Raw genomic sequence first — 55674 nt, 5'->3', positions numbered from 1 at the left:
GTTGACCGCCGACACCCACGCGCCCTGGCTTCGACCCGGGTCGATGCCGACGGTGCGGGCCGCCTCGAACACGGCTCGGTGCGCCGGGGCGGTCAAGTCAGCGGGGTCGATCGGGTCCAGTTGCTGTGTGGGCACCGCGCTCGGGAACTGGATGACGCACTGCAGCAACATGTGCTCGGCGCGCACGACCGGATCCCGCAGGTTCGGCGGCTCGTATGCCGGTGCCGGGACGGCGTCCTGCGCGGTCTCCTGCGGCTGGTCCCGCGCCTGCTTCGCGGCCTCCGCGATGCCGCCGCGGGGCGCGCGACGCACCGCCTGGGTGAAGTCGTCGATGCCGACGCCGATCCGGCGGGACGCCTCCCGGATCAGCTCGTCCCGGCTCAGGCCGTCCCGGATGTCCGCCACGATCGGCGCGATAGCCTTCGTCGCCGCGACCCGCCCGCTCACGCTGTCCAGGTCGAACCGCGCCAACGTGGTCTGCACGACGAACTCGAACATCGGCGTCGCGCCGTCCACCAGGGCGCGGACCGCCTCGGGGCCGCCGGACATCCGCAGCTCGCACGGGTCCTGGCCGTCGGCGGCGACTGCGACATACGACTGGGAGGCCCAGCGCTGGTCCTCGTCGTACGCCTTCAGGGCGGCCTTCTGCCCGGCGGCGTCCCCGTCGAAGGTGAAGACGACCCTCGCCGGGTCTCCCCCGCGTTCGTCGCGCAACAACCGGCGCAGCAGCTTGATGTGCTCGACCCCGAATGCCGTGCCACAGGTGGCGACGGCCTGGGTGACGCCGGACAGGTGGGCCGCCATCACATCGGTGTAGCCCTCGACGATCACCGCCCTGCGGTCGTCGGCGATCGACTTCTTCGCCAGGTCCAGGCCATAGAGCACGCGTGCCTTCTTGTAGATCGCGGTCTCGCCGGTGTTGAGGTATTTCGCGGGACGCGGGTCGCCGTCGAAGATGCGCCGGGCGCCGAAGCCCACCGTGTCACCGGTGATGTCGTGGATCGGCCAGAGCAGCCGGCCCTGGAAGACGTCATACCCGCCGCGGTTGATCAGCCCCGCTGCGAGCAGCTCGTCACGACTGAATCCCTTGTCCCGCAAGAGGTTCCCGAGCGCGTGCCCGTCGGTCGGTGCGTAGCCGAGACCGAACTGCCCGGCGATGGCGCTGTCGAACTCCCGTCCGCGCAGGTAGTCACGCGCGGTGCGCGCCTCCGGCAGCTCCGGCAACAACGAGGAATAGAACTCCTCGGCGACCCGGTGCGCCTCGAGCAGTCGGGTGCGGCGGCCGATGCTCTCCTCGCGGGGCCGGACGCCGTCCTCGTAGTGCAGCTCGACGCCCGCCTTCCCGGCGAGCCGTTCGACCGCCTCGGCGAAGCTGAGATGGTCGACCTCCTGCACGAAGGAGATGACGTCGCCGCCCTTGCCGCAGCCGAAGCAGTGGTAGAAGCCCTGGGTCGGGTTGACCGAGAAGCTCGGGGTCTTCTCGTCGTGGAAAGGGCACAGGCCGACCAGGTTGCTGCCGGAGCGGCGCAGCGTGACGTGCTCGCGCACGACATCCTCGATCGAACTGCGCTCCTTGACGAGTTCGACGTCTTCGGACTTGATGCGACCCGCCATAACACCGGCAGTCTAGGTGGCCGGGCGCGGGCAGTGGGCAGCGTCCTCCACAGGGAGTCCCTCAGCCGAGCCTCGCCAGGTCACGAACGGCGAAACCGTGGTGCTCGAACTCCTCGTTGAGCACTGTCCGCAGGCACTCGGCGACGCTCCGCCCCCGGGCGTAGGGCGGCCACACGTCGTCGCCCGGCACGGGCGCCGGGCCGGCCAGCTCCGCGGGCGTGCACTCCGCCAGCCACGCGGACAGCGTCCCGGCCTGGCGTGCCCGCACGGCCAGCACCTCCTCGAGTGCGGGATCCGCGTCCGGGTCGACACCGGGTGTGGTGGCGTCCGGCACCGAGTCGATGGTCAGCCCGAACGGCGTGAACGGCGCGATGCGGCCCAGGCAGCACCGCAGGAACCAGGACTCGTGGACGAAGACCAGGTGCCGCAGCGTCTGGATCGCCGACCACTCCCCGCCGACCGACTCGTGCTCGATCCCGGGCGACCGCCTCAACCGCTCGATGGTCACGTCCCAGCTCTCCCGCAGCTGCCGCCACGCCTCGCGCAGATCGGCGACCTCGTCGGAGCGGATCAGCACCCGCACCGGATGACGGCGGTCCAGCTCGGCCTCGACATACGGCATCACCTCGACGCCGTTGACGGTGAGGTCGGCGAGCAGCCCGTCGATCTCCGCGCCGCGCATCACCACCCCGACGAAGCGAGAGCGGTCGAGCAGGCACTCGCGGAACTCGGCGCCGGTGAAGTCACGATCCAGGAAACGCTCCATAGGGGCAGCGTATGGCGCTGTGGTGACATCGTGACCTCGACGGGCTCGGCTACCTCGACGGGCTCGGCTACCTCGACGGGCTCGGCCACCTCGACGGGCTCGGCGACCTCGACGGGCTCGGCCACCTCGACGGGCTCGGCGACCTCCTCCGGGTCAGTGGAGATCGGCGGCGAGCGCTGCCACCACGTCGGCCGCGGGGCCGGGGCGGGCCTGCCGCCAGCCGGTGCCGGCCCACAGGCTCACCAGCTCCCGATTGCCGGTGGCCGCGCCCGCGGCGCGCACCGGCTTGGTCAGCTGGTTCACGATCGGGTAGACCGGGACGGCGACCGGGTCGAACCGGGCCACGAACTCGTTGCGTACGGCGCGCGCCGGACGACCGCTGAACGCGCGGGTCACGACCTGCTCGGTCAGCTCGGGCGCGGTGAACCCGGCGCGGTAGGCGTCCGTCATGCCGCACTCGTCGGTGAGCAGGAATGCCGAACCGCATTGCACCGCAACAGCACCGCGGGCCAGCGCATCGGACACGTCGCCGGCCGCCATGATCCCGCCGGCGACGACGACCGGCAGGTCGGTGACCGCGAGCACGGCCGGCAGCAACTCGCGCCAGCCCGAGGTGTTGGGCTCCGCATCGTGCCGGTGCGTGCCGCGGTGCCCTCCCGCGTCGGTGCCCTGCAGGCAGAGCAGATCGGCGCCTGCCGCGGCGGCGGCCTGTGCCTCGGCGGCGTCGGTGACGGTCGCGAGGATCGTGCTTCCGGCAGCGTGCAGCCGCTGCACCGCGTCGACCGGGGGCGGTCCGAAGATGAACGACACCAACGCGACCCGGGCCTGCTCCAGCACGGCGACCTTCTCGGCGAAGTCGTCACTGCCGTCCCAGCGCGGCTCGGGCAGCTGCACTCCCGCGGACTGCGCAACGGGGGCGAGCGCCTCGGCATACGACCGCAGCAGGCCGGCGTCCCGCTGCTCGTCCACCGGTGTCGGTACGAAGAGGTTGACGCCGAAGGGCCGGTCGGTCAGCTCCCAGACCCGCGCGATCCCCTCGGTGAGCTTGTCCCCGCTGAGATAGCCGCCCGGGAACAGCCCGAACCCGCCGGCGTTGCTGATCGCCGCGGCGAGGGCCGGCGTGCCCGTGCCGGCCATAGGTGCGCCGACGATCGGTTGAGGCGAAAGGGACCAGTCGAGCATGGTTCGGTGTGCTCCTGCGGGGGTCATGACCAACTCTCGGCGAGGGTGCGGGCGCGGTGGTCGGTGAGTGACGCGATCTGGTCGACGACGACGCGCAGCGCCGCCGCATCGCCGGGTGCTGCCTCGTAGTCCTCGGCGAACATCGGGTCGAGCCGGTCGGGGTGCTCCTGATAGAGGGTGAAAAGCGTTGCGATGATGCGGCGTTGCTCAGCCTGCAGGATGCGCCGCACGTCGGTCATCATCACGAAGTGTGCTGCAACGGCCTTGAGCATCACGCACTCGGCGAGCACGTCGACGGGTATGACGACGTCCGCGGCGTACCGGGTCAACGGACCGTCGCCGTACTTGTCCCTCGTGGCCTGCTCGGCGGCCGCGACGAACCGGCCGATCAGCCGGCTCGTCATGTCCTTCAGCGCGGCAACCCCGTGCCGACCCGCCGCCAGCTCCTCCGGTATGACGCCGGACGCCACCAGGCGCTCGAACGACCCGGCAAGCTGGGCGGTTTCGAGGTGCGGGGCGTAGATCCGACGCGCCAGGTCGGCCAGCGTGCCGCGCTCCTCGGGCGACCGCAGCGCGCGCAGGTCGATCAGGCCGAAGGTGATGCCGTCCTCCACGTCATGCACCGAATAAGCCACGTCGTCGGCCCAGTCCATCACCTGCGCTTCGACGCACCGCTGCTGGTAGCGCCCGGACGGCGCCGTCGCGCGCACCCAGCCGAAGATCTCCGCATCGTCCGCGTAACAGCCGAACTTGGTGGGATAGGAACGGCTCTCGCCGCGGGACCACGGGTATTTGCTGGCGGCGTCCAGCGAGGCCCGGGTGAGGTTGAGGCCGACCGACGCGCCGCTCGGCCGCGAGCGCTTGGCCTCGAGTCTGGTGAGGATGCGGAACGTCTGCGCGTTGCCCTCGAATCCGCCGATGTGGCCGCACAATTCGTTCAGCGCCGCCTCGCCGTTGTGGCCGAACGGCGGATGCCCGAGGTCGTGGGCGAGGCACGCGGTGTCGACGACATCGGCGTTGCAACCGATCACCTCGCCGAACTCCCGGCCGATCTGTGCGACCTCCAGCGAATGTGTCAGCCGGTTGCGGATGAAGTCGTTGTGCGGTTGCAGCACCTGAGTTTTCGAAGCGAGCCGGCGCCAGCCGGCCGAGTGCAGCACCCGCGCGCGGTCCCGTGCGAAGTCGTCCCGGTCGGCGCGCTTCTGCACGGGGTCCTCCCTTACGAAGCGTTGCCGGTCGTAGGCCGAGTAGCTCGTGCTCATGCGGCGCCACCCGGCCGCAGGCTGCGCAGCGCGGCACCGAAGGACCGCACCGAGTGCTCGTGGTAGCCGCCCATGGCCAGGCCGGCGTTGCGTTCGAAGACGTTGCGGGAGGCGAAGTCGCCGGTGCGCAGCCAGGACCAGCCGAGCGCGGCGGCATACAGGGGCAGGAAGGGCAGCCCACCACACACGACGTACTGCCAGCTGTGCTGCTCCTCGTGCGTGAGCAGCGTGGGGCTCTCCCGCTGCAGAACAGTCCAGTCCCCTTTGGAGACAACGACGTTGCCGACGGTGAAGGCCCCGGCCACCGGGAAGTCGAAGCGGTAACCGCCGGCGAGGTAGAGGCCACGCGGCCCCTTCGCGACCCGCGCGCGTCCGATGCGCGCGATCGCCATACCGAGCAGGGTGGATCCGTTGGCCCAGTTGGCGCACCACTTCAGCCTGGTGGCAACGGTCATCGCGGATCCCATCAGTCGTCCGCGCCGCCGATGTTGCGCATCAGCTCCTGCGCGAAGACCGGGATCCACCCGCGCTGCCGCTGCGACCACGCCTGTGCCACCGGATCGATCGGGTAGAGCACACCGAGGTCGTCCGCCGAGGCCAGCGCGAGGTCCGTGCCCTGGTCGTCGCCGGCGACCCGCCACTGCAGGCTCGTGTTGCGTTGCAGGTATTCGCCCATCGCCATCGCGATCATCGTCAGCTTCGGGGTGGGGTCGGGCCGGTCGTCCGCGGGAGTGAGCAGCACCTCGTGGACGTAGTCGTCGTACGCCGAGCCGATCGAGTCGATGTCGTCGACGTCGATGCCGGCCGCTCGCGCATCCCCGAGCCACCCGGTGAGCGCCCGCTGCGCGGCGCGGTTCAGCGGCCGGACGGTGATCTCGGCGGTCATGAGGCGGTCGAGAACCGCGCCGCGGACCGCGCTCGGGCCTTGGCGGCCTCCTCGTCGCGGTCCTTCGGCGGCGCGGTGGTGACCAGTGAGTCGATGAGCTCACGACTGGCCTGTGCGATCACCCCGACGGCCTTGTCGTAGGCGGCCTCGTTGGCCTTCGACGGCTTGGAACCCCCGGCGATCTTGCGGACGAACTGGAGCGCGGCGGCACGCACCTCGTCATCGGTCGCCGGAGGCTCGAAGTTGTTGAGCGGGCGAATGTTGCGGCACATGCCCCCATTCAACCCGATTTGCGCGAACGGCTCACGCGAGCCGGGCGCGTGCCTTGTCGGCTGCCTTGGACGCCCGCTTCGCAGCGCGCCGACCGAGACGCTGGCCGTGCTCCCGAACCGCTTCGGCAACCACGGGCGCCTGCTCCCGGGTGGCCTCGGCGACGGCCTCACCGTGCTCCTTCGCCGCCTCGGCGACCACCGGTGCCTGTTCCTTCACCACGTCCGCCACGTGCGCACCGTGCCGCTTCGCCGCGTCGCTGACGTGCTCGAACGTCGCCTTCAGCGAGCTGACGGTCTCGGAGCCGTCGGACCCGGACGGCAACGCCGACGCCACGGCCTCACCCGCCTGGTGCGCGGCCGCCCGCCCGCGCCAGGCCAGGCTGGGTTTGCCCTCGGTATCGGCGGCGGCGATCAGCAGCCCGCCCATCAGGCTGAGGTTCTTGAGGAACTGCAGCTGCTGCTGCTTGCGCCGGGCCGGGTCGTTCTCCTGCCAGAACGCGTGGCCCGCGAGCGTCGTCGGCACGAGGCTGCCGGCCAACGCCAGCGACGCGATCCGCGGCACCCGACCGGTGGCCAGCAGCAGCCCGCCGACGACCTGGACCCCGCCGTTGAGTCGCACCGCGTCCGCCGGGTCGGCGGGGACGAGTGCCGCGACCGGGCCTGGCAGGAGCGACCGGATCTTGTCGACGACCGGTGCCGCGGCCGGCGCCGCGTGGTCGGGACTGCGCACCGAGTTGAACCCGGCGTAGACGAAGATCGAGGACAACATCGGGCGGGCAAGGCGACGGACAAGCACGGTTCTGCCTCCAGAGAGCGGTCTCGTGGCGTTCGCGCCCCGGCGGGGCACTCGGACCTTCCCGAGACTACCCAGGTGACCAGCCCGGCATTCGTCGCGGCATTGCGGTGGCACCCTCCGCCCAGCAGACTTTGGGTATGTCGCGTCCCACGCATCCGCTCATCATCCCGGCCGCACTGGCGCCGATCCTCGACTCCGTCACGATCATCGACACCCGCTGGCAGATGGGCGAGCAGACCCGCCGGCCGGCATACGAGGCAGGTCACCTGCCCGGGGCGCGGTGGGTGGAGTTCGAGGGCGTCATGGCCGACACGCCCGGCCCCGGCGGCCGCCACCCGATGCCGCAGCGGGACGTCTTCGCCGCGGCGATGCGCGCCGCCGGCGTGGACAACGACCGCCCGGTCGTGGTGTATGACGACGGCAACTCGCTGGCCGCGAGCCGTTGCTGGTGGCTGCTGAAGTACTTCGGCAAGGAGGACGTGCAGGTCCTCGACGGCGGTTTCGCGGCATGGCAGGCCGCCGGGCTGCCGGTGTCGACCGACGAGCCAGCGACTGCCGAGGGCGACTTCTACCCGACCGACCCGGGCGCGGCGCTGCTCGACGCGGACAGCGCCGCCGACGTGGCGGCGACCAAACTGCTGCTCGACGCTCGGCCGGCCGACCGGTTCGCCGGGCAGAACGAGACGGTCGACCCCGTCCCCGGCCACATCCCCGGCGCGGTCTCCGCACCCGCGCTGGCCAACCTCACCCCGTCCGGGGAGTTCCTGTCCTCGGACGACCTGGCGATGCGTTTCACCGCACTCGGGATCCGGCCGGACAGCGAGGTGGGCGTCTACTGCGGCTCCGGGGTGCAGGCGACGCATCTCGCACTCGCGCTGGAGGCGTCCGGCATCCACCCGCAGACCAGCGTCTACATCGGGTCGTGGTCGCACTGGATCACCGACCCCGAGCGGCCGGTGGAGAGCTAGGAGCCGCGCAGCACCGCGCCGATCCGGCGGACGGCCTCGGGGATGTGCGGCTCGTCGATGTGCCGGAAACCGAGCGCGAGGCCCTGCACGGGGCGCTGCTCGACATACCTCGGCGACAGCGGCTCGACCCCGACGCCGCGCTGCTCGAGCGCGGCGGCGATCTTGCGGTCCGACCTGCGCTGATCCCGCAACCGGGTGCACACGTGCAGCCCGGCCGCCGACGGATAGCAGTCGAGCACGTCGTCGAGACCGGACAACTCCTGCAGCAGCGCCGCCCGCCTGGTGCCGTAGACCCGGGTCGCCCGGCGCAGGTGCGCGGCGAGCAGGCCCTCGGCGAGGAACCGGGCCATCGCACCCTGCGTGACTGTGTCGCCCTGCCAGTCGGTGAGCAGCTTCGCGTCGCGCAGCGCCGGCTGCAGTGAACGCGGCGCGACGACGTAACCGATGCGCAGCATCGGCATCAACACCTTGGAGAACGAGCCGACGTAGGCCACCCGGCCGCAGCGGTCGAGACTCTGCAAGGGCGCGAGTGCCTTTGCCTCATAACGGAATTCGCTGTCGTAGTCATCCTCGATGATCACCGCGCGATGATGTGCCGCCCAGTCGAGCAGCGCGGTGCGCCGCCGCAGCGACATGACGGCACCGGTCGGGAACTGGTGCGACGGCGTCACGTAGACCACCCGCGCATCGTCGGGCAGTGCATCGACCACCAGGCCCTCCTCGTCCACCGGGACACCGCGGACCCGCGCGCCGTGTGAGGTGTAGAGCCGGACGACGGCGGTGTAGCCGGGGTCCTCCACCGCGACCGTGTCCCCCGGCGCGAGCAGGACCCGCGCCAGCAGGTCGAGAGCCTGCTGGGCGCCGGCGGTGAGCAGCACGTCGGCGCCGTCCGTCACCACCGAGCGGGACAGCCGCAACTGCCGGGCGATCTCGGCCTGCAGGCGTGGATGGCCGGATCCGTCATACACCGGCTGCTCCTGCAGTGCGGGGCGCAAAGTGGCCGAGACCAGCCGGCGCCACACCGCGAACGGGAAGAGACTCGTGTCCGGACCGGCGACGGACAGGTCGAACTCGAGCGGCGGTGCGTCGGGCACCGGTGCGGGCAGCCGGTCCCACACCGCACGCGGCTGAACCTCGCCCGCGGGTGCCGATGGCGGCGGCACCGGCCGCGCGTCCGGGCTGACGAAAGTGCCTGCGCCGACGCGTGACTCGAGGTAACCCTCGGCGACGAGCCGCTCGTATGCCGTCGCGACCGTCCCTCGCGCGACGCCCAGCTCGGCGGCGAACGCGCGGGTGGCCGGCAGCTTCTCCCCCGGCGGCAGCCGTCCGGATGCGATGCCGTCGAGCAGGTGCTGGTAGATCCGCGTGGTGCGGTCACCGGAGCCGGACAGATCGACCAACAGATCCATTCCCCCACCGTAGATTGGCCCAATCAATTTGACCAGGAATGGCTCTTTGCAGGGCCATTCCCGATCCTCCAGACTCGTCTGGTGAAGAGTTCGCTGTCCGTCCCGCAGGGTGCGGCGCTGTCCATCGGGGCGGTGCTCGGCACCGGCGTGATCACCCTGCCGTCGCTCGGGGTTCAGGTGGCCGGACCGGCCTCGCTGGTGGCGTGGATCGCCTTGGTGGTGCTCAGTGTTCCGCTCGCCACCACGTTCGCGGCCATGGGTGCGCGGCACCCGGATAGCCGCGGTGTCTCGGCATACGTCGACCGCGCCTTCGGTGCGCGGGCGGCCGGAGCGATCGGCTGGTGCTTCTACTTCGCGGTGCCCGTCGGCGCCCCACCGGCAAGCCTGATGGCCGGAGCGTATGTCGCCGACGCTGTCGGGGGCGGACGGACGACCGCCGTCGTCACCGCGGCGTCCCTCATCGTCTTCGTCGGCGTGCTCAACGCGGCCGGCCTGCGGTTGTCCGGCCGGGTGCAACTGGTCCTCACGGCCGTCCTCGCCGCACTGATCTCCGTCGCGGTGCTGGTCGCGGCACCGCACGGCTCGACCGCTCACCTGACGCCGTTCGCGCCGCACGGGATCGGTGCCATCGGCTCCGCAGCGGCCCTGCTGGTCTGGGGCTTCGCGGGCTGGGAGGCCATCGCGCCGCTGGCCGGTGAGTACCGGGACCCGCGCCGGGACCTGCCGCGTGCCACCACCATCGCCATCGCGGTCGTCGGCGTGCTCTACCTGGCGCTGGCCGCGGCCACCGTGCTGGTCCTCGGCCCGGCGGCGGCGCACACCTCGGCGCCGCTGTCGGCCCTGCTCGTCGCGGGCGTGGGCGGGCCCGCGCGCATCGTCACCGCCGTGCTCGCGGTGCTGTTGACCGTCGGTGCGATGAACGCCTACTTCGCCGGCGGTTCGCGCCTGGGTGCGGCACTGGCCGCGGACGGTGCGCTGCCGGCTTCCCTGGCGAAGGGCGCCGAGACCGGCGCCGTACCGCGCCGGAGCCTGGCCGTGATCACCGGGCTCGCACTCGGCTCGCTCGTGGCCAACGAGGTCTTCCACTTCGACCTGGCGCAGTTGATGCTGCTCACCACCGGCTGCTTCACCCTGGTGTACGTGATCGGGACCGCGGCCGCCGTCCGCCTGCTGCCCCGGTGCAGCACCGCGTGGTGGACGGCCCTGATCGCGTTCGTCAGCGTGTGCGGACTGTTGGTGATGAACGGGCCGCACGTCGTGTGGGCGATCGGCGCCGCGGCGGCGTCACTGCTCTACCGGCGCCTGCGGCGTCAGCCGCCGCTGCTCCACGCCTCCGCGGCTGCGACCTCCGAGCGGGTGCGGTCGTCGACGGTGCGCGAGTCGAGCCAGCCCTCAGGCAGCACGACGTGCCGCTCGGAGCCGGCCCGTCCACGCTGACCCTCGGCGGCCTCACCGGGCCACGGCTGATCCAGGTCGAGGCTGCCGATGAGCTCGTCCAGGGACGTGAGTGACTTCACCAGACCGAGGCCCGCGCGCAGCTGCGAACCCACCCGGAATCCCTTGAAGTACCAGGCGATGTGCTTGCGGATGTCCCGGCACGCCTTGTCCTCGGACTCGAAGAACTCCGCCAGATAGACCGTGTGCAACCGCAGGGTGTCGGCGACCTCGCGCATGGTGGGCTGCACCCGGGTCGAGCCGCCCGCGAAGGCCGCCGCGAGATCGGTGAACAGCCACGGACGGCCGAGGCAGCCGCGCCCGACGACGACGCCGTCGCAGCCGGTCTCGCGCACCATTCGCAGCGCGTCCTCGGCGGACCAGATGTCTCCGTTGCCGAGCACCGGGATGCTGGTGACGGTCTGCTTGAGCTGCGCGATCGCGTCCCAGTGCGCGTGACCGGAGTAGGCCTGCGCGGCGGTGCGGGCGTGCAGCGCGACCGCAGCCGCGCCCTCCCCCTCGGCGATCCGCCCGGCCTCGAGGAACGTCAGGTGGTCCTCGTCGATGCCACGGCGCATCTTCACCGTCACCGGGATGTCGTATGGCACCGCCGCCCGCACCGCCGCCGACACAACGCCCCGGAACAGGTCGGTCTTCCACGGCAACGCCGAGCCGCCGCCCCTGCGGGTGACCTTGGGGACCGGGCAGCCGAAGTTGAGATCGATGTGGTCGCAACGGTTCTCACTGGCGAGCAGGTGCGCGGCGCGGCCGGTGGTCTCGGGGTCGACGCTGTAGAGCTGGATCGAGCGCGGCGACTCGTCCGGGTCGTGTTCGATGAGCCGCATGGTCGTCGCGTTGCGTTCGACCAGTGCGCGCGAGGTGATCATCTCGCTGACGTAGAGGCTGCTCGCCCCCGACGCGCCACCCGCCGCGGAGCCTTCGGCGCCATACCTGCGACACAGGCGGCGGAACGCCCGGTTGGTGATCCCGGCCATCGGGGCCAGCACCACCGGTGAGGCGATCGTGTGCCTGCCGATTCGGAGCGGCGGCAGGACGGGCGTGGGGGTCAGGGTGTCGGTCATCGCGTCATACATCGTCGCAGAGCGCGCCATACCGCCAAAATCGCCACGCTCCGCCGGCGCCGGGCGGGGCGCGAGTATCTTCGAGTCGCCGCCCCGTCGACCCCGACAGAAGGACCCACCATGCCCCAGTTGATCGTCGCCTACGGCCAGCCCGACGACCCCGCCGCGTTCGACAGCCACTACACCTCGGTCCACAAGCCGCTCGTCGACAAGATCCCCGGCCTGCAAGGCTGGCACGCGGGACACTGCGCCACGACCGACGGCTCCGAGCCGCCGTACTACCTGGTGGCCGTGCTGAGCTACGCGTCGCAGGAGGCCATGACCGCCGGGATGGCGTCACCGGAGGGACAGGCTGCGTCTGCGGACGTCGCCAACTTCGCCACCGGAGGCGCGACGCTGCTCGTCACCGACGACCTCGTCGGGTGACGCAGCCGCCTTCATCTGCTGCGCCCAGCAGCTCACCACACGCGCTTCGCCAGACCCGCTGAAACCCACGGTGTTGGTGCCATAATGGCACCATGAAACGCATGAACCTGCGGGACGTGCCCGACGACGTCTATGCGGCGCTCGTCGAAGCGGCGCGGGACAACCGACAGTCGCTCAGCGCGTTCGTGGTCGACCGGCTCCGCGAGGTGGCCCAGACGGTACGCATCGCTGACTATGTCGCAACCTATCCAGCACCGCGCGGGACCGGTGTCACCACCGACGACGCGGTCGCCGCGGTCCGGAACGTGCGAGAGGCCTCGTGACGCTTGCCGTTGTCGACGCATCCGTTCTTGCTGCCTTCTACGCCGTGGATGATTCGCGCCGCGCCCGCATTGCGGAGCGACTGAGCATCGGGGACACACTGTTCGCGCCTGCGCACCTGGATGTGGAGATCGTGTCCGCGCTGCGTGGCATGGCCCTGGGCATTCCCGAGCTTGACCGCATCGTGCCCGAGGCGCTCGCGCATTTGGCGCGTTTCCCGATCCGACGTATGCCGCTGTCTCCGTTGCTGAACCGAGCGTGGGAACTGCGCGACAACCTCACGGTCTACGACGCCGCGTACGTTGCCCTGGCCGAACGGCTCAACGCGGTGCTGGTCACGTGCGACGCCAAGCTGGCAAACGCCAGTGGACCGGAATGCACCTTCGAGCAGATCGCCTGACAGGAGCGGGATCGGCCGTCACCCAGCAAGACGCCGCCTGGCTTGTGTGAGCGCGAGAAACCGTCTCGATGGACAATCCGAGTCAATGGCGCGTTGTGCCAGTGCTCCAGGTGCGTTTGGGTCATTGCCCGCAAAGCGGGTGCTTGCGTGAGCAGCTCGGCGTATCGGACGAAGGGCTGGTCCCACTGCCATTGGCCATGGTGCTCGACAACTCCCGGCACGTACCCGGAAAGCCACTCGATCGACTCATCTACCGCGTAACCCATCGCGACGGCGGTCTCGATGTGGCGTCGGTCGGGCCCGGTCACGACGTAGCGCACATCCTGCAACGTCTCGCCGACTGCGCGGGCGAGCCGGCGCCCCGCCCCCACGCGGTGGCCGAGTAGGCGAGCCCGCGATATTGCGCTGGCCGAGTAGGCGAGCCCGCAAGGGCGAGCCGTATCGAGGTCCCGTCCCCCCGCGGTGGCCGAGTAGGCGAGCCCGCAAGGGCGAGCCGTATCGAGGTCCCGCGCGTGCGCAACCGACCCCACGAGCCGATACGTTTCGGGGCAAACATATCGAAGAAATGTTCGCAAAACCTCTGTATTTCCTGAACGTCACCCGATAGAATCATGACAACGAAAGCACCTAGGGGAGAGGGGGACTCGATCACCGTGGCCATCGACTCACCCTTGCGCATCCCCGGTCAACCGGCACCGGTGGAAGCGGATACGACTTGCTGGGACGGGCCCGATCCCGCCCGGCGGCCGGTGCCGGGTCTGGGGCCACGGCTGGCCGAGCAGGTGAGGGCCGTGGCCGGCGCGCTGGACCAGCTACCTCGCGTGTTCGACCAGCTCGGCGAGGGCCAACTCACAGACCTGGTCAGTGTGCTGCTGGGTGTGCAGGAGCGGGCCGGGCAGGTGGCCACGCTGGCGACGGCGAACGCGTCCGAACGGGGTGTGGTGGATGCCTCGGACGCGGCCAACACCACCGGGTGGGTGCGCGCCCGGGCGCAGGCCGCCGGGACCAGCATCGAACCCTCGGCCGCCAGTACGGTGTCTGTGGTGGCCGAGGCGTGCCGGGACCGGCGCAACCATGTGATCGCCGCGGCGGTGCGGGACGGGTCCTGCACCCTGGCCACCGCCCGCACGGCGTTACGGCAGACCGCGAAAGTCGCCGAAGTGTTACCGGCCGCGGCCCGCGAAGACATCCAATCCTGGTTCCTGCAACTGGACCCGGCGCTGGGGTCCCGGGGCGTGACCGAGTTGACCCGGCGGATCATCGCCAACTACGCCGCGGACAAACTCTCGGCCGAGGACGCACACCTGGACAAGGTGGAGTCGTTGACCTGGCGGACCCTGCCGACCGGGATGATCCGGTTGATCGCCGACCTGTGCCCCGCCAACGCCGCCATCCTCAAACAGGCCATCACCGCGCTGTCCGCACCCCACCCCGCCCACACCAAGGACACCAGCACCACCGGTGACGCCGGTGACTCGACTGGTCGCGCCGGGGCCGCGTTCGGCCTGCACCCCGACGGCCAGCACGACGACTGCGACGGTGACGTCGATGGGGCCACCACCACAGGCGCTGCGACCGAGCGGGTGCGGGATGAACGGACCCCGGGCAAACGGCGGGTGGACGCGCTGATGGACCTGGTCGCCGCAGGCGCCAAGACCGTGTGCGGGGACGGGATGGGCATCGGCGCGGGCGCCACCGTCCTGGTCACCATGGACCTACACCGGCTCCTCACAGACTTGGACGGTGCCATCACCATCGGCGGGGAGATCCTCGACGCGGGGACCGCCCGCCGCCTGGCGTGTGATGCGGACCTGATCCCCGTCGTCCTCGGTGGGAAGAGTCAACCCCTGGATGTGGGGCGACGAGAACGGTTGGCCACCAAGGGGATACGGGCCGCCGTCGTCCACCGGGACATGGGATGCACGTTCCCCGCGTGCGACCGGCCACCAGGATTCTGCGAGATCCACCACATCCTGCCCTGGTGGGCCGGCGGCGGCACCGCGTTGACCAACTCTGCCATGCTGTGCCGGCGACATCACCAGATCGTGCACCGGCACGGGTACACCGCCACCATCACCAGTGACGGGGTGCACTGGGACCTGACCGACGGTGCCATGCCCGGCTGGTCCGCCGACAAGGTCGCCTGACCACCGGGACGGTGCGGGACCTCGATCACGGTCTCGCCTAACGGCTCGACCTACTCGGCCACCGCTGCTTACTCGGCCGCCGCGGGTGTGCGCGGGACCTCGATCACGGCCTCGCCTAACGGCTCGACCTACTCGGCCACCGCGGGTGTGCGCGGGACCTCGATCACGGTCTCGCCTAACGGCTCGACCTACTCGGCCACCGCTGAAATCTCCGGTGCTGAAATGGGCTGCGCGGGAGGATGACTCGGCCACCGCGGGTGTGTGCGGGGCCTCGATCACGGTCTCGCCTAACGGCTCGACCTACTCGGCCACCGCGGGTGTGTGCGGGACCTACTCGGCCACCGCTGGAAATCGCCACCGCTGAAATCACCGGGCGCTGAGGTCTGCGACGAATCCGATTGCGTCGGTGGGCAACGCGCACCGAACACGGGATACTGACACCGATGACTACTGACGAAAGTGCGTGGATCTCCAAGCTGCACCGTGCTGACGGTTACGCGACGGGGCCATACGTGCTCAGTGAGTTGCGGCGCGTCATCGTCTCCGGCCAAGTGAAGCCGGGCGCGAGCCTGCCGCTCGACGCGATCGGAGACTTCTTCCAGGTCAGTCGGATTCCCGTCCGAGAAGCGCTCAAGACGCTCATCGGGGAAGGTCTGGTGCGTCATCAGCCGCGCGGTGGTTACACGGTGACCGTGCTGAGCGGGCCCGAGCTGCACGAGTTGTACCTCGTACGTGGCGCACTCGAGGCCGCAGCGATCGAAGCAGCCACCGCGGCAGCCGGCCCCGACGACGACCGACGTGCCGGTGAGGTCCACGCCGAGCTGCTCGAGGCGATCGCGGTCGACGACGTGCCGCGCTACCAGAACCTCAGCCGGGCGTTCCACGAAACGCTGCTCGCACCCTGCGCCATGCCCCGGCTGCTGCACATGCTGAGCCTGGTCGCCGACCTGACCGAGCCATCACAGGCCATGAGCCTGCTCGACGCCCCGCAACGCGCCGAGTTGCAGACCGACCACACCCGGATGCTGGAGGCATTCCTCGCACGTGACGGCGCCGGGCTCAGCGCAGCCGCCCGCGCGCATCACGGCCGGCTGACGGCATACATCGACGAATCCCGCAATGGCCACGGAGATATATCCGCCGACTGAGCGATATATCTCCCAGCCCATTCTCAGCGGTACCGCGGCGCTCCTACCGTTTCAGCAACGCTTAGGAGGCGCGATGTCGAACACCGAATGTACAAGCCAACCCGTCGAGAACGAACCGCACGGCGCGGTCGGCGTCGACGTCCTGCCTGTCGCGTACGACCACCGGTTGTACAACTACGACATCGCACCCTCCAAGAAGGAGGGACGCACCTGGAGCTCGTACAACATCTTCGCCCTGTGGGCCAACGATGTGCACAGCCTGGGCAACTACACGTTCGCGATCGGCATGTTCGCCCTCGGGCTGGGCGCCTGGCAGATCCTGCTGGCGATGGGCTTCGGTTCGCTCTTCCTGCTGGTGCTGCTCACCATCTCCGGGTTCGTCGGCTACAAGGTGGGCGTCCCATTCCCGGTGATGAGCCGGATCAGTTTCGGCGTCCGGGGCGCACACATCCCGGCCCTGTTCCGCGGCGGCGTCGCCATCGCCTGGTTCGGGATCCAGACCTACCTGGCGTCCCTGGTCTGCAACATCCTGGTCCTCGCCCTCTTCCCGGGCGCGAGCGGACTGACCGACCACAAGCTGCTCGGGCTGGATTACCTCGGCTGGCTCTGCTTCGCGGTGCTCTGGGTGATCCAGGTGATCATCGCCTGCTACGGCATCGAGATGGTCCGCAAGTTCGAGGCCTACTCCGGGCCGATCATCCTGGTCACGTTCCTCGCGATGGCGATCGCCGTCGTCGTCCAGGTCCACGGCCACATCACCTGGGAGCCGAAGGCGATGCTCGGCGGCAAGCCCTGGGCGCTGCACGGCTGGGACATGTGGCACGAGATCCTCGCCGGCGCCTCCGGCTGGGTCGCCATCTACGGCACGTTCGTGCTCAACTTCTGCGACTTCACCCGCGGCGCCAAGTCGAAGCGCTCCATCGTGCTGGGCAACATCGCCGGCATCCCGGTCAACACGATCTTCTTCGGGTGCATCGTGGTCCTGCTCGCCGGTGGCCGGTTCACCGTCGACGGCACGGTGATCGCAGGCCCGGAGGACGTGGTGCACACGTTCTCCACGCCGTTCCTGGTCCTCGCCTGCCTCGCACTGGTCATCCTGACCGTCGGCGTCAACCTGATGGCGAACTTCGTCGCCCCGGCATACGCCCTGACCAACATCGCGCCCAAGAAACTCGACTTCCGCAAGTCCGCGATCATCTCCGGTGTCATCGGCTTCGTCATCCTGCCGTGGAACCTCTACAACTCACCGACCGTCATCAACTACTTCCTCGGCGGCCTGGGCGCCGTGCTCGGCCCGCTCTTCGGGATCGTGATGGCCGACTACTGGGTGCTGCGCAAGCAGCGGGTGAACGTGCCCGACCTCTACACGTTCGACAAGAACGGCGACTACTTCTACAGCAACGGCGTCAACAACCGCGCGGTCATCGCCCTGGTCCCCTCGGCACTGATCTCGATCGCCTTCGCCTTCTCCGGCCAGATCCACGCCCTCAACTCGCTGAGCGGCTACGGCCCGTTCTCCTGGTTCATCGCCGCCGGCATCGCCGTCGTCCTCTACCTCGTCGTCGCCGACCGGTCCCGCACCTTCCGCGATGTCGACGGCGAAGCGATCGCCGTCCAGGCCCACCACTGATCCCCGTCAAGGAGCTTCCGTCATGACCACCATCGTCGCTTACCAACCCGGGGCCGCAGGTCTCGAAGCCCTACGCCTCGGCGCCTACTTCGCCCGTTCCCGGGACTCCCGCCTGCTGGTCACCATGGTGATGGAGACGCAGTCCGCGCCGACCGTCGCCCGGGTCGACTTCCAGTACAACAGCCTGCTGCGTCAGCAACTGATGAATCATCTCGAGGAGGCGCAGCAGGACGTCCCCGGCGACGTCCACGCGGAGTACCGCGTCCACGACGCCCGTTCGGTGCCCAGCGGCCTCGTCGAACTCGCCGAGAGCGAGTCGGCGTACGTGATCGTCGTCGGCAACGCCTCCCGCGGTGTTCTCGGCCGGATCAGCCTGGGCAGCACGACGAACCACCTGGTGCACTCCAGCCCCGTCCCGATCGCGTTGGCACCGCGCGGTTTCCGGACCACCCAGCAGGACCGCATCAGCCGGGTGACCGCCGCCTACGGCGGGGAGGCGGGCAAGTCCGGTCTCGTCGTCGCGGCGGCCGGGATCTGCGAGGAGATGAACGCCGAACTGCGGCTGGCATCGTTCTCGCTCCAGCCCCGCAACGTCCCCACCACCGACCTGGAGGCACGCAGCAAGGCCCGGGCGTCGATCACCGCGGCGGTCCGCGAGAGCGCCGAACCCGTCCTGGCGGAGGTGCGGTCGCTGCCCAACGCCCCGAAGGTGGGCGAGACCGTCGTCGGCTTCGGCGAGGAGTGGGCCGACGCCATCGAGCACGTCGACTGGACCGGTGGCGACGTCCTCGTCGTCGGCTCCAGCGACATGGGTCCGGGGCACCGAGTCTTCCTGGGGTCCACCGGCATGCGGATCGTGCACGAGTCGCCGGTCCCCGTCATCGTGCTGCCGGGTGAGGCAGTGGAAACGCTCGTCGAGCGGGCAGAGGAGGCCTGATCGTGAAGATCCTCGTCGTCAATGTGAACACGACCGAAACGATGACCGAATCCATCGGTCAGGCCGCACGTGCCGCCGCGTCGCCGGGCACCGAGATCATCCCGCTGACACCGCATTTCGGCGCCGAGTCGTGCGAGGGCAACCTGGAGAGCTACCTGGCCGCCGTCGCCGTCATGGACCGGGTCCTGAGCTACGACGGCGAGTTCGATGCCGTCATACAGGCCGGGTATGGCGAGCACGGTCGCGAAGGTTTGCAGGAGCTGCTCGACGTCCCCGTCGTCGACATCACCGAGGCCGCCGCGTCGACCGCGCAGTTCCTCGGCCACAAGTACAGCGTCGTGACCACCCTCGACCGGACCGTCCCCCTCATCGAGGACCGCCTGGTGCTGGCCGGGCTGGACCGCCGCCTGGCGTCGGTGCGTTCGTCCGGGATGTCGGTGCTGGAACTCGAATCGGACCCGGAGCGGGCCATCAAGGCGATCGTGCGTGAATGCGAGATCGCCGTGACCGAGGACCGGGCCGAGGTCATCTGCCTGGGCTGCGGCGGGATGGCCGACCTGGAGGCCCAGGTCCGCGAGCGCGCCGGCGTGCCGGTCGTCGACGGTGTCGCCGCCGCCGTCACGATCGCGGAAGGCCTGCACCGGCTCGGCCTGCAGACCTCCAAGGTGCGCACCTACGCCCCGCCGCGGCCCAAGAAGATCACCGGCTGGCCGATCACAACCAGCCGTTAGATTCGGCGATCTGCGCGGCCTCGGCGCGGGTGCGGGCGCCGGTCTTGCCGATGACCGCCGACAGGTGGTTGCGGACGGTGCCCTCGGACAGGAACAGCTCGCGGGCGATGTCTGCGACGGTGCCGCCGCCGCGCGCGGCCCGCAGCACATCCGTCTCGCGGGCCGTGAGCGGCGACTCCCCCGCGATCAGGCTGTCCGTGGCGAGCGCCGGGTCCACCACCCGCAGGCCCTGGTGCACCCGTCGCACGGCGTCGGCCAGCTCTCGCGCGGGTGTGTCCTTGACCACGAAACCCGCTGCACCCGCTTGTAATCCGCGCCGCAGGTAACCGGGGCGACCGAACGTCGTCACGATCAGCACCTTGGCTCCCGGGACCGCCTTGCGCAGCTCCGCGGTGGCGGTGATGCCGTCCTTGCCCGGCATCTCGACGTCCATCAGCACGACGTCCGGCTCAGTCTCAACGGCGGCCGCCACCACCTCGGTGCCGTCGCCGACCTCGCTGACGACGGTCAGGTCGCTCTCCAGCTCGAGCAGCGCCGCGAGCGCGCCGCGTACCAGTGCCTGATCGTCGGCCAGCATCACCTTGATGCTCATGCCATCGCCTCCCCCGATTGGCGCCCGACGGTATGCCGCGAGCCGTTGTCCTCCACCTCGGCCTCCCCGGCGAAGCGCTGCTCCGCACCGGAGCTCGCCGCCACCGTGACCGAGAACCCGTGCGGTTCGACCGACCGGGTGATCAGCACGGCGCCCGCGGCGAGTGCACGCTCACGCAACCCGGCGAGTCCGTTGCCGTCACCGGCCCCGGACGGATTGCCGACCCCGTCGTCGGCCACGGTGATGGACGACGGCGTGACGGAGATGGTGCAGGTTGCCGCCTTGCTGTGCCGCAGCACGTTGGTGACGCACTCGCGCACCGTCCAGGCGAACGGCTCGACCAGGTCGGCGGGCACCTCGTCGAGCGCGGTGGGTGTCCGTGCGGTGATGCCCGCGGCTGCGAGCGCCTCCTTGGCCCGCGCCAGTTCACCGGACAGCGAGATCTCGCGGTAGCCCTCGACCGCGCGCCGGACGTCGGCCAGCGCGGTCCGGGACAGGCGTTCCAGGTCGGCCACCTCCGCACGCGCGCGCTCGTCGGCGCCCGCGTCCATCAGCCGGCCGGCCAGCTCCGCCTTGACCGTGATGACCGTCAGCGAGTGACCGAGGATGTCGTGCAGGTCGCGGGCCATCCGGTTGCGTTCCTGCTGCACCATCAACTCGGCGTTCACCCGGCGGGATTCGCGCAACTGGTGCTGACGCCGCCCGGCGACCATGCCGATGGTGATCGCCACGGCGCCGAAGCCGAGGCCGATGAACGTGCTCGGGTCGGAGTGCCAGCCCGGCAGGTTCCACAGGATGCCGTACGCGACACCGGTGGCGACGACGGTGATCCAGCCCCACAGCAGCGGCAGGGTCCACAGACCGGACAGCGCGAAGAAGATGCCCGCAGCGATGCCGTCCTGGCCGACGGCGAGCACGCAGACGATCGCGAGCACGCCCAGCAGCAGGTAGCGAACGTAGTCCCGTGGGCCCGCCTGGTAACCCCAGGGGTAGGAGAGCCGGAAGAACGCGGCGCGGCAGGCGTAGAAGTGCCACAGGTAGACCACGCAGAACACCGGAACCACGACGACACCGACGATCCCGCCCACGGTGTCCAGATGCCGGAGCGCGTCGATGAACGGCTGCAGCATCCAGAAGAGCCACACACCGGACCAGAAGAGCATGATCGCCCGGTTGCCGACCGAGTCCTCCGAGTCCCGGTCGAACACAGCGGCCAACCCCGAAGAGCGCTTCGGGCTCGGCCGCTTCATGTTCTCGTCCATCAGGGTTCAGTGTGCCAAAGCCGGGTCAGACTCGGCTGGTGTCGCGGCTGAACCGCCATACAGCTCCGGCGCCGAACAACCCGATCCAGACGACCGCGCTGACCACCCACATCATGTCGAACGACCCACCGAGCAGCGGGTACCGCGCGATCTGGGACAGACCCCACATCGGGGTGAAGGACGCCACGGTCTGCATCGTGTGGCTCATCGCGGCCAGCGGGTAGAAGATGCCGCCGGCGAAGGCCAGCAGGGAGATGCCCGGGCCGAGGACCTGCATGGCGTTCTCGGACGGCATCAGGTAGCCGACGAACAGGCCGAGCGAGGCGAAGACGCTGCCGCACACCCAGGTCAGCACCACCGCGGCGATCCACCGGCCGGCCGGCATCGTCGCACCGGTGAAGCTGCCGATGGTGAAGACCACGACGACCGGCAAGGCAGCAGCCACCATGGCCGTCAGCACCTTGACGGCGATGTATGCCGGGCCGGTGAGCGGGGTGAGCCGCAACTGGCGACTCCAGCCCTGCGCCCGCTCTACCGACACGGTCGCGCCGATCGCACAGGATGCCGCCATCGCCCCGTAGATGGCGAAGCTGATCATCTCGTAGGCCTTGGCGTTGAAGTCCAGGCCGTCCCAGTGCGCCGGTTGCGACACCCCGAACATGATGTAGAACGCGACCGGCAGGGCGATGGTGAAGATCATCGTCCGCTTGTTGCGCAGCACCCGCAGGAGTTCGATGCGCAGCAGCCGGCCGTTGAACCCGCCGCGGTCCGGCACCCGTCTGTCCAGGTCGATGCGGTCGTCGAGTGGCAGCGCTCGTGGCGCCGTGAAATCGGTCATCGTCAGGCTCCTTGCTGGTCGTCGCCGGTGAGGGCGATGAACGCGTCTTCGAGGCCGCGCGCGGTGATCTCCACGTCGCGGGCGTTGGTGTTGGCGAACAGGTAGCGCGCGACCGCGTCGCTGTCCTTGGAGTGCAACGTCACCGAATCCCCCTGCAACTCCACGGAGTCCACGCCGGGTATGGCGGCCAGCTCGCGGTCGCTGAGACCCGTCATCGTGGCGCGCACGGTGCGGCCGGTGGCCATGGCTTTGATCTGGGCGCCGGTGCCGTCGGCCACGAGCTGGCCCTTGCGCACCAGGATGATCCGGTCGGCGTACTGGTCGGCCTCCTCCAGGTAGTGCGTCGCGAAGAGGACCGTGCGACCGCGCTGGGCGTCCTGCCGGATCGCGGACCAGAAGTCGCGGCGCCCGGTGACGTCCATGCCGGTGGTCGGCTCGTCCAGCACGACCAGCGCCGGGTCGGACACCAGCGCCATCGCGAAGCGCAACCGCTGCTGCTGCCCACCGGAGCACTTCTGCACCTTGCGGTCGCCGATGTCGGCGATCCCGGCCCGCTCGAGGCACTCCTCGACCGAGCGGGTCTGCACGAACAGGCTCGCGGTCAGGTCGACCGTCTCGCGGACCGTGAGGTCCTTCAGCAGACCGCCGGTCTGCATGACGGCCGCGACCAGGCCGCGGCCGATCGCCTCTCGCGGGTCCATCCCGAAGACGCGTGCCGTGCCCGCGGTCGGCGTCGACAACCCGAGCATCATGTCGATCGTCGTGGTCTTGCCGGCGCCGTTCGGGCCGAGGAACGCGACGATCTCCCCCTGCTCCACCGTGAGGTCGAGCCCGCGCACCGCGTGCACCTGACCGAACCGCTTCTCCAGACCGACGAGTTCGATCGCCGGGGCAGTCTGCGGGTCGCCGACGGTCATCGCACCCGCCTCATGTGTCCTCATCATGACGTTCACTCTGCCGGTCGCGGCCGGCACGCGTCCCTGCCGACGATCACCTTCCGCCCATGACATCGGTCATGGGTGTCTCCGAGCGCCGGATATCCTGGAGGGGATGTCAGCTCCTTCTCGCCCGTCCGTGCGCACCTCCCCGCTCCGCGTCCGCGTGGAGCACGCCAGCGACCCGATGCTGCAGCGGATCGCCCGGGCGCCGCGCGCCGTCCCCGCTCTGGTCGTCCTGGCCCTGCTGGTGATCGGTGTCGTCTTCCGCGGCGTCGTCGGCACCGTGTGCTTCGGGATCTGCGCGCTGCTCGTGGCCTGGTTGCTCTACCTCGCGTGGCCGCGCATCCAGCCGATCGAACGGATGATGCGGTGCTCGGTGTTGCTGCTCGCGGTGGCGCTCGCCATCGTCAGCACCGGGATGTGACGACGATGAGCGACAAGCAGCCCGCTCGCCGTACCACCCGCCAGCAGGTCGCCGTGGCCGAGCAGTTGCGCGACCAGACCGACTTCGTGTCCGCACAGGAGCTGCACTCGTCGTTGAAGGACAGTGGCGAGTCCGTGGGTCTGGCGACGGTCTACCGGATCCTGCAGAACATGGCCTCCGACGGCGAGGTGGACGTGCTGCGCGCACCGGACGGCGAGGCGATCTACCGCCGCTGCAGCACCGGCCACCACCACCACCTCGTCTGCCGCTCCTGTGGTCGGGCCGTCGAGGTCGAGGGACCCCAGGTGGAGCGCTGGGCCGCCGCCGTCAGCGCCGAGCACGGTTTCACCGAGGTCGAGCACACGGTGGAGATCTTCGGCATCTGCGCCGACTGCTCCGCGAAGCACTGAGGCTCCCCTCCCGCTCGTCCCATGCCAGACGTGCGCTATGGCTCACCCTTGGCATGGGGCAACACCTGACAACGCATCGTAGGTACGACGGACCTGCCGCATGAACCTGTCGGTGGCAAGCCGGAATCCGATCACGGGTATACGCAGCACCCGGTCGCCCACAGCGACTCGATCGTTCTGTCGCAGCGCATCATCGATCGGGTTCAGCGCGAGCACATGGTGTCCGCCGTCGATCTCGACCACGAGTCCGACGTTCTCCCAGGAGATGTCGAGGTAGACCCGGCCCCCCGGCCCGGTCTTCAGGCTCTGGTGGGACGGCTCCGGCACGCCATACCGGCGGGCCAGCCGCGTGAAGTCCAACTCGCCCAATGAGTGCGCACCATCGGTCACATCCGCAATGACGGCATCCAGGAAGTGCCGCCTGATCGACCGCCGCACACGACGCCAGGCGACGAGTAGCCGGGCCGGGCTGGTCAGCCGTTGCTGGATCGGCAGGCAGATGAGCAGAGCCGCCTGTCTGTCGCTCACGGCCCACTGCGCCGCGTGGATCGTGGCCGGTTCGACTCCGACCCGTGGGATGCCCGCGCCGGCGATCGGTGACGGCGCGTCCACCCGATGCAATCGCACCCCGTCGAGCGGATGATGCCGATTGCGGGACGGCATCGTCACCTCGATCACCTGAGCGGTGAAACCGCTCATCCCGACTGCCAGCAGTGCGCTCGCGCCGTCCAGGCGTCCTCCGGACCCGCTCTCCCACACCGCCTGCCAGTGCAACGCTTCTGTCGTCAACACCGGTGTGTCGATCGCGACCGTATGGCGTCCCGCACGAAACCAACGACCCGCCGCGATCTCATCCCGGACGGCGAAACGGTCGATGCTGTGCTGCAGCAACTCACGACGATGCACGACTCCGCCGTGTCCTGCCGCCAGGTCGCCGGCAATGGCTCGCCGCCTCGCGCCCGTCGGCGAACAACCGGCAGCTCCGTCACGCGCAAACCGATCGTCGGCCATTCGCAGATCCTGCCCGAGCGCGAGCCACTGCCGCCGAGGCCCTGTGGACAGCCGATCTCCACCGGCTTGTCCCACGCCAGGGGTGAGCTATTGCTCACTTTCGGCATGGGCCAACCAGTGTTCTGTGGTTATCTGACGGGGTGCCATCCATGCGGCGAGACCACCGGACACCCGTGCTCGTCGCACTCGTCCTCACCATGGCCCTGGTCGCGATGGACACCACGATCGTCGCGACCGCCATACCGCAGGTCGTCGGCGACCTCGGTGGGATCAGCGAAGTGGGCTGGGTGTTCTCGGTCTACCTGCTCGCCCAGACGGTGACGATCCCCATCTACGGCAAGCTGGCCGACCTCTACGGGCGCAAGCCGATCCTGGTGATCGGGGTCGTGGTGTTCCTCGTCGGCTCCGCCCTGTCCGCGGCATCGTGGAACATGCTGGCGTTGATCGGTTTCCGGGCCCTGCAGGGTCTCGGCGCCGGATCGATCGGCGCCACCGTCAACACGGTCGCCGGCGACATCTACACGGTCGAGGAGCGCGGCCGGGTCCAGGGCTACCTGTCGAGCGTCTGGGGCATCTCCGCGGTGGTTGCCCCGGCGGTCGGCGGCATCTTCGCCGAATACGCCTCGTGGCGCTGGATCTTCCTGATCAACCTGCCGATCGGCGCGCTGGCACTGGCGCTCATCATCCGCGGACTGCACGAGGACGTCGTCCGGACACGGCATCGCATCGACTACGCCGGCGCGAGCCTGGTGCTGGTGTCGGTGGGTCTGCTCATCCTGGGGCTGCTGGAGGGTGGCAGCAGTTGGGCCTGGGACTCCGCCGGCAGCATCATCACGTTCGCCGTGGCACTCGTCGCCGGTGTCGCCGCCGCGCTCGTCGAACGCCGTGCCGCCGAGCCGATGCTGCCGACCTGGCTGTGGACGCGCAGGCTCACGGTGGGCACCTACGCCGCCACCGCGACCGCCGGGATGATCGTCATCGGGCTGTCGGTCTACCTGCCCAACTGGGGGCAGCAGGTGCTCGGCCTGTCACCGGTCGCCGCCGGGTTCGTGGCGGCGACGATGAGTATGACGTGGCCGGTCACCTCGGCGTACTCGGCGCGGCTGTACCTGCGTATCGGTTTCCGCAACACCGCGCTCGTCGGGTCCCTCCTGGCCACCGTGGCCGGCGTGATCCTGTCCGTCCTGGGCTCCGGCGCGGCGGTCTGGCAGCCGGTGCTCGGGACCGCGGTCATGGGTGCCGGCATGGGACTGCTGTTCACCCCGCTGATCGTCGGCCTGCAGAACACCGTCGGCTGGTCGCAGCGCGGCACGATCACCGGCGGCACGATGTTCTCCCGGTTCCTCGGGCAGAGCCTCGGAGCGGCCGCCTACGGCGCGGTGTTCAACGCGGGCATGCGCGCCCACGGCCACCTGCCCGAGCCGCTCCGGGTGCACGAATCGACCCATCTGGTGTTCGTCGGCCTGCTCGCCGTCGCAGTGCTGACCTGCCTGCTGCTGGCCTTCGTCGTGCCGCGACGCTTCCCGGCATACCACGAGGAAGGCGCTCCCACCTGATTGACCGGCATACCGGCGGAACGAGCGGCATGCGGATTGCACCGTGATCCGTATGCCGCTCGATGCAGGGGTATGCCGGTCGATCCGGTCAGGCCTTCGCGGCGTCGACGGCACCGCCGAAACGCCGGTCGCGCTCGGCATACAGCTGGATCGCGCGCCACAGGTCCAGCCGGTCGAAGTCCGGCCACAGCGTGTCGAGGAAGACCAGCTCGGCATACGCGGACTGCCACAGCATGAAGTTGCTGGTGCGCTGCTCCCCCGAGGACCGCACGAAAAGGTCGACGTCGGGCATGTCCGGCCAGGTGAGGTTGCGGGCGATGGTCTTCTCGTTGATGGCGTTCGGCTTGAGCTTGCCGGCCTGCACCTGCTCGGCGATCCGGCGGGTGGCGTCGGCGATCTCGGCCCGGCCGCCGTAGTTGACGCACATCTGCAGCGTCATCACCGTGTTGCCCGCGGTGATCTCCTCCGCGCGCCGCAACTCCTTGAGCACCGAGCGCCACAGCCGCGGCCGCTGCCCGGACCACCGGCAGCGCACACCCCACGAGTGCAGCAGGTCGACCCGGCGGCGGATGACATCGCGGTTGAAGCCCATCAGGAAGCGCACCTCGTCGGGTGAGCGACGCCAGTTCTCGGTCGAGAACATGTATGCCGACAGGTTTTTCACGCCCGCCTCGATGCAGCCGGCAATGACGTCGATCAGCTGCGCCTCGCCCGCCTCGTGACCCTTGGTGCGCGGCAGGCCGCGCTGGTTGGCCCAGCGGCCGTTGCCGTCCATGACCATCGCGATGTGTTGCGGCACCAGGTCGGCGGGTATGACGGGAGGCTTCGCCCCGCTGGGGTGCGGGAACGGCCGCTGCACGTCGGTCATCGGGTGCGTTCCAGGGAAGAAGGGGCGCGGTCCACGAGACGCAACGATCTCACGCCGCGCTCCAGGTGCCACTGGACGTAGGCCGCGACCAGCCCGCTGGCCTCCTTGCGCGCGCCGGGGCTGCTGGCGTCGGCAGTGTCCCAGTCGCCGGTGAGCAGCGCGGCCAGCAGCAGGAAGGTCTCCGGGTGCGGCGCAGAGCTGCCCGGTGTGCGGCACGAGTAACAGACCGCGCCACCGGATGCGAGGTTGAACGCCCGGTGCGGACCGGTCGCGCCGCACCCGGCGCAGTCGACGAAGCTGGGCGCCCACCCGGCGATCGCGACCGCGCGCACCAGGTAGGAGTCGAGCACCAGTCCCGGGTCGTGCTCGCGGTGGGCGAGGGACGCCAGGCCACCGGCGAGCAGGTTGAACTGCTGCGGCACCGCCTCCCTCTCCTCGATGAGCCGCTCGGCGGTCTCCAGCATCGCGGTGGCCGCGGTGAACGCGCTGTAGTCGCGGGTGAGGCGCTCGCCATACGGGGCGATGATCTCCGCCTGGGTGACCGTGTCGAGCGAACGTCCCTCGTAACACTGCAGATCGACGATCATGCCGGGCTCGAGGCGGGCCCCGAACTTGGACTTGGTGCGCCGCACACCCTTGGCGACGGCACGGATCTCGCCACGACCGCGCGTGAGCATCGTGACGATGCGGTCGGTCTCCCCCAGCTTGTGGGTGCGCAGCACGATGCCGACGTCGCGATAAGTGGCCATGACCGGTCCATTGTCGCCGATGGCGGGTGCGCCGTCGCACTGCCACGCGGCACACCGGCGAGAAACCGACGACAGTAGCGAGTTACGTGGGCATACGCTGCGGTCATGTCACGCACTCGGTATGACGCCATCGTCGTCGGCGGTGGCCACAACGGCCTCACCGCGGCTGCTTACCTGGCCAGGGCCGGCAGGTCGGTCCTGTTGCTGGAACGCCAGGATCACCTCGGCGGCGCGTCCGTGTCGGCGGAGGCATTCGCGGGGACCGGCGCTCGACTGTCGCGCTACTCCTACCTGGTGAGCCTGCTGCCGCAGCAGATCATCGACGACCTCGGCCTGCGGATCACCTTGAAGCGCAGGCGGTTCGCGTCATACACGCCGGTGCCGGGCGGTGACCACGGGTTGCTGGTGGACCACGGCGACCGGGCTGCGACCGCGGCCTCTTTCGCGGCAGTCGGCGCGGCCGGCGACGTGACGGGCTGGGAGGAGTTCTACTCCCGTGCCGGCCGTATGGCGCAGGCGCTCTGGCCGACCGTCACCGGGCCGCTGCCCCGGCAGTCCGACGTGGCCGAGTCCATCGGCGACGAGGCGATCGTCCGCGACTTCCTGCGCCGCCCGCTCGGTGAGGTCATCGAGTCCAGCGTCCGGGACGACCTGGTCCGCGGGGTGATCCTCACCGACGGGTTGATCTCCACCTTCGCGCAGGCGCACGGCGCCGACCTGCAGCAGAACATCTGCTTCCTCTACCACGTGATCGGCGGCGGCACCGGCGACTGGGACGTGCCGGTCGGCGGCATGGGCGAGGTCTCCGGCGCGCTCGAACGTGCGGCCCGCGACGCCGGGGCGGAGCTGCGCACCGGCTGCGAGGTGACCGGTCTCGACGGCGGCACCGTGCGGTGGCGGGACCGTGATGACGAGGTCGTCGCGGACTCGGACATCGTGCTCTGGGCGGCCGCGCCGGCAGTGCTGGACGGGCTCCGCGACCGGACACCGGGTCCGGCGGAGGGTGCCCAGGTGAAGGTCAACCTGCTGCTGCGCCGCTTGCCCCGACTCCGCGAAGCGGGCATCGATCCGGCTGCCGCGTTCGGCGGGACGTTCCACATCAACGAGACCTACTCGGGCCTCGAAACCGCCTATCAGCAAGCGGTTTCCGGTGAGGTCCCGTCGCCGATGCCCGCCGAGATCTACTGCCATTCGCTCACCGATCCGAGCATCCTCTCCCCTGCGCTGCAGGAGTCGGGTGCTCAGACGCTGACGGTCTTCTCCCTGCAGACACCGGACCGGCTGATCCACGGCGGCGACGACGAACGCGCACGACTGCAACGCGCCGTGCTCGACTCACTGTCCAGCGTGCTGGCCGAGCCGATCGACGACGTGCTGCTCACCGACGCGGCCGGCGATCCGTGTGTGGAGACCAAGACGACCCGCGACCTGCAGGACGCGCTGCGCATGCCGGGCGGCAACATCTTCCACGGACCACTCTCCTGGCCGTGGGCGTCCGACGACGAAGCGCTGGACTCCCCCGCGCAGCGTTGGGGTGTCGCAACCGGCGATCCGGCGATCCTGTTGGCCGGTGCGGGTTCCCGTCGCGGCGGTGGCGTCAGCGGCCTGGGTGGCTACCACGCGGCGCGTGCGGCGCTGGAGATCGCCGATCCGTAGACATTTGTTCGAAGACATGTCTACTGTGGTGCCGTGAACATGGCGCTCCAGGGTTCGTTGCTCGACCAGGTCGACGAGGTCGGCCTGCGACCACTCGCCGGTGCGATCCGCCGCATCCCGCTCACTCGCGGGGCGTGGCTCGACCTGCGACCCGGATGGCTGACCGGCGCCGACGAACTCTTCGGCCGGCTGACACTCGGCGGCAGCGCCGGCGTCGACTGGCAGGGTGAACGCCGGCAGATGTACGACCGCGAGGTCGACACCCCGCGGCTGCTGCGCTTCTACCACCAGCACGAGACGCTGCCCGATCCCGTGCTGGCACAGGCCCGTTCGGCCCTGTCGGCGCACTACCGCAACGAGCTCGGTGAGCCGTTCACCACCGCCGGGATGTGTCTCTACCGCGACGGGCGCGACTCGGTCGCCTGGCACGGGGACCGCATCGGCCGCTCCAGCACCCAGGACACCATGATCGCGATCGTCTCGATCGGTCAGCCGCGCACCTTCGCGATGCGGCCGCTCGGTGGCGGTGCGTCGATCCGGCACACCCTCGGCCACGGCGACCTGATCGTCATGGGCGGCTCCGCGCAGCGGACCTGGGAGCACTCGATCCCCAAGACCGGCAAGCCGGTCGGGCCCCGCATCAGCATCCAGTTCCGGCCCTACGACGTCAGATAGTCACAGATCCGCGCGCACCTTGCCGAGAACGACCAGATCGACCCGCCCCGTGTGGATGTACCCCGCGGAGCGCAGCACGCCCTCCTCGCGATAGCCGGCCGCGAGCGCCGCACGCCGCGAGCCGGTGTTGCCGGTCGCCGCACGGATCTCGACCCGTTCCATCCCGTGCTGCAGCATCGCCCAGTCGCCCAGCAGACGCGCCGCCTTCCCGGCCAGACCGCGCCCGCGGTGATCCGGCGAGACCCAGTACCCGATCTCGGTGGTCAGGCCCGCCCAGTCGGTCTTCTTCAGGTCGATCATGCCGGCGAACTCGCCATCCCACTCGATCGCGCGCACGATGCCCTGCCCGCTGCGCCAGGTCGCGCGGGCCAGATCCGTGACGAAGCTGAGGGCGTGCGTCTCGTCATACGGGTTCGGAAGCGGAAGCCATTGCTGCGTCAGCGGATCGCGGCACGCGCGCACGATCGCGGGCACGTCGGCGGGGCCCGGTGCGCGCAGCACCAGGGGGCCGGCACGCAACGGGACGTCCTCGAACGTCGGGGTGATGGCGTCGGTCACCGCGCGAGTCTCGCACATGGGGCGGTGCGCCCGTATTCTGCAAGAACCCAAGCAGGCACACGGAGGCTCCCATGACACCACTGCACCGGGCCGAGGACGGACAGCTGCGGGTCGGCCGCCGAATGCTCGTCACCGGCGGACTGGCGGCTGCCGGTATGTCGTTGCTCGCCGCGCCGGCAGCGGACGCGGCGACGCTCACCCGCGCGCAGTTGACCGCGAAACTGACGGCATACCAACGTAGTCGGGGAGGCACCTTCAGCGTCGGGCTCTACGACCGGCGCAACTATTCGGTGTTCAAGTACCGCCCGACGTGGCGCAACGAGACGCTGAGCATCGTCAAGGTGCTCATCATGGCGACTGTGCTGCGCCGCTGCCAGGAGCGCAAGGTGAACCTCACCAAGACGCAGGCCGAGCAGGCGTACGCGATGATCACCCGCAGCGACAACGACGCGACCAACGCCCTGCTGACCTGGGCCGGCGTGTCGAACGTCCGGCGCGTCGCCGGCCTGTACGACCTGACGAGCACCGTCATACAGGGCGGCACCACCGCCGGCGCGAGCAACTGGTGGGGTTACTCGACAACCACCGCCCGCGATCAGCTCCGGCTCATCCACGACGTCATCTGGGGTACCTCGGTGATCACGGTCGCCAACCGCGAATACCTCAAACGCCTGATGGCACAGGTCACGCCGACGCAGCGATGGGGCGTCTGCGCGCCACCGCTGCCCACCAGCAACGCCTGGAACACCAAGAACGGCTGGGGCCCGCGCACCGGCGGCTACCGGCTCAACTCGGTCGGGCACATCTCCGGCAACGGCCGCGACTACGTCGCGGTCATCCTCAGCCGGGCACCGGAGGGCTACTACTACGGTCGCGACACCGTCAACGGGATCTCGAAGATCCTGTATGCCGCCATGGCGCATCCGCTGCGCTGAGCCCCGCGGGGACTCGGCGCGCGCGCAGATCCCCTAGGCTCGCGACCATGGCCGACCCCGAGCTGAACCGCCGACTGGTCGCGGGTGGCCTCGCCGCGACCGGGATCGTCGTGCTCGGGTCCTCCGCCCTCGGCGCGGCCCGGGCGGCCAGACACCACGGTGCCGCGGCCACGACTGCCGTACCATCACCGACCGAGGCAGTCACGAGCCGCACCACAACGCCGACGGCCGCCACCCCGACCGTGACCCCGACCGCCACCCCGACCGTCGATACGCCGCGGACCGCCGCGCAGCTGACCGCGAAACTCGACGCCTACCGGCGCAGCCGCCGCGGCACCTTCGGAGTGGCTCTTTACGACCGGCGCGACCGCAGCACCTTCGGCTACCGCAGCGGCTGGCGCAACCAAACCCTCAGCACGGTGAAGGTGCTGATCATGGCGACCGTGCTGCACCGGTGCCAGGAACAGGGCAGCTCCCTGACGAGCACCCAGGTCGCGCAGGCCCGGGCGATGATCACCGAGAGCGACAACGACGCAGCCAACGCCCTGCTGACCTGGGCCGGGCTCGCCAACGTGCAACGCGTCGCGAAGCTCTACGGCCTCACCAGCACCGCCATACAGGGCGGGACGACCGCCGGCGCGGCGGACTGGTGGGGCTACTCGACGACCACCGCCGAGGACTTCCTCACCCTCCTCAACGGCGTGACCTGGGGAGACTCAGTGATCACCACGGCCAACCGCGACTACTTGAAAAGCCTGATGGCACAGGTTATTCCGAGTCAACGCTGGGGGGTCTGCGTGCCGCCACTGCCGGCGAACCTCGAGTGGCACACCAAGAACGGTTGGGGCAGCCGCAGCGACGGGTACCGCGCCAACTCGCTCGGTCACATCAGCGGCAACGGCCGCAATTACACGGCCGTCATCCTGACCAGGGCGCCGTACAACAGCGACTACATGGTCGAGAGCGACTACGCGCTCGACACCGTCAACGGCGTCTCGCGGATCCTGTATGACGCGATGGCGCAACCGCTGCGCTGAACGGGGTCAGGAGCCGGCGACCACCGCGATCACGGCGACGGCGATGATGACCACGAGCAGGACGACGAAGAACCACACTCCCGGCCGCTTCTGCTTCGTCGGACCCATCCGGCCCTTCATGAACTGCACCATCGGCGCGACGTAGAACACCGGCACGGTCTGTCCGGGCGGCACGTCCACCTCGTAGGACGCCTGGCCGTACTTCACGATCCAGGTCGCTTCGGCACTGACGATGTGCCGGCCCGCGGGCACCGGGAGCCGGTTGAGACCGTAGGAGGCGGGCACCGGATAACCGTCGATCAAGACCTTCGGGGTGAGCATGTTCGAGGTCAGCACGCTCCCCTGCAGGGTGAACGCGATCGTCCCCTCCGGCCCGAATCCGCCCGGTTGAGCGCCCTGCTGGAAACCCTGCGGCTGCTGCGGTTGCTGCGGCAACGGCGCGGGAGCCGGCGTCCCCTGACCGGGCAACGGTGCCCCACCGGCCGGTCGCGGAGCTGCGGAGCCCGGCAACGGCGCACCCCGCCCGGGCAACTGATGACCCTCCGGAGCGCCCGGCGCGGGCGGCGGAGGGTTGTTCGACGGATCCCCTGTGTGTGTCATGGCAGCAGCTTACGTGCGGAAGTCGCGCAAAATCCGGTCGTGCGCTGTCCGATGCCACCCCTAGGCTCGATGGACCATGACGAATCCCGACTTCCTGACCACCATCCACGACGAGTCCACCCGGTTCCGGGCGGCCCTGGCGACGACACCCGACCGGCCGGTGCCCACCTGTCCGGACTGGACGACCGACGACCTGCTGTGGCACCTGACCGAGGTGCAGTGGTTCTGGGGAAGCATCGTCGCCCAGAACGTCGAGGACCCGCAGGCCCTGCACCACCCGCAGCGACCGGACGGGCGGGAGGCGCTCCTCGGCGCGTTCGACTCCGCCAACTCCGCTCTGACCGCCGCGCTCCGCGACACTCCGGCAACCGACCCGCGCTGGATGTGGACACCCGACGAAGCACTGCACACCGCCGGTTACATCACCCGCCGGCAGGCTCACGAGGCGCTGATCCATCGCGTCGACGCCGAGCTGACCGCCGGGGCGACTCCTGCCGCGATCGATCCCGCCCTGGCCGCCGACGGGGTCGACGAGATCGTCGAGGTGATGTACGGCCGTGAGCACCCGCTGGTCACCTTCGCACCCACCGAGGGCCGGGTCGTCGAGCTGGTGGCGACGGACGCCGACCGCCGCTGGGTGCTGCAACTCGGCCGCGAAACGGGCACGGTGCCCGATTCCGGTGCGGCCATCGATGACCCGAATTTCCGCCCGGCGGCGAATGCCACTGCGGTTGCGACGATTTCGGGAACAGCCTCCGATCTGGACCTGTGGCTCTGGAACCGCCCCACCGACGGCGAGCTGGTCGGCACCGGGGACCAGGCGACCCTCGACGCGATGAACGAGATCCTGCGGGAGGGGCTGCAATGACACCGCCGGGCGGCGTCCAGTGATCCAACTGTGACCTTGCCGGGGCAACCCGGACCTGCAGCACGGCGTCTTCGCTTTCGAGGGGACACACTTCGAAGGGGAGAAAACAATGCGTCGTCAACGTGCTCCGATCGGCCTGCTGGCCGCTGCCCTGGCCGCCACGACTCTCACCGCCTGCCAGTCCAGCGGCGAGACCGCGACGGACCCGGGCACCGGCACGGGAATCACCAGCACCACCACCGGATCGCCGGTCTCGAGCAGTCCCACACCGCCTGCGACGTCGGGTACGTCCGCGCCGACGAAATCGACGACGCCCTCCACGGGCTCGACCACCGCTCCCCCGACGACGTCCTCGACGGCCGCGTCCTCGACGGCCGCGTCCTCGACGAGCGCACCCGGCACGACCACGGGCACGAGCGCACCCACCGGCACGACGCCGGCCACCCGGGTCGTCGTCATCCGCCCGGTGACCGCGTCCGGGCAACCGGCACCCGGTTACACCGTGAAGACCGAGTCCACCCAGGCCATGTGCGGTGACGGTTCACCGGTCGCCGTCGACGACGGCATCGCGATCTGCAGCCCTTCCGCGGCCTATCTACCGGCCTGCTGGAAATCGACCGACTCGACCGCGTTGTGCCTGCGCAACGCGACGGACAAGGTGCTGGTCCGGCTGCCCTACACCGGCGCGTGGGGCAACCCGACGAAGCCCTCGGTGACCTCGCCGCTCAACATGCGGCTCGCCGACGGTGACCGGTGCCAGATCCGCGTCGGTGGCGCCTGGGGCACCGTGCCCGAGCACCCGGACTGGCTGGGTTTCGCGTCGTGCACCAAGGACGGCGACGTGTTCGGGCCGGCCAGCGGAGACGGCATCGACCGCAGCACGAAGTCCTGGACGGCGACGCTCTACAACGAGCGCACTCAGAAACTGTCGACCCAGCACGTGGCCGTCGCCTATCTGGTCGGCACGGCGCCCTGATCGGTCAGCCGGTCGCTGACGGTTCGCCGAGCAGCTGCGCCAGTACCTCGGCCGCTGCTGCAGGGTCGCCGTCGATCACGTCGACCCGGTGCACACCGGGTCGCTGCGACACCAGTCGGCCCAGCCGCTGCCGGTAGTAGTCGAGTTCATCCGCGTGCAGATCCTGCTGCCAGGGCGCATCACCCGACCGTGATCTGCCGTCGACCAGCACCTGGACGAACCCGAAACCGGTTGCGGCATCCTCGAACCGGCGCAGCTGGTCCGGGTTCGCGACCAGCTGTGGCACGACGACGTCATACCCGCTCGCCAGGTGCGTCCGGATGATCTGCAGCGCGAGCGAGCGACCGAGCTCGGCGGTCCCCTCCCAGGGGCCACCGAGCATCGTGCGCAGGACGTCGATGTCGAGGTCGAGGACGCCGGGACGCGTCGCGACATACCCGCGCGCCAGCGTGGACTTGCCCACCCCGGGCAGCCCGTTGAGCAGGATCAGCCGTGCAGTCACCTGGTCACCGTAGCCGGGGCGTGACCCGGCCGCCGGGTCAGCCGGCAGCGGCCTCGGCAACCGCTGCGTCCCGCTCGGCGCGGTTGACGGCCGACAGGATCGCGGTCAGCGACGCCTTCACGATCGAGCTGTGCACCCCGACACCCCACAGGACGCGGTCGCCGATGGCGCACTCGAGGTATGCCGCAGCGCTCGCGTCACCACCGGTCGACAGGGTGTGCTCGGCGTAGTCGAGCACCCGGACGTCCACCCCGATCGATGCGAGCGCGTTGACGAACGCGTCGATCGGGCCGTTGCCCTCGCCCTCGACGGTGATCTGCTCGCCGTGGTCGGTCATCGTGGCGACGATGTGGTCGTGCTCGTGCGCGCCGCTCTCCAGAGAGTGGGTGATCGGCCGGAAACGACCCCAGGCCGCCTCGCCCTCACCGGTGTTCGGCAGGTATTCGTCCTGGAACGCGACCCAGAGCTGCTCCGGTGTGACCTCGCCGCCGACGGTGTCGGTGCGCTTCTGCACCACCCCGCTGAACTCGATCTGCAGCCGGCGCGGCAGGTCCAGCTGGTGCTCGGCCTTGAGCAGGTAGGCGACACCGCCCTTGCCGGACTGGCTGTTGACGCGCACGACCGCCTCGTAGGAACGGCCGACGTCATGCGGGTCGATCGGCAGGTAGGGCACGCCCCACACCAGGTCGTTGATCGACTTTCCGGTCTCGCGCTCCTGACGCTGCATGTCGGCGAAGCCCTTGTTGATGGCGTCCTGGTGCGACCCGGAGAACGCCGTGAAGACCAGGTCCCCGCCGTACGGGTGCCGCTCGTGCACCGGCAGCTGGTTGCAGTGCTCGACGGTGCGCCGGATCCTGTCGATGTCGGAGAAGTCGATCTGCGGGTCGATGCCCTGGCTGAAGAGGTTCAGGCCCAGGGTGACCAGGTCGACGTTGCCGGTGCGCTCACCGTTGCCGAACAGGCACCCCTCGATGCGGTCGGCGCCGGCCTGGTAGCCGAGTTCCGCTGCGGCCACACCGGTTCCGCGGTCGTTGTGCGGGTGCAGGCTCAGCATCACCGACTCACGCCGGGTCAGGTGGGCCGACATCCACTCGATCGAGTCGGCGTAGACGTTCGGGGTCGCCATCTCGACGGTGGCCGGCAGGTTGACGATCATCTTGTGGTCCGGGGTCGGGTCGATGATCTCGATGACCTCGTTGCAGATGCGCGCCGCGAACTCCAGCTCCGTGCCGGTGTAGGACTCCGGCGAGTACTCGTAGTAGACGTCCGTGTCGGGGACGGTCTCCTCGAGCTTCTTGACCAGCCGCGCGGCCTGGGTCGCGATGTCGACGATGCCGTCCTCGCCGAGCCCGAAGACCACCCGGCGCTGCAGGATGCTCGTCGAGTTGTAGAAGTGCACGATGACCTGCTTCGCGCCCCGGATCGCGTCGAAGGTCCGCTCGATCAGCTGGTCACGGCACTGGGTGAGCACCTGGATCGTGACGTCGTCGGGGATGTGGCCGCCCTCGATCAGCTCGCGAACGAAGTCGTAGTCGGTCTGGCTCGCGCTGGGGAAGCCGACCTCGATCTCCTTGTACCCCATGCCGACCAGCAGGTCGAACATCCGCTTCTTGCGTTCGGAATTCATCGGGTCGATGAGGGCCTGGTTGCCGTCGCGCAGGTCGACCGCACACCAGCGCGGCGCCTTGCTGATGACCTTGCTCGGCCACTGCCGGTCCGGCAGGTCGACCTTGATCTGTTCGTGGAAGGGTACGTATTTGCCGATCGGCATCGAGGTCGGCAGCTGGGGGTGCTTCATGTCTCGTCTTTTCAGTGAAGTTGGGCCAGCACAGTCACCAGAGGCTCGAACTCCGGGATGTCGCGGGGAGCTTGCGACCCGCGATATTCGCGGAGGGTGAGCCGCGGTGAGTGCTGGGCTTCGGCCCGGGGCAGCAGAACCTCCGCGACGAGGAAGGCCGAAAGTCAGGCCTCGTCGCGGCAAGCAAGGAGAAGCACGTATGCCGAACGCACGCTCGCCACTGTACGGCACCCCTCCGCGGGCTGTCCACGAGACGGGCATCACGTCCGACACGTGAACGGCCGTCCACGGCATACAACTTCCGGCGGATGTGACGGGTACGTCCGTCGGTCACACTGGAGACATGCCACAGATCTGGGAGCAGGGCCGGCCGAGCCGCCGCCAGCTGGGCTTCGATCTGGGCTGCGCAGCCGTCTATGCGGCCGTCGTCGGGGTGCTCTACGCCGCGGTGGGCACCGGCGACGCCATCGTCGTCCTCGTGCTGGCAGCCGCACTCGCAGTGCGCCGGCTCAGCCTGCCGGCGATGGTGGCGCTCGGGCTGGTCGCCGCGGCGATCCAGTTCGCGCACCCCGGGTGGTATCTCCGGCTGGCCTTCGCCGACGTGGCGTATGCCGCGCTCTTCTTCGTGCTCGGGGCGCACCCGCGGCTCGCGGTGCGTCGCTTCGGGCTGATCGCAGCCGGTGTCGGCTGTGCCGGGTTGCTCGTGTGGATGCTGATCTTCGTGCAGGACGGACCCTGGGCGCTGGAACGGGTCTTCCCGGCGGTGGCGGTGACGGCCCTGGCCGCACTCGTCTGCGGGGGCGGTTGGATCGCGGGTTACCTGCAGCTGCAACGCCGCCGGCGGATCCAGGCGGCCCTGGACGCCCAGGTGGACGCGGTCGAGCGACGCCGGCTCGCCGACAGCTACGAGCACGAGCTGCAGCGCAGCCGGGCGGCAGCGGACATGCACGACATCGTCGCGCACTCGTGGGCGGTCGTCGCCGCCCAGGCGGACGGCGCCAGGTACGCCTTGCGGTCCGACCCGGAGGCGACCGAGCAGGCGCTGGAGGTCATCGCGGAGACCGCGCGCTCGACCATCGCGGACCTGCGCACGATCCTCGCCGAACTGCGGGACCCCGACGCCGACCGGTCCACCCCCGGCAACGCGCAGCAGGAGCGGCTGATCGACCGAATGCGCCTGACCGGCATGCAGATCCGCTACCGGTCGGACGGAGACCCGGACACCTCGACGTTGCTGGCACTCACCGCCTACCGGTTGCTCGGAGAGGCCCTCACCAACGCGCTCAAGCACGGTGACCTCAGCCGGCCGGTGCACGTCACGCAGGACTGGACCGACGGCTACCGGCTCCGCGTGGTCAACACCATCGGCGAGCGTGGCGAGGGCACCGGGCACGGGGTCATCGGGATGATGGAGCGCGCCACCATCGCCGGCGGGCACCTGAACGCCGGGCCCGACGGCCCGCACTGGGTCGTCGAAGCCGTCATCCCCGAGCCGACGAGAACCGGCAACGCAGAAACCGCTTCGAGCACAAAGGAATCAACGCGCCCGTGACCGATGCCCCGATCCGTGTGGCCATGATCGACGACCAGGCGCTGTTCCGCAGCGGGCTGGCCCTGGTGATCGGCAGCCAGCCCGATCTCACCGTCGTCGGCCAGGCCGGTGACGGCGACGAGGCGGTCGACCTCGTCGCCCGCGTGTCCCCCGACGTCCTCCTGATGGACGTCCGGATGCCTCACCTCGACGGCGTCGCCGCGACCCGCGCGATCTGTGCGAAGTACGGCGATGAAGCGCCGAAGGTGTTGGTGCTGACCACTTTCGACCTCGACGCCGCAGTAGCGGACGCGATCGAGGCCGGCGCCAGTGGCTTCCTCCTCAAGGACGCGCAGCCGGAGTTCCTGCTCGGCGCGATCCGGGCGGTCGCCGCCGGGAACCAGGTCGTCGCCGCGAGCGCGACCAAGTCCCTCTTCGAGCGCTTCCGCGCCGAACAGGCCCAGGCCCCCGGTGCGGAGTACGACCTGTTGACCGGGCGCGAGCGGGAGATCATGCTGCGCGCGGCGCAGGGTATGTCGAACGCCGAAATCGCCTCCGCTGAATACCTTTCGGAGGCAACCGTGAAGACCCACATGTCGCGCATCCTCACCAAGCTGCACCTGCGCGACCGCGTCCAGTTGGTGGTCTACTGCTACGAACACGGTCTGCTGTGAGATGTATGGCGCTGCGTGCGCCATACATCTGACGGCGTAGCCGATTTCGCACCCACGCCCGATGTGCCGGGCACCCGGCCCGGGCGACGCTGGTGCACATGTCCACGACACCCACCGACGACCAGGCAGTCGTCTCCTTCCGGCAGGTCACCAAGAGTTACGGCACCGGCAGCAGCATCATCTTCGCGCTCAGCGACGTGAGCGTCGACATCCGGCGCGGCGAATTCACTGCGATCATGGGCCCGTCCGGCTCCGGGAAGTCGACCTTCATGAATGTCGCCGCAGGCCTCGACGACGCCACCCGGGGCGGCGTCTTTCTCGCCAGCCAACCACTGCACACCATGGACGACACCGCGCGCACCACGCTGCGCCGCCGAGAGGTCGGCTTCGTCTTCCAGTCGTTCAACCTGGTGCCGACGCTCACCGTGGCCGAGAACATCACCTTGCCGTTCCAACTCGCCGGCCACCGCATCGCGCCGCAGGAGCAGGGCTGGATCGACCATCTCGTACACGTGCTCGGCATCACCGAGCGGATCGCGCACAAACCCGCCGAGTTGTCCGGCGGGCAGCAGCAACGCGTCGCCATCGCGCGCGCGCTCGCACCACGACCGGCGATCATCTTCGCCGATGAGCCGACGGGCAACCTCGACACCCGCAGCTCGCGCGAGGTCCTCCAGTTATTGCGTTCGGCCGCAACCGAATACGGCCAGACCATCGCCATGGTCAGTCACGACCCGATCGCCGCCTCGTACGCCGACCGGGTCCTCGTGCTGGCCGACGGGCGGGTCGTCGCCGACCACGGCCGTCTGACGCCACAGCAGATCTCGCAACTGCTCCTCACCGCTGAAGGAGTCCCGGCATGAGGATGCGACACGACCTGGTGCTCGGTTCCACGCGCGAGCTCGGGACCGTCGGCGCGGTGGCAGGTCTCGCCGGTGCGTATGCCGGAGCGTTGCTCAGCTGCGGCACGATGCTCTCGGCGATGAGCAGCAGCACCGGCGGCTCGCTGAGCATCCTCCTCGCGGTCGTCTCGGTCGTCTTCATCGGCATGGCCCTGTATGTCGCCGCAGTGGTGATCTCGGCGGGTGTCGCCACTGTGATCGCCGGTCGCCTGCGGCAGATCGCCACTCTCCGGCTGCTCGGGGCACGGAGCACCGAGCTGCGGCGTTCGATCGCGATGACCACCGCTCGGATCTGCTTGATCTGCAGCGTGATCGGGGTCGTCGCCGCGACGCTGCTCGTCGACGTCGTCCGGGTCGTGCTGGTGCACCAGCGGCATCTGCCGGTGGCCGACTACCCCTGGTTCTCGCTCGGAACACCCGTGGCGGTGGCCGCCATCACCGCCGTGGCCGCGGCGTCGGGGTGGGCGGGTTCGCGCCGGGTGCTGGAGGCGTCACCCGCGGACGCACTGGCCGGCTCCATCGGCGCCCGCAGCTCCGGCGGGCGGGCCGGGCGTGTGCGGGTCGCCTGCTCGACGGTCCTCGTGATCGGCGGTGCGGCCCTGTTCGCACTGGCGATGGCCCTCGGCGAACGTGGTGTCGCGGCAGGCTTCCTCGTCGCCTTCCTCGCGGCCTGCGTCACGTCGACCGGTCTGCTCGCCGGCGCGCGGTTCGTCCTGCCGGCGGCAGTCGGTGTCCTGGGACGCCTGATCGGCGGCGATGCGCCGAGCGTCATCGCGCGCCGCAACGCCGTCGCCGACCCGGCACGGACCACTCGGTCGACCCTCGGGCTGTTCGTCGGTGTCGCGCTGGTGGTGACGATCGCCTCCGGTACGTCCGCCCTGCAGACCGCCGTCAACTCCTGGCAGGACCTGACGATGGCGCAGCGGCACGAGGCGCACGACATGCTGTCGGTCGCCTCGACGATCACCATCACCGTCGGCGTCGTCTCGTCGTTGATCGCAGCGATCGGCTTCGTCAGCACCATGTCGCTGACCGTGATCCAGCGGCGCCGCGAGCTGGGTCTGCTGCGCGCCCTCGGCTTGACCGGGTCCCAGGTGCGGTCGATGATCACCAAGGAATCGGTCGCGATGTCGGCCGCAGCAACCTCCGCGGGAATGCTGGTCGGCGTCTGTTACGGGTCGGCCAGTGCCCAGGCCCTCGTCGGGGTCGAGACCGACGGGTTCGTCTGGGGTCTGCCGTGGTTGGTGCTGGTCGCGATCGTGCTGGCGGCGCTGGCCGTCATACTCCTGGCTTCGCAGCCGCCCGCTCGGCGCGCCATCGCGACACCACCGGTCGTCGCCCTGCGGGTCGACGCGTGATGTTCCAGCCCGCGATGACGCCGAGAGCGAGATCCCCGACCTCTCCCCGGACACCACGCAGTGCAGCGCCCGCCATCAGCCCGCTTGTCGGTGCGGAGGTCCACGATGGACTCATGAGTCACTGCCAGATAGTCCCGCCGCACCTGTTGGAGAAGCTCGCCGCCTCCGATGAGGAGGAGATCGCGCGCGCGGCGCAACGCACCCTCGCGACGAGCCTGCGACATGTGGGACAGCGCGCCGTCCGCGAGGCGCAGGTCACCTCGGAGGGCAGCCACGGCGCGGTCGGGCTGATCCCCACCGAGCTGCGCGAGCGAGCGGAGGCGCACGGAGACTACGAGTTGCCGGCCAACGCCGTTCATCCCCAAGAGGCTCCGACCGGCTCGTTCGCGCCGCAGCGCACCATCTACGACGCGGGGCACGGCACGGACCTGCCGGGCACCAAGCGCCGGGGCGAGGGCGATCCCGCGACCAGTGACGGCTCGGTCAACGAGGCCTACGACGGCCTGGGTGAGACGTTCGCGCTCTACGCCGACGTCTACGACCGCAATTCGCTGGACGGCAAGGGTCTGCCGCTCGTCGCGTCCGTGCACTACGACGTCAATTTCGACAACGCCTACTGGGACGGCGAGCAGATGGTCTTCGGCGACGGCGACGGCGTCTACTTCACGTCGTTCACCGACTCGGTCGACGTCATCGGGCATGAGCTGACGCACGGATTCACCCAGTACACAGCGGGATTCACCTACGTCGGGCAGTCCGGGGCGCTCAACGAGTCGGTGTCCGACTGCTTCGGCTCGATGGTCAAGCAGCGAGTCAACCACCAGACGGCCGCGGAGGCCGACTGGCTGATCGGCGCCGGCCTGTTCACGTCCAAGGTGCACGGTGTGGCCCTGCGGTCGATGAAGGCGCCGGGCACGGCATACGACGACCCACACCTGGGCAAGGACCCGCAGCCGGCGACGATGGCCGGCTACCAGGACCTGCCGCACGACCAGCAGCACGACAACGGCGGCGTGCACATCAACTCCGGCATCCCCAACCACGCGTTCTACCTGGCGGCCACCGGCATCGGCGGCGACAGCTGGGACGGTGCGGGGCGGATCTGGTACGACGTGATGACCAACGGCAATCTGGCCAAGGATGTCGACTTCAAGGGTTTCGCCGAGGCGACCATCAAGTCGGCCGGCGCGATCTTCGGTGCCGGTGGCACGGAGGAGCAGGCGGTGCAGCAGGCCTGGGTCACCGTGCAGGTGCTGACCGGCTGACGCCGCCCGCAGGATCAGCGTCGGCGTCTGATGTCGGGCAGCCGGCGGATCGCGAAGTAGCGGTCGTCGATCTCCTCGATCCCGAACTGCCCGATCGGCACCTCGCCGAGCACGAGATCCTCGTCGAGTCCGAACGCATGGATGGTGGAGACGACCTCGCGCACCTGTTCACCGTCGCGCAGCACGCGGAAGGTGTTGGTGATCTCCACCCGACGGTCGCGCACCGGCTGGGCCTCGAACCAGCGCTGGTACTCCATCCGGCCCATCGTCGCGGACTGGACCATCGAGCGTTCGACGGCTTCCGCCGGTACGCCGCCGTACGAGCGGCTCATCAGGATCGGTGCGCCGGGCACCATGACCTGGGCCATCCGCCGCCAGAACGCCTCGCGGGCGGAGCCGGCGAGGAAGTAGATGACGTTGAACAGCAGCGCTCCCCCGCACTGCTCGGGCAGCCAGGCCTTCAGGATCGACTCCGACAGCACCGTGGTGCGGACTCGTATGTCGTCGCGCTCGGCGATCCGCAGCATCTGCAGCGACCGGGTCAGCGGCTCCGGCTCGACCGAGATGATCTCGGTCTGCGGGAAGCGTTCGGCCAGCGTGATCGTCGTCAGGCCGCTGCCCGAACCGATGTCCACCAGCGGCAGCTCGGGCATGAATTTGGCGGCATCCCACGGTATCCCGTGCACATAGTCGCGCTCCGGGTCCACCGGCAGGCGCAACACCTCGCCGAACTCCGCCCACACCAGGCTCTCCCGATCGCGTGCCATCTAAAAGCCCAACTTCGAGAGCTGGTTGGGGTCCCGCTGCCAGTCCTTGGCGATCTTGACGTGCAGATCGAGGAAGACCTTCTGGCCGAGCAGCTCCTCGACCGCGTGGCGGGCCCGGGTGCCGACGTCACGCAGCCGCGAACCACCCCGGCCGATGATGATGGCCTTCTGGCTGGACCGCTCGACGAAGATGTTGACCCGGACGTCCATCAGCGGCCGGTCGGCGGGCCTGCCCTCACGCGGGGTCATCTCCTCGACCACCACCGCGATGCTGTGCGGCAGTTCGTCGCGCACACCCTCAAGGGCGGCCTCGCGGACCAGTTCGGCGACCATCACGTCGTCCGGCTCGTCGGTGAGGACACCGTCCGGGTAGAGCTTCGGTGACTCGGGCAGGTACTTCATCAGCACCTCGAGCACCGTGTGCACCTGCTCTCCGCCGGTCGCCGAGCAGGGCACGATCTCCTGCCAGTCCCCCAACTGCTCGATGGCGACCAGGTGCTGGGCGAGCCGGTCCCTGTCGACGGTGTCGGACTTGGTGGCGATCGCCACGACGGGTCGCTTGCGGCCGCGGCGCAGCTCGGCGAGGTCGGCGGCGATGAACTGGTCGCCCGGTCCGATGCGCTGGTCGCAGGGCAGGCAGAAGCCGATCACGTCGACGTCCAGCAGCGTCTCGCGCACGACGTCGTTGAGGCGCTGGCCGAGCAGCGTGCGCGGCTTGTGCAGCCCGGGGGTGTCGACGAGGATCAGCTGCGCCTCGTCGGTGGTCGCGATACCGCGGATCGTGTGGCGCGTCGTCTGCGGCTTGCTCGAGGTGATCGCAACCTTCTGGCCCACCAGGGCATTGGTCAGCGTCGACTTGCCTGCGTTCGGCCGGCCGACGAGGCAGGCGAACCCAGCACGATAGTCACTCATTGCAACACATCCTTTGCCGGCTTGCGCCCATCCTGCTGTATGGCGGCAGCGTCGCCGACGTCCGCCCCCTCATCAGCTCCGTGCGTGCCGGAGGACCGGTCGGCGGCGGCGTCCTCGGTCACCCGCTCGACCAGCACCGTCGCGATCTGGTGCCGCCGGCCGGCGAAGCGGTCCGCGGTCAGCCGGAGCCCGGCGATGTCCGCGGCCGCACCGGGGATCGGGACCCGGCCGACCAGCTTGGCGAGCAGCCCGCCGACCGTGTCGACGTCGTCCTCGTCGATCGTCACGTCGAAGTATTCGGCGAGGTCGTCCACCGCCGTCCGCGACGGGACACGGACCGTGCCGTCCGGCAACTCCTCGGGACCGGGCGTCACCCGGTCGAACTCGTCGTCGATCTCCCCGACGACCTCCTCGACGATGTCCTCCAACGTGACCAGCCCGGCCGTTCCGCCGTACTCGTCGATCACGATCGCGAAATGCCTTCTGGCCAGCTGCATCTCACGCAGCAGGTCATCCGCCGGTTTGCTGTCGGGCACGAAGGTCACGTCGCGCATGACGGAGGTCACCGGCTGGTCGAGCGCCTCATCGCGCCGGAACACACGCGCCGTGACGTCCTTGAAGTAGAGGACTCCGTCGACGGCGTCGGCGTTGCCGGCGACGACCGGCACCCGGGAGAAGCCGGACCGCAGGAAGAGGCGCATGGCCTGGCCGAGGGTCTTCTCGACGTCGATGGTGATCATGTCCGGGCGGGGCACCATCAACTCACGCACGACGGTCTCGTCCAGCTCGAAGACCGACTGGATCATCTTGCGCTCGTCATCCTCGATGAGCTCCGAATCGGTTGCCAGGTCGACGTATTCGCGCAGCTCCTCCTCGGTGTCGAACGGGCCGTCCCGGTAACCCCGTCCCGGGGTGACGGCGTTGCCGACGGCGACGAGTCCCCGCGCGATCGGGCCGAGGATGCGGTGCAGCCAGAGCACCACCGGCGCGGCTGCCAACGCCACGGGTACGGCGTGCTGGCGGCCGAGGGTGCGCGGGGAGACTCCGACCAGGACGAACGACACGACCGCCATGACGACGACGGCCACCAGCAGCGCGATCCAGAAGCCGTCCACCGCCTGCCGCACCGCGAGGGTGACCAGCACGGCGGCGGTCGCCTCGGCCGCGACGCGCAGGAACGCGAGCACCATGGCGACCGACGAACTGTCGGCGACCAGCCGCTGCAGCGGCACCGAACCGCGCCGCCCCGCCTCGAGGAGGTCCTCGGCGGTGTGCCGGCCGATCCGGCTGAGGCTCGAGTCGATCGCCGCGAACAGGAAACCGAGCACCACCGACAGGAGTGCTGCGATGAGTAACGGAAGCATCTGCGTCACTCGCCGGTCGGCGGAATGATGCGCACGTCCTCACCCTGCCGCTCGCGACCGGCCAGGAAGGTCAGCAGCAAGGTGCGCTGCAGCGAGAACATCTCCCGGCGCTCCTCCGGCTCCGCGTGGTCGAACCCGAGCAGGTGCAGCAACCCGTGCACGGTCAGCAGCAACAACTCCTCGGCGGTGGTGTGACCCGCGTCGGCCGCCTGCTTGGCGGCAACCGTCGGGCACAGCACGATGTCGCCCAGCACGCCCTCGACCGGTTCGTCGCCGTCCTTGCCCGGGCGCAGCTCATCCATCGGGAAGCTCATCACGTCGGTCGGACCGGGCAGGTCCATCCACTGCTTGTGCAGCAGCTCCATCGCGGACTCGTCGATGATGCCGATGTAGAGCTCGACCTCCGGGTGCACGTTCAGCTCGCGCAGCACGTGCACCGCGCACTCGTGCAGCTCCGGCAGGTCGACCTCGAAATCCGTCTCGTTGAGCAGGTCGATGCTCATCTATCGATCCCGCCTCTTGCCCGCGGACTCGGCGCGCACGACGCCGGTCGGCCGGCCGGAGCGGGTGCGGGCGTCGAATTCGTCATACGCCTCGACGATCTCGCTGACCAGCCGGTGACGCACCACGTCCTGGGCGGTGAGCCGGGAGAAGTGGATGTCGTCGATGTCGGTCAGGATGTCCTGCACCACGCGCAGCCCCGACTGGGTGCCGCCGGGCAGGTCGACCTGGGTGACGTCGCCGGTCACCACCATCTTGGAGCCGAACCCGAGGCGGGTGAGGAACATCTTCATCTGCTCGGCCGAGGTGTTCTGGGCCTCGTCGAGGATGATGAAGGAGGAGTTCAGGGTGCGCCCGCGCATGAACGCCAGCGGCGCCACCTCGATGGTGCCGGCCGCCATCAGCCGCGGGATCGAGTCGGGGTCGACCATGTCGTGCAGCGCGTCGTACAGCGGCCGCAGGTAGGGGTCGATCTTGTCGTTGAGCGTGCCTGGCAGGAAGCCGAGCCGCTCCCCCGCCTCGACCGCGGGCCGGGTCAGGATGATCCGGTTGATCTGCTTGGCCTGCAACGCCGCCACGGCCTTGGCCATCGCCAGGTAGGTCTTGCCGGTGCCCGCCGGACCGATGCCGAAGACGACGGTGTGCTTGTCGATCGCGTCGACGTATTCCTTCTGGCCCAGCGTCTTGGGCCGGATGGTGCGGCCGCGACTGCTCACGATGTTCATGGTGAGCACGTCGGCGGGCCGCTCACGGGTGCGGGAGCGCAGCATGCCGATCGAGCGCTCGACCGCGTCGCGGTTGAGCGGTTGGCCGGCGTCGAGCACGGTCAGCAGCTCGTCGATCAGCTCCTCGACCAGCGCCATGTCGGCGGGTGGCCCGGCCAGGTGGAAGACGTTGCCGCGCACGTGGATCGACAGCCTCGGGAAGGCCCGCTCCATGGTCCGCAGCAGCTCGTCGCGCGGCCCGAGGAGGGTCACCATCGCCACGTCCGGCGGGATCTCGACGGTGTGCTGGGCCTGCAGATCGCCCGGGACGCTCACACCGGTGGCGCCCTCGTCGGCCGACCTGGTGAGTGCTCCGGGCTGGAGATCATGATCATCACTTGTCATCGTGACTCCATTCTACGGGCGTCGGACGACAGGCTCGAATCGTTTCCGGCCCGTGGTGTATGGCGCCAGCGGCCGCCGACCCGCCCGGCCAGCACGCCGGAGGCGCACCAGATCGTCGCGCCGAGCACGAAGCACCAGGCCATCCGGGTCGTGGCGCCCGGCGCGTCCGCAGCCCCGGCCACGGTGCCGAACAGCGCGACCCCGACCGATGTGCCGGTCTGCCGGGCGGCGTTGTTCAGGCCACCGACGAGTCCGCTGTGCGCCGGTGCGGCGGCGACGGCCGTTGCCACCAGCGGCGTCACCAGCAGGCCGAGCGCACCGCCGGCGAGCAGCATTCCTGGCAGCATCGCGACCACGGTGTGCGGGCTGCGCCATACCGCGGCGGCGAGCGCGAGCTCACCGACGGCACCGAGCGCGAAACCGACGCGGACCAGCCGGGCCGGACGGACCCGCACCATCCACCGCCGGCCGAGCAGCGGCACGAGGGTGAGCGGAGCGAACATCGGGATGGTCGCCAGCCCGGCCGCGAACGCGTCCCGGCCCTGGACCAGCTGGAAGAGGAAGGCCACCACAAGCAACGAGCCGTTCCCGACGAGGTTCATCCCGAACGAGCCGCCGCACGAACGCAGCAGTGCCCCGTTGCGCCACAGCTCGCGCGGGACCATCGGCGTCGCCGACCGCAGCTGGCCGACGACGAAGACCACAGCCGCGAGGACGGCGCACGTCGCGAGCGCCGCACCGGCACCGGAGACCCCGGCACGCCCCAGCTCGATCACCGCGCCGATCACGCAACCGAGGCACACCGTCGAGGACGCCGCGCCGAGCCAGTCGATCCGCCGGTCCTGCGTCGCACCCGCCGGCAGCAGGCGCGCACCGGCGGTGGCCGCAACCACCACCGGCAGGTTGACCAGGAAGATCAGCCGCCAGCCGCCCACCCCGATCAGCGCGCCGCCGATCAGCGGCCCGACCGCGACCGCAGAGCCGGACACCCCCGACCAGATCGCGATCGCGCGGGCACGCTCGGCCGGGTCGGTCCAGATGGCGCTGATCAGCGCCAGGCTGGCCGGCAGCATGGCGGCCGCGCCGACGCCCTGCACCACCCGACCTGCAATGAGGGCAACGAGATTCGGCGCCAGCGTGCAGCAGATCGAGCCGGCGCCGAAGGCGAGCAGCCCTGCTGCGAAGGCGCGACGTGCACCCCAGCGGTCCGCCGCCGCTCCCGCCGTCAGCAGCAGCGCTGCAAGCGGGACGGTGTAGCTGTCGACGACCGCCTGCGCACCCGCGGTGCCGCCACCCAGGCCGGAGGCGATGCTCGGCAGCGCGACGTTGACGATCGAGACATCGAGCAGCACGAGGAACATCGCGGCGCACAGGATCACCAGGCTGCCGCGCTTCGTGTCGCTGCTGGGCGGGGTGAGGCGGGTTGTCGTCATACCTGCCAGCCTGTTGCGCCGAAACTTCGGTGCGCGCCGAATCGTCCCGTGCCCACAATGGGGGGTATGACGACAAGCACCGGGCTGCGTGAGGTCAGCGACGTCGCAACGCTCTTCGCCGACCGGGCGCGGGCCCGGATGGTGGGCGCGCTGCTCGACGGGCGACGGCTGCCGGCGTCCCGCCTGGCCACCGAGGCGGGGGTCAGCGCGGCCACCGCGAGCGGCCACCTGCGCAAGATGCTCGACGCCGGCATCGTGCGGGTGGAGGTCAGCGGCCGGCACCGCTTCTACTACCTGGCGGATGAGCAGGTGGCGGCGGCGTTCGAGGCGATGGTCGCGCTGACCCCGCTGCCGCCCGTGACGTCACTGCGCGCGGGCACACGGCAGCAGCGGCTGCGCGCGGCACGCACCTGCTACGACCATCTCGCCGGGCGGCTCGGCGTCGCGATCATGAACGCGCTGATCGACTCCGGTGTGCTGGCGCCGCTGGATGCCGTCGCCGACACGCGGCGCCGTGCCGGCGAGGCGCTGTCGGCGCAGCTCGGCCGCGGCCATTTCGAGCTGGGTCCGCGCGCCGGCGCCGTACTGCCTTCGTGGGGCGTGGATCTGGCGTATGTCGAGAGCCTCTCCCGCCCGACACTGCGGTTCTGCCTGGACTGGACCGAGCAGCAGCACCACCTGTCCGGTGCGCTCGGTGCGGCGATCCTGCAGGCGGCCCGCGACCGGGACTGGGTGCGCCCCGGGCCGCGAGCCCGCGAACTCGCGGTCACCCAGGCGGGCGTCGACGGTTTCGCCCGACTCGCCCCGGCCATCCGCGCCCAGCTCGCCGGCTGACCCGGCGACACCCACTCACCGACAGGCCCAGAAACTCACCGACAGGCTCACCTACGCACCCCGAAATCCGGCCCCGTTCTGAGCCCGTCGGCCGTAGGTGGGCCTGTCGGTGAGAAGCGGTCGATCAGTGCCAGCGGGCGCGGGCGAGGAGTATGGCGAGGGCGGTGGGGCCGGCATTGGAAGCGCGCAGCACCGTCGGGCCCAGGTGTATGACGGCTGCGCCGGCACCCTGGAACGCAGCAATCTCGTCCGGGGTGATGCCACCCTCCGGGCCGACGACGATGACGACTTCCCCTGCAGGTACGTCGAATTCGCCGATCGGGGTCTCCGCGTCCTCGTGCAGGACCACGACCGCGGCCGCGGCCGACAACCGGGCGGCGGCGGAGCGGCTGGTGAGGAGTTGCTCCACGACGGGGACCGTGGCACGCCGGGACTGCTTGCTCGCGGCGAGGGCGAGCGAGTGCCACTTGCGCAGCGCCTTGGCGGCCTTGTCGCCGCGCCACTGCACGATGCTGCGGTCCGCCTGCCACGGGATGACGCCGTCGACCCCGAGCTCCGTCGCCGCCTCGACCGCCTGCTCGTCCCGGCCGCCCTTGGCCAGCGCCTGCATCAGCACGAACCGCGTCGTCGGCACCTCGGGCTCGTGGATCGACGCGACTCGGACAGTCATCGCGTCACGCTGCGCCGCGACGATCTCGCCCTCGGCGACGCGGCCGGAGCCGTCGGCGACCTGCACGGATTCGCCGACGCCGAGCCGGTTCACCACGACGGCGTGCCGGGCCTCGTCCCCGGTCACGCTGACGGTGCCGCCGACCGGCACCCCGTCCAGGTCGCCCGCGGCGGCGAAGAACAGGCGCGCGGTCACGGCGGGAGGCTACTTGGCCTGGAACGCGTCGCGCAGCTTGCCGAACAGACCCTTCTCGACACGGCCGAACCGTGCCTCGGGACGCTCCTCGCCACGCTCCTTCGCCAGTTGCCGCAACAGTTCCTCCTGCTGCGGGTCGAGCCGGGTCGGCACGCGGACGTTGGCGTGCACCAGCAGGTCGCCACGGACCTGGGTGCGCAGATGTGTGACGCCCAGACCGCGCAACGTGATCACGTCACCCGGCTGGGTCCCTTGCGGGATCTCCACGTCCCTGGTGCCGTCGAAGGTCTCCAGCGGCAGCGACGTGCCCAGCGCCGCAGCGGTCATCGGCAACTCGACCGAGCAGTGCAGGTCGTCACCGCGGCGCTCGAACGTCGCGTGCTTGCGGACCCGCACCTCGACGTAGAGGTCGCCGGCGGGGCCACCGCCGGGGCCGACCTCGCCCTCCCCGGTGAGCTGGATCCGGGTTCCGGTGTCGACACCGGCCGGCACCTTCACCGTGATGGTGCGGCGGTCCCGGATCCGTCCCTCACCGGAGCAGTTGAAGCACGGGTCGTCGATGACCTCGCCATACCCCCGGCACGCCTGGCACGGGCGCGTGGTCATCACCTGTCCGAGGAAGGATCGCTGCACCTCCTGCACCTGGCCGCTGCCGTGGCAGATGTGACAGGTGTGTTTGCCGGTGCCGGGCCGCGCCCCCTCGCCGTGGCAGACCGAGCAGGTCACCGCGGTGTCGAACGTCAGCTCCTCCGCACCACCGAAAACGGCTGTGGCGAGTTCCAGTTCGACAGCGATGAGGGCGTCCTGGCCCCGCTGCATCCGCGAACGCGGGCCGGCCTGCGCCGCACCGGCGCCGCCGAAGAACGCGTCCATGATGTCGGAGAACGAGAAGCCCTGGCCGTAACCGCCACCGGCGCCCGCAGACGCATACGGGTCGCTGCCCATGTCGTAGGCCCGCCGCTTCTCGGCGTCGCCGAGCACGTCATACGCCTGCGCGATCTTCTTGAACTGCTCGGACGCCTCCTCGGAGGGGTTGACGTCCGGGTGCAGTTTGCGCGCCAGCTTGCGGTAGGCGCGCTTGATTTCTTCCGGGCTCGCGCTCTGCGCGACGCCCAGATCGCCGTAGTAGTCGTTCACGAAGCTCCTTCGAGCTGCCAGGGTTTCAGTTGTCGATGATGTCGGCGACGTAGCGTGCCACCGCACGCACCGCCGCCATGGTCGAGGGGTAGTCCATCCGGGTCGGACCGAGCACACCCAGGCTGGCCAGGCTGTCCGCGTCGTATGCCGTGGTCACGACCGAGGTGCCGGTCAGGCCCCGGATGGCGTTCTCGGTGCCGATCCGCACCGCGACTCCGTCCGTGGCCGCCTCACCCACCTCGTGGCTCAACAACCGGAGCAGCACCATGTGTTCCTCCAGCGCGTCCAGCAACGGCCCGAGCGACAGCGCGAAGTCGCCGCTGGAGCGCACCAGGTTGGCGGTACCACCGAGCAGGACCCGGTCCTCGCGTTCCTCTGCGAGCACGCCCGCGACAGCGGTGGCGACCACGCTGCCGGCCTCCTGCGTAGGCTCCGAGAGCTCGTCGGCCCACCTCAGCAGGGCGTGCGAGGCCGGCGAGCGCCGCAGCCCGGCGGTGCGGTCGTTGAGCCCTGCACGCAGGTCATTGATGAGCTCGTCGATCTCCTGCTCGGTGAGGGAGCGGCCGAGCTCGATGACCCGCTGCTCCACCTGGCCGGTCGAGAGTATGACGACCAGCGTCAGCCGGTCGGCCGCACGCGGCACCAGCTCCACGTGGCGCACGGTGGCGGTGTTGAGCGACGGGTACTGGACGACCGCGGCCTGACCGGTCAGCGAGGACAGCAGCCGGACCGTGCGTGACAGCACGTCGTCGAGGTCGACCGAGCGGACCAGGAACTGCTCGATGGCCTTGCGCTCGGCCTTCGACAGCGGCTTGATCTGGCTGAGCTTGTCGACATACAGCCGGTAACCGGCGTCGGTGGGGATCCGGCCGGCCGACGTGTGGGGAGCGGCGATCAGGCCCTCGTCCTCCAGGGCCGCCATGTCGTTGCGGACGGTCGCGGCGCTCACCCCGAGCTGGTGGCGTTCGAGCAGCGCCTTGGAGCCGACCGGCTCGGAGGTCGACACGTAGTCCTGCACGATCGCGCGCAGCACCTGCAGCTTGCGCTCGTCGCTCATGGCCACCTCCAACCTCCTCGTCGCTCTCCGTCGCCGCTGGCACTCAGTACTCCCGAGTGCCAAGTCTACTTGCCTCCCGCAACGCGACCGAATCGATGACTAGTCTTCCCGACGTGACCGATAGATATGGCGCCGACGTCCTGGCCGGTGACTGGCGCAAGCCGCCGCGCGGCCGCTCCCAACAGGTACCCGCCGAGATCGGCCTGGTGGTGGAGGACGTGCAGACCGGCTGGTGCGGCGCGGTCGTGTCGGTCGAGAAATCCGGCGGGATGCGGGTCGTGCACCTGGAGGACCGGCACGGACGCAGGCGCGGATTCCCGATGGGGCCGGGTTTCCTCATCGACGGCAGCCCTGTCGAGCTGATCGCGCCGGTGCCCGCCGCCGATGCCACCGCGCTGCAGGCCGCCCGTGACGCCGCATCACGCACCGCGAGCGGATCCCGCGCCGTCGCGGACGCACCCGCGCGTGTCGCCCGCGGGTCGCGGATCTTCGTCGAGGGCAAGCACGACGCCGAACTGGTCGAGAAGGTGTGGGGCGCCGACCTGCGGGTCGAAGGTGTCGTCGTGGAGCCGCTGCACGGTGTCGACGACCTGGCCGCGGTGATCCGCGACTTCGCACCGACCCCGGAGCGGCGGCTGGGGGTGCTCGTCGACCATCTGGTGCCCGGCACGAAGGAGGCGCGGATCGTCGCCGAAGCGCTGGCCATCCCGCAGGCACGCCAGGACGTGCTGGTCCTCGGTCACCCCTACGTCGACGTGTGGCAGTCGATCCGCCCCGAACGGCTGGGCTGGGAGAAGTGGCCCGTCATACCCCGCGGGACGTCGTGGAAGCACGGCATCCTCGCCGAGCTCGGCTGGCCGCACGACACGCAGGCCGACGTCGCGACCGGGTGGAAGCGGATCCTCGGCACGGTCCGCAGCTACGCCGACCTGCAGCCCGAGCTGCTCGGACGTGTCGAGGAACTCATCGACTTCGTGACGGCCGTCCCGTGAACGCCGACCGCGGCCCGACCGGGAGCATGAAGATCGAGGCCGAGCTCGTCGCGGTCGTGCTGGCTGTCGACGCCGGACGGCCCTGGGTGCTGGCCGGCGGCGAGCCGCCCGCGTTGCCCTCCGGTCCGCTGCGCGCGAACGAAGAGTCCTTGCAGGCCGGCGTACGCGAATTCGCGCGCGAGAGAAGCGGGTTCGATCTCGGGTATGTCGAGCAGCTCTACACGTTCGCCGACCTGGGTCGATCCACCGACGACCGCCGCGTCGTGTCGATCTCCTATCTCGGCCTCACCCGGGCTTCCATCTCCGGCAGCGTCCGACCGACCGACTGGTCCGCGCTCTACGACCTGCTGCCGTGGGAGGACCGCCGGCACTTGAGCGATGCCGGGTCCGACCGGCTCGGCGAAGAGATCGAGCGTGCCCTGCGACGGTGGTCGGACGGGTCCGGCGAGCGGCTCGACCGGTGCCGCTTCCTCTTCGGGTATGACGGAAAACCGTGGCATCCGGAATTCGCCCTGCAGCGCTACGAGCTGCTGTGGGAGTCCGGACTCGTTGCCGAATCACCCACTGCGGAAAGGATTTCCGCGCTCACTGCCGGGCCGATGACGCACGACCACCGTCGCATCCTGGCGACCGGGCTGTCGCGGATCCGGGCCAAACTGCAGTATCGGCCCGTGGTCTTCGAGCTGATGGCGGAGACCTTCACCCTGCTCGCGCTGCAGGAGACCGTCGAGGCCATCGCCGGGCAGCACGTGCACAAGCAGAACTTCCGCCGCGCCGTCGAGGTTCAGCACGAGTTGGTGGAACCGACCGGTGAGGTCTCGCACGAGACCGGTGGCCGACCGGCCCGGCTCTACCGCTTCCGCGGATCCGTGCGCGAGGAACGCGCTCAGGCCGGCACCAAACTCCCGCTCCCCCGCTGAGCTCTCCCGCGGGCGTCGGGTGGCGGGGGGCGCGGGACGCGGGACGCGTCGCGTGGCGTGGCGCGTCGGGTGGCGCGGCGCCGTACACGCGTCCCCCCAAGGGAGACCTACGCGCGCCCGGGGCCGCCATACCCGTACCGGAGTCGCCCCTGGGGAGACCTACGCACGGCTGGGACCGCCATACCCGCACCGGAGCCCCCACTGGGGCGACGTATGCGCGGGAATCCGGCCCGCGCCGCACACTGCTCGCCCCTGGGGAGACCTACGCACGGCTGGGACCGCCATACCCGCACCGGAGTCCCCACTGGGGAGACCTATGCACGGAAATCCGGTCCGCACCGCACACTGCTCGCCCCTGGGGAGACCTATGCACGCCGTCTGTTATGCTC

57 protein-coding genes and 1 pseudogene (1 of these 58 cut by a window edge) are annotated in these 55674 nt (G+C 69.9%); 27 read left to right on the top strand and 31 right to left on the bottom strand.

Annotated elements, in window-relative coordinates; all coding sequences use genetic code 11:
• The 8 genes from dnaG to FHU39_RS05460 form a co-directional block, all read right to left on the bottom strand.
• On the bottom strand, window positions 1–1614 hold the 5' portion of the coding sequence (gene dnaG / locus FHU39_RS05495; RefSeq protein ID WP_183319424.1) for a DNA primase. The gene continues 267 nt to the left of window position 1, outside the view; only the first 1614 of its 1881 coding nucleotides appear in the window; its start codon is at window positions 1612–1614; its stop codon lies off the left edge, out of view.
• Window positions 1615–1675: 61 nt separating this feature from the next.
• Complete coding sequence (locus FHU39_RS05490; protein WP_183319423.1) at window positions 1676–2380, bottom strand: DinB family protein; 705 nt, start codon at window positions 2378–2380, stop codon at window positions 1676–1678.
• A 153-nt stretch (window positions 2381–2533) separates the two neighbouring features.
• Window positions 2534–3562 carry a nitronate monooxygenase gene (locus FHU39_RS05485; protein WP_183319422.1) on the bottom strand — a complete coding sequence of 343 codons (1029 nt, stop codon included), beginning with the start codon at window positions 3560–3562 and terminating at the stop codon, window positions 2534–2536.
• A gap of 23 nt (window positions 3563–3585) precedes the next feature.
• Entirely contained in the window at window positions 3586–4824 is a 1239-nt protein-coding gene (locus FHU39_RS05480; RefSeq protein WP_183319421.1) for a deoxyguanosinetriphosphate triphosphohydrolase, read from the bottom strand.
• Window positions 4821–5279 carry a hypothetical protein gene (locus FHU39_RS05475; RefSeq protein WP_183319420.1) on the bottom strand — a complete coding sequence of 153 codons (459 nt, stop codon included), beginning with the start codon at window positions 5277–5279 and terminating at the stop codon, window positions 4821–4823. The genes FHU39_RS05480 and FHU39_RS05475 overlap by 4 nt, the downstream gene beginning before the upstream one ends.
• Before the next feature lie 11 nt (window positions 5280–5290).
• On the bottom strand, window positions 5291–5710 hold the full coding sequence (locus FHU39_RS05470; RefSeq protein ID WP_183319419.1) for a DUF3806 domain-containing protein: 420 nt from the start codon (window positions 5708–5710) through the stop codon (window positions 5291–5293).
• Window positions 5707–5982, bottom strand: a complete 276-nt coding sequence (locus FHU39_RS05465) for a DUF2277 domain-containing protein (RefSeq protein ID WP_183319418.1) — start codon at window positions 5980–5982, stop codon at window positions 5707–5709. Before FHU39_RS05465 ends, FHU39_RS05470 begins: the two co-directional genes overlap by 4 nt.
• 31 nt (window positions 5983–6013) lie before the next feature.
• Window positions 6014–6778 (bottom strand): DoxX family membrane protein, encoded by a 765-nt coding sequence (locus tag FHU39_RS05460; RefSeq protein ID WP_183319417.1) that lies wholly within the window; start codon window positions 6776–6778, stop codon window positions 6014–6016.
• Between the two features lie 137 nt (window positions 6779–6915).
• Between FHU39_RS05460 and FHU39_RS05455 the strand changes: the two genes are divergently transcribed.
• A complete protein-coding gene (locus FHU39_RS05455) occupies window positions 6916–7746 on the top strand; it encodes a sulfurtransferase (RefSeq protein WP_183319416.1) in 831 nt (276 codons plus the stop codon).
• On the opposite strand, the gene pdxR is transcribed toward FHU39_RS05455, so the two are convergent.
• On the bottom strand, window positions 7743–9155 hold the full coding sequence (pdxR, locus tag FHU39_RS05450; protein ID WP_183319415.1) for a MocR-like pyridoxine biosynthesis transcription factor PdxR: 1413 nt from the start codon (window positions 9153–9155) through the stop codon (window positions 7743–7745). The genes FHU39_RS05455 and pdxR overlap by 4 nt on opposite strands.
• Here pdxR and FHU39_RS05445 point away from each other — a divergent pair.
• A pseudogene (locus FHU39_RS05445) lies at window positions 9096–10385 on the top strand (APC family permease); the annotation flags it as partial. The gene pdxR and the pseudogene FHU39_RS05445 overlap by 60 nt on opposite strands.
• A gap of 80 nt (window positions 10386–10465) precedes the next feature.
• Here FHU39_RS05445 and dusB read toward each other — a convergent pair.
• Window positions 10466–11701: a tRNA dihydrouridine synthase DusB gene (gene dusB, locus FHU39_RS05440; RefSeq protein WP_425484760.1), complete on the bottom strand. Its 1236-nt coding sequence runs from the start codon at window positions 11699–11701 to the stop codon at window positions 10466–10468.
• Between the two features lie 90 nt (window positions 11702–11791).
• Here dusB and FHU39_RS05435 point away from each other — a divergent pair, with 90 nt between their 5' ends.
• The 8 genes from FHU39_RS05435 (at window position 11792) to FHU39_RS05400 (ending at window position 19411) form a co-directional block, all read left to right on the top strand.
• On the top strand, window positions 11792–12097 hold the full coding sequence (locus FHU39_RS05435) for an EthD family reductase (protein WP_183319414.1): 306 nt from the start codon (window positions 11792–11794) through the stop codon (window positions 12095–12097).
• A 92-nt stretch (window positions 12098–12189) separates the two neighbouring features.
• A complete protein-coding gene (locus FHU39_RS05430; protein WP_183319413.1) occupies window positions 12190–12420 on the top strand; it encodes a hypothetical protein in 231 nt (76 codons plus the stop codon).
• Window positions 12417–12818, top strand: a complete 402-nt coding sequence (locus FHU39_RS05425) for a PIN domain-containing protein (RefSeq protein WP_183319412.1) — start codon at window positions 12417–12419, stop codon at window positions 12816–12818. The genes FHU39_RS05430 and FHU39_RS05425 overlap by 4 nt, the downstream gene beginning before the upstream one ends.
• Window positions 12819–13429: 611 nt before the next feature.
• Window positions 13430–14965 carry an HNH endonuclease signature motif containing protein gene (locus tag FHU39_RS05420; protein ID WP_183319411.1) on the top strand — a complete coding sequence of 512 codons (1536 nt, stop codon included), beginning with the start codon at window positions 13430–13432 and terminating at the stop codon, window positions 14963–14965.
• Window positions 14966–15408: 443 nt separating this feature from the next.
• Entirely contained in the window at window positions 15409–16113 is a 705-nt protein-coding gene (locus FHU39_RS05415; RefSeq protein WP_183319410.1) for a GntR family transcriptional regulator, read from the top strand.
• A 73-nt stretch (window positions 16114–16186) separates the two neighbouring features.
• Window positions 16187–17743 carry an NCS1 family nucleobase:cation symporter-1 gene (locus FHU39_RS05410; RefSeq protein ID WP_183319409.1) on the top strand — a complete coding sequence of 519 codons (1557 nt, stop codon included), beginning with the start codon at window positions 16187–16189 and terminating at the stop codon, window positions 17741–17743.
• Between the two features lie 22 nt (window positions 17744–17765).
• On the top strand, window positions 17766–18680 hold the full coding sequence (locus FHU39_RS05405) for a universal stress protein (protein WP_183319408.1): 915 nt from the start codon (window positions 17766–17768) through the stop codon (window positions 18678–18680).
• A gap of 2 nt (window positions 18681–18682) precedes the next feature.
• Complete coding sequence (locus FHU39_RS05400) at window positions 18683–19411, top strand: aspartate/glutamate racemase family protein (RefSeq protein ID WP_183319407.1); 729 nt, start codon at window positions 18683–18685, stop codon at window positions 19409–19411.
• Here the strand turns inward: FHU39_RS05400 and FHU39_RS05395 are convergent.
• The 4 genes from FHU39_RS05395 to FHU39_RS05380 are packed head-to-tail and all read right to left on the bottom strand — an operon-like array spanning window position 19395 to window position 23047.
• Entirely contained in the window at window positions 19395–20003 is a 609-nt protein-coding gene (locus FHU39_RS05395; RefSeq protein ID WP_183319406.1) for a response regulator transcription factor, read from the bottom strand. The genes FHU39_RS05400 and FHU39_RS05395 overlap by 17 nt on opposite strands.
• Complete coding sequence (locus FHU39_RS05390; RefSeq protein ID WP_183319405.1) at window positions 20000–21265, bottom strand: sensor histidine kinase; 1266 nt, start codon at window positions 21263–21265, stop codon at window positions 20000–20002. The genes FHU39_RS05395 and FHU39_RS05390 overlap by 4 nt, the downstream gene beginning before the upstream one ends.
• Before the next feature lie 25 nt (window positions 21266–21290).
• Window positions 21291–22103 carry an ABC transporter permease gene (locus FHU39_RS05385; RefSeq protein WP_183319404.1) on the bottom strand — a complete coding sequence of 271 codons (813 nt, stop codon included), beginning with the start codon at window positions 22101–22103 and terminating at the stop codon, window positions 21291–21293.
• Window positions 22104–22105: 2 nt separating this feature from the next.
• The gene (locus FHU39_RS05380) at window positions 22106–23047 is read right to left on the bottom strand and encodes an ABC transporter ATP-binding protein (RefSeq protein WP_246336170.1); all 942 of its coding nucleotides are present in this window, start codon (window positions 23045–23047) and stop codon (window positions 22106–22108) included.
• A gap of 106 nt (window positions 23048–23153) precedes the next feature.
• On the opposite strand from FHU39_RS05380, the gene FHU39_RS05375 reads away from it, so the two are divergent.
• Together FHU39_RS05375 and FHU39_RS05370 are read left to right on the top strand one after the other, a co-directional pair.
• Complete coding sequence (locus FHU39_RS05375) at window positions 23154–23465, top strand: DUF6703 family protein (protein ID WP_183319402.1); 312 nt, start codon at window positions 23154–23156, stop codon at window positions 23463–23465.
• Between the two features lie 5 nt (window positions 23466–23470).
• Window positions 23471–23875, top strand: a complete 405-nt coding sequence (locus tag FHU39_RS05370) for a Fur family transcriptional regulator (RefSeq protein ID WP_183319401.1) — start codon at window positions 23471–23473, stop codon at window positions 23873–23875.
• A gap of 42 nt (window positions 23876–23917) precedes the next feature.
• Here the strand turns inward: FHU39_RS05370 and FHU39_RS05365 are convergent, their stop codons facing one another.
• A complete protein-coding gene (locus FHU39_RS05365; RefSeq protein ID WP_183319400.1) occupies window positions 23918–24886 on the bottom strand; it encodes a PDDEXK family nuclease in 969 nt (322 codons plus the stop codon).
• Window positions 24887–25035: 149 nt separating this feature from the next.
• Between FHU39_RS05365 and FHU39_RS05360 the strand changes: the two genes are divergently transcribed.
• Window positions 25036–26442: an MDR family MFS transporter gene (locus FHU39_RS05360; protein WP_183319399.1), complete on the top strand. Its 1407-nt coding sequence runs from the start codon at window positions 25036–25038 to the stop codon at window positions 26440–26442.
• Window positions 26443–26530: 88 nt separating this feature from the next.
• On the opposite strand, the gene FHU39_RS05355 is transcribed toward FHU39_RS05360, so the two are convergent.
• On the bottom strand, window positions 26531–27310 hold the full coding sequence (locus FHU39_RS05355) for an isoprenyl transferase (protein WP_183319398.1): 780 nt from the start codon (window positions 27308–27310) through the stop codon (window positions 26531–26533).
• Window positions 27307–28059, bottom strand: a complete 753-nt coding sequence (gene recO, locus FHU39_RS05350) for a DNA repair protein RecO (RefSeq protein WP_183319397.1) — start codon at window positions 28057–28059, stop codon at window positions 27307–27309. Before recO ends, FHU39_RS05355 begins: the two co-directional genes overlap by 4 nt.
• Window positions 28060–28164: 105 nt before the next feature.
• On the opposite strand from recO, the gene FHU39_RS05345 reads away from it, so the two are divergent.
• The gene (locus tag FHU39_RS05345) at window positions 28165–29715 is read left to right on the top strand and encodes a phytoene desaturase family protein (protein ID WP_183319396.1); all 1551 of its coding nucleotides are present in this window, start codon (window positions 28165–28167) and stop codon (window positions 29713–29715) included.
• A gap of 39 nt (window positions 29716–29754) precedes the next feature.
• Window positions 29755–30390, top strand: coding sequence for an alpha-ketoglutarate-dependent dioxygenase AlkB (locus FHU39_RS05340; protein WP_183320905.1), 636 nt, complete (start codon window positions 29755–29757; stop codon window positions 30388–30390).
• On the opposite strand, the gene FHU39_RS05335 is transcribed toward FHU39_RS05340, so the two are convergent.
• Entirely contained in the window at window positions 30391–30948 is a 558-nt protein-coding gene (locus FHU39_RS05335) for a GNAT family N-acetyltransferase (RefSeq protein WP_183319395.1), read from the bottom strand. It lies immediately after the preceding gene.
• Between the two features lie 71 nt (window positions 30949–31019).
• Here FHU39_RS05335 and FHU39_RS05330 point away from each other — a divergent pair, with 71 nt between their 5' ends.
• Window positions 31020–31883 (top strand): serine hydrolase, encoded by an 864-nt coding sequence (locus FHU39_RS05330; RefSeq protein WP_183319394.1) that lies wholly within the window; start codon window positions 31020–31022, stop codon window positions 31881–31883.
• A gap of 47 nt (window positions 31884–31930) precedes the next feature.
• Entirely contained in the window at window positions 31931–32920 is a 990-nt protein-coding gene (locus FHU39_RS05325; RefSeq protein WP_183319393.1) for a serine hydrolase, read from the top strand.
• Between the two features lie 6 nt (window positions 32921–32926).
• On the opposite strand, the gene FHU39_RS05320 is transcribed toward FHU39_RS05325, so the two are convergent.
• Window positions 32927–33520, bottom strand: coding sequence for a hypothetical protein (locus tag FHU39_RS05320; protein ID WP_183319392.1), 594 nt, complete (start codon window positions 33518–33520; stop codon window positions 32927–32929).
• A 76-nt stretch (window positions 33521–33596) separates the two neighbouring features.
• Between FHU39_RS05320 and FHU39_RS05315 the strand changes: the two genes are divergently transcribed.
• The gene (locus tag FHU39_RS05315) at window positions 33597–34388 is read left to right on the top strand and encodes a maleylpyruvate isomerase family mycothiol-dependent enzyme (RefSeq protein WP_183319391.1); all 792 of its coding nucleotides are present in this window, start codon (window positions 33597–33599) and stop codon (window positions 34386–34388) included.
• A gap of 117 nt (window positions 34389–34505) precedes the next feature.
• Here the strand turns inward: FHU39_RS05315 and FHU39_RS05310 are convergent, their stop codons facing one another.
• Entirely contained in the window at window positions 34506–34847 is a 342-nt protein-coding gene (locus FHU39_RS05310; RefSeq protein ID WP_183319390.1) for a hypothetical protein, read from the bottom strand.
• 43 nt (window positions 34848–34890) lie between these two features.
• Here FHU39_RS05310 and FHU39_RS05305 point away from each other — a divergent pair, with 43 nt between their 5' ends.
• Complete coding sequence (locus FHU39_RS05305; RefSeq protein ID WP_221185143.1) at window positions 34891–35364, top strand: hypothetical protein; 474 nt, start codon at window positions 34891–34893, stop codon at window positions 35362–35364.
• 4 nt (window positions 35365–35368) lie between these two features.
• On the opposite strand, the gene FHU39_RS05300 is transcribed toward FHU39_RS05305, so the two are convergent.
• Entirely contained in the window at window positions 35369–35866 is a 498-nt protein-coding gene (locus FHU39_RS05300) for an AAA family ATPase (RefSeq protein WP_183319388.1), read from the bottom strand.
• A gap of 37 nt (window positions 35867–35903) precedes the next feature.
• The gene (leuA, locus tag FHU39_RS05295) at window positions 35904–37664 is read right to left on the bottom strand and encodes a 2-isopropylmalate synthase (RefSeq protein ID WP_183319387.1); all 1761 of its coding nucleotides are present in this window, start codon (window positions 37662–37664) and stop codon (window positions 35904–35906) included.
• A gap of 343 nt (window positions 37665–38007) precedes the next feature.
• Here leuA and FHU39_RS05290 point away from each other — a divergent pair, with 343 nt between their 5' ends.
• The 5 genes from FHU39_RS05290 to FHU39_RS05270 all read left to right on the top strand — a co-directional run bounded on the left by FHU39_RS05290 (window position 38008) and on the right by FHU39_RS05270 (window position 43394).
• A complete protein-coding gene (locus tag FHU39_RS05290; RefSeq protein WP_183319386.1) occupies window positions 38008–39216 on the top strand; it encodes a sensor histidine kinase in 1209 nt (402 codons plus the stop codon).
• Between the two features lie 23 nt (window positions 39217–39239).
• Window positions 39240–39869, top strand: a complete 630-nt coding sequence (locus FHU39_RS05285; protein WP_183320904.1) for a response regulator — start codon at window positions 39240–39242, stop codon at window positions 39867–39869.
• 98 nt (window positions 39870–39967) lie between these two features.
• On the top strand, window positions 39968–40732 hold the full coding sequence (locus tag FHU39_RS05280) for an ABC transporter ATP-binding protein (RefSeq protein WP_183319385.1): 765 nt from the start codon (window positions 39968–39970) through the stop codon (window positions 40730–40732).
• Window positions 40729–42129, top strand: coding sequence for an ABC transporter permease (locus tag FHU39_RS05275; protein ID WP_246336167.1), 1401 nt, complete (start codon window positions 40729–40731; stop codon window positions 42127–42129). Before FHU39_RS05280 ends, FHU39_RS05275 begins: the two co-directional genes overlap by 4 nt.
• Window positions 42130–42242: 113 nt before the next feature.
• Window positions 42243–43394 carry a M4 family metallopeptidase gene (locus FHU39_RS05270; RefSeq protein ID WP_183319384.1) on the top strand — a complete coding sequence of 384 codons (1152 nt, stop codon included), beginning with the start codon at window positions 42243–42245 and terminating at the stop codon, window positions 43392–43394.
• A 14-nt stretch (window positions 43395–43408) separates the two neighbouring features.
• On the opposite strand, the gene FHU39_RS05265 is transcribed toward FHU39_RS05270, so the two are convergent.
• Genes FHU39_RS05265 through FHU39_RS05240 form a run of 6 tightly spaced genes read right to left on the bottom strand, consistent with a single transcriptional unit; the run spans window position 43409 to window position 49480 of the window.
• Window positions 43409–44161, bottom strand: coding sequence for a class I SAM-dependent methyltransferase (locus FHU39_RS05265; RefSeq protein WP_183319383.1), 753 nt, complete (start codon window positions 44159–44161; stop codon window positions 43409–43411).
• Window positions 44162–45073: a GTPase Era gene (gene era, locus FHU39_RS05260; RefSeq protein ID WP_183319382.1), complete on the bottom strand. Its 912-nt coding sequence runs from the start codon at window positions 45071–45073 to the stop codon at window positions 44162–44164.
• Window positions 45070–46437 carry a hemolysin family protein gene (locus FHU39_RS05255; protein WP_183319381.1) on the bottom strand — a complete coding sequence of 456 codons (1368 nt, stop codon included), beginning with the start codon at window positions 46435–46437 and terminating at the stop codon, window positions 45070–45072. Before FHU39_RS05255 ends, era begins: the two co-directional genes overlap by 4 nt.
• A 5-nt stretch (window positions 46438–46442) precedes the next feature.
• Window positions 46443–46940 carry an rRNA maturation RNase YbeY gene (gene ybeY / locus FHU39_RS05250; RefSeq protein WP_183319380.1) on the bottom strand — a complete coding sequence of 166 codons (498 nt, stop codon included), beginning with the start codon at window positions 46938–46940 and terminating at the stop codon, window positions 46443–46445.
• A complete protein-coding gene (locus tag FHU39_RS05245) occupies window positions 46941–48047 on the bottom strand; it encodes a PhoH family protein (RefSeq protein ID WP_183319379.1) in 1107 nt (368 codons plus the stop codon). It abuts the gene before it with no gap.
• On the bottom strand, window positions 48044–49480 hold the full coding sequence (locus FHU39_RS05240; protein ID WP_183319378.1) for an MFS transporter: 1437 nt from the start codon (window positions 49478–49480) through the stop codon (window positions 48044–48046). The genes FHU39_RS05245 and FHU39_RS05240 overlap by 4 nt, the downstream gene beginning before the upstream one ends.
• Window positions 49481–49546: 66 nt before the next feature.
• Between FHU39_RS05240 and FHU39_RS05235 the strand changes: the two genes are divergently transcribed.
• Complete coding sequence (locus FHU39_RS05235; RefSeq protein WP_183319377.1) at window positions 49547–50314, top strand: ArsR/SmtB family transcription factor; 768 nt, start codon at window positions 49547–49549, stop codon at window positions 50312–50314.
• A gap of 124 nt (window positions 50315–50438) precedes the next feature.
• Here FHU39_RS05235 and FHU39_RS05230 read toward each other — a convergent pair whose 3' ends face one another.
• The 3 genes from FHU39_RS05230 to hrcA are packed head-to-tail and all read right to left on the bottom strand — an operon-like array spanning window position 50439 to window position 53373.
• Window positions 50439–51179, bottom strand: coding sequence for a 16S rRNA (uracil(1498)-N(3))-methyltransferase (locus tag FHU39_RS05230; RefSeq protein ID WP_183319376.1), 741 nt, complete (start codon window positions 51177–51179; stop codon window positions 50439–50441).
• A gap of 9 nt (window positions 51180–51188) precedes the next feature.
• On the bottom strand, window positions 51189–52316 hold the full coding sequence (gene dnaJ, locus FHU39_RS05225) for a molecular chaperone DnaJ (RefSeq protein WP_183319375.1): 1128 nt from the start codon (window positions 52314–52316) through the stop codon (window positions 51189–51191).
• 25 nt (window positions 52317–52341) lie between these two features.
• Window positions 52342–53373 carry a heat-inducible transcriptional repressor HrcA gene (hrcA, locus tag FHU39_RS05220; protein ID WP_183319374.1) on the bottom strand — a complete coding sequence of 344 codons (1032 nt, stop codon included), beginning with the start codon at window positions 53371–53373 and terminating at the stop codon, window positions 52342–52344.
• A gap of 113 nt (window positions 53374–53486) precedes the next feature.
• Here hrcA and FHU39_RS05215 point away from each other — a divergent pair, with 113 nt between their 5' ends.
• Both FHU39_RS05215 and FHU39_RS05210 read left to right on the top strand, forming a co-directional pair.
• Window positions 53487–54365 carry a DUF3097 domain-containing protein gene (locus FHU39_RS05215; protein WP_343065744.1) on the top strand — a complete coding sequence of 293 codons (879 nt, stop codon included), beginning with the start codon at window positions 53487–53489 and terminating at the stop codon, window positions 54363–54365.
• The gene (locus FHU39_RS05210; RefSeq protein ID WP_343065743.1) at window positions 54362–55285 is read left to right on the top strand and encodes an NUDIX hydrolase; all 924 of its coding nucleotides are present in this window, start codon (window positions 54362–54364) and stop codon (window positions 55283–55285) included. The genes FHU39_RS05215 and FHU39_RS05210 overlap by 4 nt, the downstream gene beginning before the upstream one ends.
• Window positions 55286–55674: the final 389 nt, after the last annotated feature.

The organism is Flexivirga oryzae, assembly GCF_014190805.1.
Classification (GTDB): domain Bacteria; phylum Actinomycetota; class Actinomycetes; order Actinomycetales; family Dermatophilaceae; genus Flexivirga; species Flexivirga oryzae.
This window is presented reverse-complemented; position numbering and strand designations above follow the sequence as displayed.

Bases quoted from the DNA above. Each gene is read 5' to 3' on its own strand.
- FHU39_RS05255 (WP_183319381.1), bottom strand. From the start codon at position 46,437: ATGCTTCCGTTACTCATCGCAGCACTCCTGTCGGTGGTGCTCGGTTTC.
- FHU39_RS05325 (WP_183319393.1), top strand. From the start codon at position 31,931: ATGGCCGACCCCGAGCTGAACCGCCGACTGGTCGCGGGTGGCCTCGCC.
- leuA (WP_183319387.1), bottom strand. From the start codon at position 37,664: ATGAAGCACCCCCAGCTGCCGACCTCGATGCCGATCGGCAAATACGTA.
- FHU39_RS05245 (WP_183319379.1), bottom strand. From the start codon at position 48,047: ATGACAAGTGATGATCATGATCTCCAGCCCGGAGCACTCACCAGGTCG.
- FHU39_RS05315 (WP_183319391.1), top strand. From the start codon at position 33,597: ATGACGAATCCCGACTTCCTGACCACCATCCACGACGAGTCCACCCGG.
- FHU39_RS05310 (WP_183319390.1), bottom strand. From the start codon at position 34,847: ATGACGACGACCCGGGTGGCCGGCGTCGTGCCGGTGGGTGCGCTCGTG.
- FHU39_RS05415 (WP_183319410.1), top strand. From the start codon at position 15,409: ATGACTACTGACGAAAGTGCGTGGATCTCCAAGCTGCACCGTGCTGAC.
- FHU39_RS05375 (WP_183319402.1), top strand. From the start codon at position 23,154: ATGTCAGCTCCTTCTCGCCCGTCCGTGCGCACCTCCCCGCTCCGCGTC.
- FHU39_RS05280 (WP_183319385.1), top strand. From the start codon at position 39,968: ATGTCCACGACACCCACCGACGACCAGGCAGTCGTCTCCTTCCGGCAG.
- FHU39_RS05390 (WP_183319405.1), bottom strand. From the start codon at position 21,265: ATGGACGAGAACATGAAGCGGCCGAGCCCGAAGCGCTCTTCGGGGTTG.
- FHU39_RS05475 (WP_183319420.1), bottom strand. From the start codon at position 5,279: ATGACCGTTGCCACCAGGCTGAAGTGGTGCGCCAACTGGGCCAACGGA.
- FHU39_RS05380 (WP_246336170.1), bottom strand. From the start codon at position 23,047: ATGATGAGGACACATGAGGCGGGTGCGATGACCGTCGGCGACCCGCAG.
- FHU39_RS05265 (WP_183319383.1), bottom strand. From the start codon at position 44,161: ATGGCACGCGATCGGGAGAGCCTGGTGTGGGCGGAGTTCGGCGAGGTG.
- FHU39_RS05270 (WP_183319384.1), top strand. From the start codon at position 42,243: ATGAGTCACTGCCAGATAGTCCCGCCGCACCTGTTGGAGAAGCTCGCC.
- FHU39_RS05435 (WP_183319414.1), top strand. From the start codon at position 11,792: ATGCCCCAGTTGATCGTCGCCTACGGCCAGCCCGACGACCCCGCCGCG.
- FHU39_RS05240 (WP_183319378.1), bottom strand. From the start codon at position 49,480: ATGACGACAACCCGCCTCACCCCGCCCAGCAGCGACACGAAGCGCGGC.
- FHU39_RS05340 (WP_183320905.1), top strand. From the start codon at position 29,755: ATGGCGCTCCAGGGTTCGTTGCTCGACCAGGTCGACGAGGTCGGCCTG.
- FHU39_RS05385 (WP_183319404.1), bottom strand. From the start codon at position 22,103: ATGACCGATTTCACGGCGCCACGAGCGCTGCCACTCGACGACCGCATC.
- FHU39_RS05355 (WP_183319398.1), bottom strand. From the start codon at position 27,310: ATGACCGACGTGCAGCGGCCGTTCCCGCACCCCAGCGGGGCGAAGCCT.
- FHU39_RS05405 (WP_183319408.1), top strand. From the start codon at position 17,766: ATGACCACCATCGTCGCTTACCAACCCGGGGCCGCAGGTCTCGAAGCC.
- FHU39_RS05235 (WP_183319377.1), top strand. From the start codon at position 49,547: ATGACGACAAGCACCGGGCTGCGTGAGGTCAGCGACGTCGCAACGCTC.
- FHU39_RS05430 (WP_183319413.1), top strand. From the start codon at position 12,190: ATGAAACGCATGAACCTGCGGGACGTGCCCGACGACGTCTATGCGGCG.
- pdxR (WP_183319415.1), bottom strand. From the start codon at position 9,155: ATGGATCTGTTGGTCGATCTGTCCGGCTCCGGTGACCGCACCACGCGG.
- FHU39_RS05420 (WP_183319411.1), top strand. From the start codon at position 13,430: ATGACAACGAAAGCACCTAGGGGAGAGGGGGACTCGATCACCGTGGCC.
- recO (WP_183319397.1), bottom strand. From the start codon at position 28,059: ATGGCCACTTATCGCGACGTCGGCATCGTGCTGCGCACCCACAAGCTG.
- FHU39_RS05345 (WP_183319396.1), top strand. From the start codon at position 28,165: ATGTCACGCACTCGGTATGACGCCATCGTCGTCGGCGGTGGCCACAAC.
- FHU39_RS05410 (WP_183319409.1), top strand. From the start codon at position 16,187: ATGTCGAACACCGAATGTACAAGCCAACCCGTCGAGAACGAACCGCAC.
- FHU39_RS05275 (WP_246336167.1), top strand. From the start codon at position 40,729: ATGAGGATGCGACACGACCTGGTGCTCGGTTCCACGCGCGAGCTCGGG.
- FHU39_RS05470 (WP_183319419.1), bottom strand. From the start codon at position 5,710: ATGACCGCCGAGATCACCGTCCGGCCGCTGAACCGCGCCGCGCAGCGG.
- FHU39_RS05370 (WP_183319401.1), top strand. From the start codon at position 23,471: ATGAGCGACAAGCAGCCCGCTCGCCGTACCACCCGCCAGCAGGTCGCC.
- FHU39_RS05480 (WP_183319421.1), bottom strand. From the start codon at position 4,824: ATGAGCACGAGCTACTCGGCCTACGACCGGCAACGCTTCGTAAGGGAG.
- ybeY (WP_183319380.1), bottom strand. From the start codon at position 46,940: ATGAGCATCGACCTGCTCAACGAGACGGATTTCGAGGTCGACCTGCCG.
- FHU39_RS05290 (WP_183319386.1), top strand. From the start codon at position 38,008: ATGCCACAGATCTGGGAGCAGGGCCGGCCGAGCCGCCGCCAGCTGGGC.
- FHU39_RS05490 (WP_183319423.1), bottom strand. From the start codon at position 2,380: ATGGAGCGTTTCCTGGATCGTGACTTCACCGGCGCCGAGTTCCGCGAG.
- FHU39_RS05365 (WP_183319400.1), bottom strand. From the start codon at position 24,886: ATGGCCGACGATCGGTTTGCGCGTGACGGAGCTGCCGGTTGTTCGCCG.
- FHU39_RS05330 (WP_183319394.1), top strand. From the start codon at position 31,020: ATGACACCACTGCACCGGGCCGAGGACGGACAGCTGCGGGTCGGCCGC.
- dusB (WP_425484760.1), bottom strand. From the start codon at position 11,701: ATGGCGCGCTCTGCGACGATGTATGACGCGATGACCGACACCCTGACC.
- FHU39_RS05455 (WP_183319416.1), top strand. From the start codon at position 6,916: ATGTCGCGTCCCACGCATCCGCTCATCATCCCGGCCGCACTGGCGCCG.
- FHU39_RS05395 (WP_183319406.1), bottom strand. From the start codon at position 20,003: ATGAGCATCAAGGTGATGCTGGCCGACGATCAGGCACTGGTACGCGGC.
- FHU39_RS05465 (WP_183319418.1), bottom strand. From the start codon at position 5,982: ATGTGCCGCAACATTCGCCCGCTCAACAACTTCGAGCCTCCGGCGACC.
- hrcA (WP_183319374.1), bottom strand. From the start codon at position 53,373: ATGAGCGACGAGCGCAAGCTGCAGGTGCTGCGCGCGATCGTGCAGGAC.
- FHU39_RS05285 (WP_183320904.1), top strand. From the start codon at position 39,240: ATGATCGACGACCAGGCGCTGTTCCGCAGCGGGCTGGCCCTGGTGATC.
- FHU39_RS05485 (WP_183319422.1), bottom strand. From the start codon at position 3,562: ATGCTCGACTGGTCCCTTTCGCCTCAACCGATCGTCGGCGCACCTATG.
- era (WP_183319382.1), bottom strand. From the start codon at position 45,073: ATGAGTGACTATCGTGCTGGGTTCGCCTGCCTCGTCGGCCGGCCGAAC.
- FHU39_RS05320 (WP_183319392.1), bottom strand. From the start codon at position 33,520: ATGACACACACAGGGGATCCGTCGAACAACCCTCCGCCGCCCGCGCCG.
- FHU39_RS05360 (WP_183319399.1), top strand. From the start codon at position 25,036: ATGCGGCGAGACCACCGGACACCCGTGCTCGTCGCACTCGTCCTCACC.